Annotated in this window: 53 protein-coding genes (1 of these 53 running past the window's edge); 27 read left to right on the top strand and 26 right to left on the bottom strand. The window is 38.8% G+C overall.

The window, feature by feature from the left end:
* Positions 1-244 precede the first annotated feature (244 nt).
* The 4 genes from dacB to H6G68_RS05230 form a co-directional block, all read right to left on the bottom strand.
* Positions 245-1,711 (bottom strand): D-alanyl-D-alanine carboxypeptidase/D-alanyl-D-alanine endopeptidase, encoded by a 1,467-nt coding sequence (dacB, locus tag H6G68_RS05215; RefSeq protein ID WP_242045151.1) that lies wholly within the window; start codon positions 1,709-1,711, stop codon positions 245-247.
* A gap of 626 nt (positions 1,712-2,337) precedes the next feature.
* Entirely contained in the window at positions 2,338-4,254 is a 1,917-nt protein-coding gene (gene ilvB / locus H6G68_RS05220) for a biosynthetic-type acetolactate synthase large subunit (RefSeq protein ID WP_190905683.1), read from the bottom strand.
* A 145-nt stretch (positions 4,255-4,399) separates the two neighbouring features.
* On the bottom strand, positions 4,400-5,656 hold the full coding sequence (locus H6G68_RS05225; protein ID WP_190905684.1) for an MFS transporter: 1,257 nt from the start codon (positions 5,654-5,656) through the stop codon (positions 4,400-4,402).
* A gap of 499 nt (positions 5,657-6,155) precedes the next feature.
* Entirely contained in the window at positions 6,156-6,746 is a 591-nt protein-coding gene (locus tag H6G68_RS05230) for a hypothetical protein (protein WP_190905685.1), read from the bottom strand.
* 373 nt (positions 6,747-7,119) lie between these two features.
* Between H6G68_RS05230 and H6G68_RS05235 the strand changes: the two genes are divergently transcribed.
* The 5 genes from H6G68_RS05235 (at position 7,120) to H6G68_RS05255 (ending at position 13,793) form a co-directional block, all read left to right on the top strand.
* On the top strand, positions 7,120-7,869 hold the full coding sequence (locus tag H6G68_RS05235; RefSeq protein WP_190905686.1) for an SDR family NAD(P)-dependent oxidoreductase: 750 nt from the start codon (positions 7,120-7,122) through the stop codon (positions 7,867-7,869).
* Positions 7,870-8,077: 208 nt separating this feature from the next.
* On the top strand, positions 8,078-9,400 hold the full coding sequence (locus H6G68_RS05240) for an MFS transporter (protein ID WP_190905687.1): 1,323 nt from the start codon (positions 8,078-8,080) through the stop codon (positions 9,398-9,400).
* 421 nt (positions 9,401-9,821) lie between these two features.
* The gene (locus tag H6G68_RS05245; RefSeq protein ID WP_190905688.1) at positions 9,822-10,865 is read left to right on the top strand and encodes an aliphatic sulfonate ABC transporter substrate-binding protein; all 1,044 of its coding nucleotides are present in this window, start codon (positions 9,822-9,824) and stop codon (positions 10,863-10,865) included.
* A gap of 58 nt (positions 10,866-10,923) precedes the next feature.
* A complete protein-coding gene (locus H6G68_RS05250) occupies positions 10,924-12,732 on the top strand; it encodes a vanadium-dependent haloperoxidase (protein WP_190905689.1) in 1,809 nt (602 codons plus the stop codon).
* A gap of 416 nt (positions 12,733-13,148) precedes the next feature.
* Complete coding sequence (locus H6G68_RS05255; protein WP_190905690.1) at positions 13,149-13,793, top strand: HAD family hydrolase; 645 nt, start codon at positions 13,149-13,151, stop codon at positions 13,791-13,793.
* A 241-nt stretch (positions 13,794-14,034) separates the two neighbouring features.
* Here the strand turns inward: H6G68_RS05255 and H6G68_RS05260 are convergent, their stop codons facing one another.
* The 10 genes from H6G68_RS05260 to H6G68_RS05305 form a co-directional block, all read right to left on the bottom strand.
* The gene (locus H6G68_RS05260) at positions 14,035-14,778 is read right to left on the bottom strand and encodes a 2-phosphosulfolactate phosphatase (RefSeq protein ID WP_190905691.1); all 744 of its coding nucleotides are present in this window, start codon (positions 14,776-14,778) and stop codon (positions 14,035-14,037) included.
* Between the two features lie 24 nt (positions 14,779-14,802).
* The gene (locus H6G68_RS05265) at positions 14,803-15,750 is read right to left on the bottom strand and encodes a D-2-hydroxyacid dehydrogenase (RefSeq protein ID WP_190905692.1); all 948 of its coding nucleotides are present in this window, start codon (positions 15,748-15,750) and stop codon (positions 14,803-14,805) included.
* Positions 15,751-15,767: 17 nt separating this feature from the next.
* On the bottom strand, positions 15,768-16,787 hold the full coding sequence (locus tag H6G68_RS05270) for an ABC transporter substrate-binding protein (protein WP_190905693.1): 1,020 nt from the start codon (positions 16,785-16,787) through the stop codon (positions 15,768-15,770).
* A gap of 36 nt (positions 16,788-16,823) precedes the next feature.
* A complete protein-coding gene (locus H6G68_RS05275; RefSeq protein WP_190905694.1) occupies positions 16,824-17,153 on the bottom strand; it encodes a 4Fe-4S binding protein in 330 nt (109 codons plus the stop codon).
* 125 nt (positions 17,154-17,278) lie between these two features.
* Positions 17,279-18,913 (bottom strand): FAD-dependent oxidoreductase, encoded by a 1,635-nt coding sequence (locus tag H6G68_RS05280; RefSeq protein ID WP_190905695.1) that lies wholly within the window; start codon positions 18,911-18,913, stop codon positions 17,279-17,281.
* A 74-nt stretch (positions 18,914-18,987) separates the two neighbouring features.
* A complete protein-coding gene (locus H6G68_RS05285; RefSeq protein ID WP_190905696.1) occupies positions 18,988-19,788 on the bottom strand; it encodes an SDR family oxidoreductase in 801 nt (266 codons plus the stop codon).
* 59 nt (positions 19,789-19,847) lie between these two features.
* Positions 19,848-20,288: a protein tyrosine phosphatase family protein gene (locus H6G68_RS05290; RefSeq protein WP_190905697.1), complete on the bottom strand. Its 441-nt coding sequence runs from the start codon at positions 20,286-20,288 to the stop codon at positions 19,848-19,850.
* Between the two features lie 39 nt (positions 20,289-20,327).
* Positions 20,328-21,536: a glutathione S-transferase family protein gene (locus H6G68_RS05295; protein ID WP_190905698.1), complete on the bottom strand. Its 1,209-nt coding sequence runs from the start codon at positions 21,534-21,536 to the stop codon at positions 20,328-20,330.
* Between the two features lie 2 nt (positions 21,537-21,538).
* On the bottom strand, positions 21,539-22,195 hold the full coding sequence (locus H6G68_RS05300; RefSeq protein ID WP_190905699.1) for a class I SAM-dependent methyltransferase family protein: 657 nt from the start codon (positions 22,193-22,195) through the stop codon (positions 21,539-21,541).
* A gap of 541 nt (positions 22,196-22,736) precedes the next feature.
* A complete protein-coding gene (locus H6G68_RS05305) occupies positions 22,737-23,672 on the bottom strand; it encodes a LysR substrate-binding domain-containing protein (protein WP_190905700.1) in 936 nt (311 codons plus the stop codon).
* A gap of 358 nt (positions 23,673-24,030) precedes the next feature.
* On the opposite strand from H6G68_RS05305, the gene H6G68_RS05310 reads away from it, so the two are divergent.
* From H6G68_RS05310 to H6G68_RS05320, 3 genes are all read left to right on the top strand, one after another.
* A complete protein-coding gene (locus tag H6G68_RS05310) occupies positions 24,031-24,705 on the top strand; it encodes a cadmium resistance transporter (protein ID WP_190905701.1) in 675 nt (224 codons plus the stop codon).
* Between the two features lie 57 nt (positions 24,706-24,762).
* Complete coding sequence (locus H6G68_RS05315; RefSeq protein WP_190905702.1) at positions 24,763-25,062, top strand: hypothetical protein; 300 nt, start codon at positions 24,763-24,765, stop codon at positions 25,060-25,062.
* A 262-nt stretch (positions 25,063-25,324) separates the two neighbouring features.
* Positions 25,325-25,942: a pentapeptide repeat-containing protein gene (locus H6G68_RS05320; RefSeq protein WP_190905703.1), complete on the top strand. Its 618-nt coding sequence runs from the start codon at positions 25,325-25,327 to the stop codon at positions 25,940-25,942.
* Between the two features lie 107 nt (positions 25,943-26,049).
* Here H6G68_RS05320 and H6G68_RS05325 read toward each other — a convergent pair whose 3' ends face one another.
* Positions 26,050-27,090, bottom strand: a complete 1,041-nt coding sequence (locus H6G68_RS05325) for an NADP(H)-dependent aldo-keto reductase (protein WP_190905704.1) — start codon at positions 27,088-27,090, stop codon at positions 26,050-26,052.
* 448 nt (positions 27,091-27,538) lie between these two features.
* Between H6G68_RS05325 and H6G68_RS05330 the strand changes: the two genes are divergently transcribed.
* The 11 genes from H6G68_RS05330 (at position 27,539) to H6G68_RS05380 (ending at position 39,248) form a co-directional block, all read left to right on the top strand.
* A complete protein-coding gene (locus H6G68_RS05330) occupies positions 27,539-29,173 on the top strand; it encodes an iron uptake porin (RefSeq protein WP_190905705.1) in 1,635 nt (544 codons plus the stop codon).
* Between the two features lie 42 nt (positions 29,174-29,215).
* On the top strand, positions 29,216-30,304 hold the full coding sequence (locus H6G68_RS05335; RefSeq protein WP_190905706.1) for a sulfonate ABC transporter substrate-binding protein: 1,089 nt from the start codon (positions 29,216-29,218) through the stop codon (positions 30,302-30,304).
* A gap of 52 nt (positions 30,305-30,356) precedes the next feature.
* Positions 30,357-31,178, top strand: coding sequence for an NADPH-dependent oxidoreductase (locus H6G68_RS05340; RefSeq protein WP_190905707.1), 822 nt, complete (start codon positions 30,357-30,359; stop codon positions 31,176-31,178).
* 758 nt (positions 31,179-31,936) lie between these two features.
* Positions 31,937-32,746, top strand: coding sequence for an ATP-binding cassette domain-containing protein (locus H6G68_RS05345; RefSeq protein WP_190905708.1), 810 nt, complete (start codon positions 31,937-31,939; stop codon positions 32,744-32,746).
* 208 nt (positions 32,747-32,954) lie between these two features.
* Positions 32,955-34,076, top strand: a complete 1,122-nt coding sequence (locus tag H6G68_RS05350) for an aliphatic sulfonate ABC transporter substrate-binding protein (RefSeq protein WP_190905709.1) — start codon at positions 32,955-32,957, stop codon at positions 34,074-34,076.
* Positions 34,077-34,115: 39 nt separating this feature from the next.
* Complete coding sequence (locus tag H6G68_RS05355; RefSeq protein WP_190905710.1) at positions 34,116-34,979, top strand: TauD/TfdA dioxygenase family protein; 864 nt, start codon at positions 34,116-34,118, stop codon at positions 34,977-34,979.
* 77 nt (positions 34,980-35,056) lie between these two features.
* A complete protein-coding gene (locus tag H6G68_RS05360; RefSeq protein WP_190905711.1) occupies positions 35,057-36,100 on the top strand; it encodes a sulfonate ABC transporter substrate-binding protein in 1,044 nt (347 codons plus the stop codon).
* 82 nt (positions 36,101-36,182) lie between these two features.
* Complete coding sequence (gene ssuC, locus H6G68_RS05365; RefSeq protein ID WP_190905712.1) at positions 36,183-37,028, top strand: aliphatic sulfonate ABC transporter permease SsuC; 846 nt, start codon at positions 36,183-36,185, stop codon at positions 37,026-37,028.
* Positions 37,029-37,208: 180 nt separating this feature from the next.
* Positions 37,209-38,369 carry an FMNH2-dependent alkanesulfonate monooxygenase gene (ssuD, locus tag H6G68_RS05370; protein WP_190905713.1) on the top strand — a complete coding sequence of 387 codons (1,161 nt, stop codon included), beginning with the start codon at positions 37,209-37,211 and terminating at the stop codon, positions 38,367-38,369.
* A gap of 67 nt (positions 38,370-38,436) precedes the next feature.
* The gene (ssuE, locus tag H6G68_RS05375; RefSeq protein ID WP_190905714.1) at positions 38,437-39,003 is read left to right on the top strand and encodes an NADPH-dependent FMN reductase; all 567 of its coding nucleotides are present in this window, start codon (positions 38,437-38,439) and stop codon (positions 39,001-39,003) included.
* Positions 39,004-39,011: 8 nt separating this feature from the next.
* Complete coding sequence (locus H6G68_RS05380) at positions 39,012-39,248, top strand: DUF7219 family protein (protein ID WP_190905715.1); 237 nt, start codon at positions 39,012-39,014, stop codon at positions 39,246-39,248.
* Between the two features lie 386 nt (positions 39,249-39,634).
* Here the strand turns inward: H6G68_RS05380 and H6G68_RS05385 are convergent, their stop codons facing one another.
* From H6G68_RS05385 to H6G68_RS05395, 3 genes are all read right to left on the bottom strand, one after another.
* Positions 39,635-40,162, bottom strand: coding sequence for a DUF2808 domain-containing protein (locus H6G68_RS05385; protein ID WP_190905716.1), 528 nt, complete (start codon positions 40,160-40,162; stop codon positions 39,635-39,637).
* Between the two features lie 555 nt (positions 40,163-40,717).
* Positions 40,718-41,401, bottom strand: a complete 684-nt coding sequence (locus tag H6G68_RS05390) for a glutathione S-transferase family protein (RefSeq protein ID WP_190905717.1) — start codon at positions 41,399-41,401, stop codon at positions 40,718-40,720.
* 163 nt (positions 41,402-41,564) lie between these two features.
* Complete coding sequence (locus H6G68_RS05395) at positions 41,565-42,875, bottom strand: sulfatase-like hydrolase/transferase (protein WP_190905718.1); 1,311 nt, start codon at positions 42,873-42,875, stop codon at positions 41,565-41,567.
* A gap of 547 nt (positions 42,876-43,422) precedes the next feature.
* On the opposite strand from H6G68_RS05395, the gene H6G68_RS05400 reads away from it, so the two are divergent.
* From H6G68_RS05400 to H6G68_RS05410, 3 genes are all read left to right on the top strand, one after another.
* Positions 43,423-44,787, top strand: a complete 1,365-nt coding sequence (locus H6G68_RS05400; protein WP_190905719.1) for an LLM class flavin-dependent oxidoreductase — start codon at positions 43,423-43,425, stop codon at positions 44,785-44,787.
* Between the two features lie 249 nt (positions 44,788-45,036).
* On the top strand, positions 45,037-46,575 hold the full coding sequence (locus H6G68_RS05405) for an amidohydrolase family protein (protein ID WP_190905720.1): 1,539 nt from the start codon (positions 45,037-45,039) through the stop codon (positions 46,573-46,575).
* Between the two features lie 86 nt (positions 46,576-46,661).
* Positions 46,662-46,955: a PIN domain-containing protein gene (locus H6G68_RS05410; protein WP_339327841.1), complete on the top strand. Its 294-nt coding sequence runs from the start codon at positions 46,662-46,664 to the stop codon at positions 46,953-46,955.
* Here H6G68_RS05410 and H6G68_RS05415 read toward each other — a convergent pair.
* The 4 genes from H6G68_RS05415 to H6G68_RS05430 form a co-directional block, all read right to left on the bottom strand.
* On the bottom strand, positions 46,952-47,155 hold the full coding sequence (locus tag H6G68_RS05415) for a hypothetical protein (RefSeq protein ID WP_190905721.1): 204 nt from the start codon (positions 47,153-47,155) through the stop codon (positions 46,952-46,954). The genes H6G68_RS05410 and H6G68_RS05415 overlap by 4 nt on opposite strands.
* A gap of 145 nt (positions 47,156-47,300) precedes the next feature.
* The gene (locus tag H6G68_RS05420) at positions 47,301-48,380 is read right to left on the bottom strand and encodes a hypothetical protein (RefSeq protein ID WP_190905722.1); all 1,080 of its coding nucleotides are present in this window, start codon (positions 48,378-48,380) and stop codon (positions 47,301-47,303) included.
* A 42-nt stretch (positions 48,381-48,422) separates the two neighbouring features.
* Complete coding sequence (locus tag H6G68_RS05425; RefSeq protein ID WP_190905723.1) at positions 48,423-49,085, bottom strand: HAD family hydrolase; 663 nt, start codon at positions 49,083-49,085, stop codon at positions 48,423-48,425.
* A gap of 146 nt (positions 49,086-49,231) precedes the next feature.
* Positions 49,232-49,576, bottom strand: coding sequence for a DOPA 4,5-dioxygenase family protein (locus H6G68_RS05430; RefSeq protein WP_190905724.1), 345 nt, complete (start codon positions 49,574-49,576; stop codon positions 49,232-49,234).
* Positions 49,577-50,008: 432 nt separating this feature from the next.
* Between H6G68_RS05430 and H6G68_RS05435 the strand changes: the two genes are divergently transcribed.
* The 5 genes from H6G68_RS05435 to H6G68_RS05455 all read left to right on the top strand — a co-directional run bounded on the left by H6G68_RS05435 (position 50,009) and on the right by H6G68_RS05455 (position 55,166).
* Positions 50,009-50,680: a glutathione S-transferase family protein gene (locus H6G68_RS05435; RefSeq protein WP_190905725.1), complete on the top strand. Its 672-nt coding sequence runs from the start codon at positions 50,009-50,011 to the stop codon at positions 50,678-50,680.
* A gap of 44 nt (positions 50,681-50,724) precedes the next feature.
* Positions 50,725-51,633 carry a TauD/TfdA dioxygenase family protein gene (locus H6G68_RS05440; protein WP_190905726.1) on the top strand — a complete coding sequence of 303 codons (909 nt, stop codon included), beginning with the start codon at positions 50,725-50,727 and terminating at the stop codon, positions 51,631-51,633.
* 110 nt (positions 51,634-51,743) lie between these two features.
* A complete protein-coding gene (locus H6G68_RS05445; protein WP_190905847.1) occupies positions 51,744-52,343 on the top strand; it encodes a thioredoxin family protein in 600 nt (199 codons plus the stop codon).
* A 318-nt stretch (positions 52,344-52,661) separates the two neighbouring features.
* Positions 52,662-54,881: a tetratricopeptide repeat protein gene (locus H6G68_RS05450; RefSeq protein WP_242045146.1), complete on the top strand. Its 2,220-nt coding sequence runs from the start codon at positions 52,662-52,664 to the stop codon at positions 54,879-54,881.
* Positions 54,882-54,908: 27 nt separating this feature from the next.
* Positions 54,909-55,166 (top strand): hypothetical protein, encoded by a 258-nt coding sequence (locus tag H6G68_RS05455; protein ID WP_190905727.1) that lies wholly within the window; start codon positions 54,909-54,911, stop codon positions 55,164-55,166.
* A gap of 66 nt (positions 55,167-55,232) precedes the next feature.
* Here the strand turns inward: H6G68_RS05455 and H6G68_RS05460 are convergent, their stop codons facing one another.
* From H6G68_RS05460 to H6G68_RS05475, 4 genes are all read right to left on the bottom strand, one after another.
* On the bottom strand, positions 55,233-55,511 hold the full coding sequence (locus tag H6G68_RS05460) for a type II toxin-antitoxin system RelE/ParE family toxin (RefSeq protein ID WP_190905728.1): 279 nt from the start codon (positions 55,509-55,511) through the stop codon (positions 55,233-55,235).
* Positions 55,508-55,774 (bottom strand): CopG family ribbon-helix-helix protein, encoded by a 267-nt coding sequence (locus tag H6G68_RS05465; protein ID WP_190905729.1) that lies wholly within the window; start codon positions 55,772-55,774, stop codon positions 55,508-55,510. Before H6G68_RS05465 ends, H6G68_RS05460 begins: the two co-directional genes overlap by 4 nt.
* Positions 55,775-55,990: 216 nt before the next feature.
* A complete protein-coding gene (locus H6G68_RS05470; RefSeq protein WP_190905730.1) occupies positions 55,991-57,256 on the bottom strand; it encodes an MFS transporter in 1,266 nt (421 codons plus the stop codon).
* Positions 57,228-57,671: the 3' portion of a MarR family winged helix-turn-helix transcriptional regulator gene (locus H6G68_RS05475; RefSeq protein WP_190905731.1), read on the bottom strand. It continues 9 nt past the right edge of the window; the window shows 444 of its 453 coding nt (coding positions 10-453); its start codon lies beyond the right edge, outside the window — the gene reads right to left on this strand; the stop codon is at positions 57,228-57,230. The genes H6G68_RS05470 and H6G68_RS05475 overlap by 29 nt, the downstream gene beginning before the upstream one ends.

A 57,671-nucleotide genomic window follows, 5' to 3' on the forward strand; every position in this document is an offset into this window, starting at 1 on the left:
CATCTCCTTGGCTCATAAAACGCTAATTTCTAATCCCCCTGCCCCCTGCTCCCTGCTCCCTGCCCCCTGCCCAAACGAAGCAAGGCATCTCACAAAATCGCATCGCTTCCTGCCTCCTGCTATATTTGTAGGGTGGGAAACGCCCACAAAAACCATGACAAGGTGGGTAATGCCCACCCTACGTATATGTTCTATAATGATTAAGTATTTAACGAACACGATATGAATCCTGAATTCTGCTGTATCAACAGCGCCGCAACTGCGCTAATAAAACTACAATGTCATCCATAGCTTTCCTGACGACACTTGTAGGCTGTTCAGATTGGTTCACCATAATACTGAAAACTAAAGGCTCATAATTAGGTGCATTAATATATCCAGATAAGGAAACTACACCAGTCATTGTCCCTGTTTTTGCTTGGACAATTCCCTCCGCTAATGTGTTACGAAAGCGATTTTTTAAAGTTCCGCTAATGCCTGCAACAGGTAAAGAAGCACGAAAAACTTCAGCTTGGGATGATTTACCCATTAGCTGCAAAAGTTGCACCAAAGCTTCTGGACTAATTAAATTTTTGCGAGATAGTCCAGAACCATCTACTAAAATATAATTTGTTGGCTCAATTCCCAATTCAGTTAAAGTAGTCTTTAAAACTTGTAGCCCTGCATCAGCAGTACGTTGATTTTTTGCTAATGCTTGTTTACTACCTAATATCCTGAGTAAAGCTTCAGCAAACAAATTATTACTATTGACATTTGTCTCTACCATCAAATTAGATAAAGGTGCAGATTCAATTGCTGCTATTTCCTGTTCATTCTTACCACCATTGCTGCTAGATGTTTCTTGTACAGAAATTTTTTCTCTTCTTAAACTTTGCCGAAAATGTCTTAAGAAATTTTCAACGGGATCAAAAATAGCTAAAGCCGTTATTTCTGGTTGAGAATTTACAGCTAATTGTCCTTGAATCCTTAATATTTGACCTTTTAAGTCCCGGTTTACTTCCACAAAACCTGATTCATTTTCTGGAGTAGTTACAGTATTATTTTCAATCTTCCAGCGATATGCTTCTGTAGGTTCAGCCCATTTAAGTTTGAGTGGTTTACCTATAGTTTGCGGCAAAAATGTTAAGACAGAAGCATTTTCATTTAAAATTAAACTATTTACTGGTGCGCCATAATAAGCTTGTACATCTTCCCATTGCCAACTAGAATTTACAACTTCTCCTTGAAAATAACTATCATCAGCAATTAACTGATTTATTTGCCGAATCCCCTGTTGGGATAACTGTTTTGCTAATACTGTTAGTTGAGCATCTTTTAAGCTAGGATCTCCCCTACCAACGACACGCACATTACCATCACCATCTTGATAAACAGAGGTACGAATGCGAAAATTTGCCCCCAATTTCTGTAATGCAGCTGCTGTTGTGAATAGTTTAGTATTAGAAGCAGGAATAAAGTATTTTTCAGCATCTCGATTGTAAAGAGATTGCCCAGATGATAAGGGTTTTACCAAAATTCCCCAGCGCATACGACTGAATTGAGGAAGATTGATAATAGCATCTACAGATGAGGGTAATTGAGCAGGACAAGTTGATTTTGTAGTATTTGCTTGTGCAAATGGTGTTTGTGCTTGCGTTATTTCTTGGATAACACCAACTTGGATACCGAGAAATAGCAAAATCATGCTAATGGAAATTTTTCTGCCAATCATATTAATACCAATTTTAAAAATGATTATGACAGATACAGGCAAATTATTACCTGTATATGCTTCACTATCCAAAATTTAAAATCCCAAATAATATCAGGTTTAATTTTAGCTCTGGAGCGATGCCTGCGGCGAGCGAAGCTATCGCTATTTCATACTATACAATTGCCCGGTATTTACCCAAATTATTTATCCGGTTGTAACATTTAAATGATGCAGATATATCAACTTCTGCATTTGTTTGCATATTAGAATCTGTATATTTTATTTAGGGCTTGCTGAATTGGGATATGAAAATCAAGAATTATATCTCCCAAACTCTTCCTCTCTGGGTGAGCTTACACCAGTTTTAATGTATTTAGACCATACTCTTGATTCCTCTTTGCGCCTCTGCGCTACGCCAGTTGCTTCAAGTCGGCAGAGCCGCCCAACGCACTGGCTCCTCTGCGTGAGACAAAAAAATGTAGTTCATTTACTCGAAAATAGCTGTAATATCAAGTCCGGCTAATTGCTGTTGAAAAACTCTCCACGTAAGAGCTTCCCCCTGCGGTTCCCTCATCATAAGTATTCAACCGGACATCATATAATTGGAATCAGGGTTCAGCATTGCTAAACCCTTAAGAATCTAACTACAACTTGGTTCCACACTCAGAACAGAAATTGTGACTAGGTAGGTTTTCTGTATTACAGTGGCTACAATAAACCGGCTCAACTACAATTTTCGGTTGTTGCTTAGGCAAGCCGATCATTTGCGCGTTACTCTTACCAGGAGCTACCATAGGATAGCAGTTTTCATCTCTAGTAACTTTGACATTGACAATCACTGGCCCGTTGTGTGCCAACATTTCGGCAATTTTATCTTGCAACTCGTCCCCGTTACTAATCACCATCCCCTTGATACCATAGGCTTTAGCCAAAAATTCAATATCTGGCATCCCTACTTCCATATTTGAGCAAGAATAACGCTCACCATAGAAGGCTTCTTGCCATTGACGCACCATTCCCTGCCAGCCATTATTTAAAATCACAGTCTTGACATTTATGCCATACTGTGCTAAGGTTCCCAACTCCTGTAAACACATTTGGAAACTGGCATCACCGCTGATACAGATAACTTCTTCATCAGGGAATGCTACTTTTACACCCATCGCCGCAGGAACACCAAAACCCATTGTTCCCAAACCAGCACTAGAAATCCAGCGTCTAGGGCCATTCTTGAGGAATTGTGCCGCCCACATTTGATGTTGTCCGACATCTGTGGTGTAGAAAGCGTGGGGTGCTTGACGACCAACTTCGACAATTACCTCTTGGGGAGAAATGCTATCAGGATAATGAGGTACAACCAAAGGGTAATCTTGTCGCCAACGGTTAATTAAATTTAACCATTCTTGGTTTTGGTGAGGTGGAGTTTTGTTCGTTGAGTTTTGACATCGACGTAACAAATCCGTTAATACGTTTTTGACATCACCAACAATAGGAACTTCGGGAACACGGTTCTTACCTACTTCGGCTGGGTCAATATCGATATGAATGACTTTAGCATGGGAAGCGAATTCATCTAACTTACCTGTCACCCGGTCATCAAATCTGGCACCAACACAAATCAGCAAATCACAATCTGTCACCGCAAAGTTAGCGTAAGCAGTACCGTGCATTCCCAACATTCCCAAGGAGAGGGGATGATGCTCATCAAATGCACCGATACCCATTAAGGTAGTAGTGACGGGGATATTAAATAATTCAGCTAGTTGTTTGACTTCTGCATGGGCATTGGCTGCGATCGCACCTCCACCAACATACAACAACGGACGGCGACTTTCTCGAATCAACTGAATTGCCGCATTAATTTGTCTGGGATTTCCCTTCACAGTGGGACGATATCCAGGTAATTTGACCGAACCTGGTTCTACAGGTACATAGTCAAATTCTTCTAAAGCCACATCTTTGGGAACATCTATCAAAACGGGGCCCGGTCTACCAGTGCTGGCAATGTGGAACGCTTCCGCCACAATCCGCGCCATATCTTTAGGGTCACGCACTACATAAGAATGCTTGACAATGGGCAAAGTAATACCGTAAATATCTGTTTCTTGGAAGGCATCTGTACCAATCGAAGCCCGTGGTACTTGTCCTGTCACCACAATCATGGGAATAGAATCCATGTAGGCTGTAGCGATACCTGTGACTAAATTCGTTGCCCCTGGGCCAGAAGTCCCAAAGCACACTCCCACCTTACCAGTGGCACGGGCGTAGCCGTCAGCTGCATGGGAAGCGCCTTGTTCGTGTCTAACGAGAATGTGTTTAATTCTGCCAGTTTCTTCTACTTTATACAGGTCATCATAAATCGGCAGAATTGCCCCACCGGGATAACCAAAAATATATTCAACACCATGACGGACGAGACTATCTAACAATGCAAAACCGCCGGATTCACGTTTGGGGGCGACAACTGACGAATTAGAGATAGGGGATTGCTTGTGATTTGCCGATTGTGAGATACTGATTTGAGAAGGGGATTCTCCTGCGGAGACACTTTGTGAACGCACGGTTAACCTCAAAATATAACTAAACTTAAGCCCTAGATTCTGTATTTATAACTTCATTTTAATTGAAAAATTCCAGCAAATGCTTAGATAATTTCCATTTACTAGCATAGACATACAATATCTTTGGGCTATGATTTTACAATTTTTAAATCACATCTTGCAATACCCTCCGGGTATTTTGCCACGCCCAGACACCGACGGCAGCCACAACCAGGCTCATTCCCAACAGTACAGCTGATAAACCAAAGGCATTAACTAGTTTTGTTGTGATCAACAGAGGTGCAGTGAGGGCAATATTGATGGCATGATTTTGAAAGCCAAATACCTTACCATGCATTTCTGGTGGAGTTTCTTGCTGAATTAAAGTTTGCATTGGCACATTCACGAAAGCTGCACCGACACCCAAGAAAATACAGAGTCCTAGGGCTAGGGGCAGGTTTTCAATAAAAGTGAACAACCCTAAAGACATCGCCATAATCAAAAACCCGATTAAGGGTAAGGGTTTGTGATGTAATTTATGACCAAAGTGTCCGAGAATTGCCGCACCTATTACCATCCCGACTCCGGCAGAGGCTACGAAAAAGCTAAAGTCCCTGGCTTCTAAGTGCAACTTTGCTGCCATACCAATCGCTAATTCTATCAGAGCCGCAAACACGCAGTATAAAGTGACAATTTGCAGCATGGAATTCCACACGAGCCGATTTTTTTTGAGATAGCGCAAGCCTTGTAAGAATTCAGCCCAAGGATTAATTTTTACTGTATCTTCGTCAATGTGTCTGTGTTCTTGAAAATGAATAGGCATCATAATCAAAGCAGACAGTAGATATAAGATACCTACTACCATTTCTTTACCAAAACCTTTATTCAAGCTTTCCACCCAATCCAACATTGGACTAGCGACAGCATTACCAATAATTAATGCTGCCATCATCGTGCTGCTAAATAAGGCATTGGCAGCCATTAAACCCTCTTTCTTCACCAAAAGCGGGATAGCAGCTTGTTCTGCTGGGGCAAAAAACTGGGTGACGGTGGAGATAGCAAAGGTGAAGAATAACAGAATTGCAAACTCCCGTGGTAGGAAGGGAATTAACAGCATGAAAAGGCCACGTACCGCATCTGAGCCTACCATAATCAGTTTTTTCGGCACACGGTCAACGATCACACCGCCTGCGGAACCAAATAAAATTGCTGGTACGGTAAATGCCATGTACAAATAGAAACGACCGCTATTGTCTACATCATTAGCAGGTAGGTAGAGCTTCAGTAAGGCAATCATTAATACAAAGAATACCTTATCTGCCAATTGGGAAACCAATTGCCCAATCCACAGGAGCATAAAATTCCTGTTTTTTAGCAGTGCGCCAAAGCCGTGATTAACAGCAGTAGGTTCAGTAGGAAACATTTACTATATTTAGGAATTTTGACTAGGGTAGATGGATGGGAAGAAGCTGGGAGCCATGAGAGGAACATTAGTTATTTAACCGTGTTTATTTCCATTGTCACCCTTATTTTCTCTATTTCTCACTCCTGTTTGGTAACGCTAGTGTCCGGACTATTTTTATAAGTACGACGGGTTCAATCTGAACTAATGCCTCTGGAGAGACTGCTCAAAACTTGGGTGTTACTCTCTTCCCACTAGATGAATACGGATTTAATGTATCCCTTACGGGAGCCGTAGGCATACCGCGAAGACGCGTTCGCGAAGCGTTCCGAAGGAAAGGACGCGAAGAAAGAAGGAAGAAGGAAGAAGGAAGAAGATAAGTAATCTTACACTGGGAAGGGAGTAGCAAAGCGGGGCGCAGCTTGGTAACTCCTTCAAGTACATCAACTCGTGGAAAGAGGAACTCTAATTTGTGATTTCGGGAATCCCCACCCTCCGCGTCACCAAGGTGAAGAGAATGTTAATCATAGCGTTTTAACAACAAATGCAAAAATTCAGCGGCACTTAAGGGTTTTATGGATGGAGGAAACGCCATCGATTGGTCTACCCACTGTCCTTGTACTGTTTGGGGCGATCGCCACATTGCTAAGTGTTCAACGGGTGGCTCGGCGTAAAAATTATCTTGCCCACTACCTAAAACAGCAGAACTCCAATGGGTGAAGTAATCATGACTCAGACGATGAATTGGGAAATTTCCCCATAATGGCATCCCCCAACCATCTATGGCAATAAATGCTTTGACATAACCGCCTAAAAGTTGCCACTTTGTGGCAGCGATAATTGCACCAACCACACCAGCACTAAAGCTAATGAATATAACAGGCGTTTCTAGCTCATTACCCATGCTTTCGCCTGCGGGGCGCTGAAGATGAAGGCGCAAAAACTGTAAAATATGGAATGCGGATAAAGCTAAAATTCCTTCTCCCGGAAAAACCAATATATCTACCAGATTTTTTTGGCTGGATCTGTCATGCTCTAGATTTAACCCTCCGGTGATAAAGCTTGTAGTTAATTCTGGTTCATGGATTCCAGGGCAAATAATTATTTTCATTTCCGGCTAATTGTGACATGGGAGCAATGCAATTTTGTGAGCAGTAGCTACATTCAATTACATATAAGATAGGCGAGCAGGATGCTCACCCCACAAGAGTAATATATTTTATGGTGGGGTGTGGTTTTCTAGCCTGCCCTAAGTGGCTCGGCGTAAATAATTATCGTTAGGATAAAGCAGCGGAAAAAAGGTTTTAGCCTTGTTTACCTTTCTTCACACAGTTTGGTTTTATTGTGCTGACCTACTAAATTGCCGGAGTATTAGATACTACTTTTCTTGCTTTTTCCAGACATTCGTGAGATGCTGTATTTATAAACTACGGTAACTTGACCGATTTATTGTAGTTTAACTAAAATCAAGTCAAGAGTGAATTATGGCAGGTAAACTAGAAGGGAAAGTAGCGATTATTACCGGAGCTTCTTCAGGAATTGGTAAAGCTACAGCGATCGCACTAGCAGCAGAAGGAACAAAAGTGGTAATTGCGGCCAGAAGGGTAGACAAGTTAGAAGCAGTAGCAAAATATATTACTGACAATGGTGGTCAAGCATTACCAATTGTTGCAGATATCACCGACGAAGCTCAAGCTAAGAACCTAGTGCAGAAAGCAAATACAGAATTTGGACAAGTAGACATTTTAGTTAACAATGCAGGTGTAGCATTTCCAGGTAACATTGAAAATGCAGATACCTCAAACTGGCGAAAAATGATTGATGTCAACGTTTTGGGGCTAATGTATACAACTCACACTGTATTACCTATCTTCAAAGCGCAAAAATCAGGACATATCGTTAATATTTCTTCTGTAGCTGGACGAAACGCAAGAGCAGGCATGGGTGGCTACAATGTGACTAAATGGGGTGTCAATGCCTTCTCTGAAGCATTAAGACAAGAAGTACATAAAGATAATATCCGCGTTACCATCATCGAACCTGGTTTAGTAGAGACAGAAATTGATCATCATATTACCGATCCAGTCGCAAAAAAGAAAATTCAAGAACGACGAAAAGCAATTACACCATTAGAAAGTGAAGATATAGCAGCAGCAATAGTTTATGCAGTTACCCAGCCGCAGCGTGTCAATGTCAATGAAATCTTGATTCGTCCAACCTTGCAAGAACATTAGTGTCTTTGCCGCAGTGGTTATTGTAATTCTATTGATGTTGAAATTATACCTTGTACCCAATTCTGAAAAGAGTACAACCATAGATAAATTAGCTAAAGAGTAGGCTCATCTGGTAGAAATAAATGTTGTGTTTATTTATGCCATTGGCACATTATGTCGTGCCTAAAAATAATCCTAAAAATAATAACTTTCAAAAAAGGCAATAGTAATGTTACAAGAAAATAGAAAAACATTGAATAAAAGCAAGCAAATATTTGCTTTTTTGAAAATTCCACCAGCAATTAGATCGCCTAATTTATCTTGTTTTGTCATTGGGGAAAGCTTATCATTTTTCGGCTCTTGGATGACACAAATTGCCTTAGTCTGGATGGTTTATCAATTGACAAATTCAGCTATGTTAGTTGGTATTGCTGGCTTTACAAATCAAGCTATGGGTTTGATTATTACACCATTAGTAGGAGTAATGCTAGATAGATGGAACTTAAGATATGTCTTATTAACTACTCAAGTAGTTTCTATCTTCTTATCTTCATTGCTCACTTTTATTACTGTTAGCGATTATATTAACGTTACATATATTATTATAATTGGTATTCTTCAGGGAATAGTAAAGGCTTTTGATTTACCAGCGCGTCAGGTAATTATCCCTAGATTGGTCGAGAATAGAAGTGATACTTATAGTGCAATTGCTGTTCATTCATTTTTAATCAACACAGCTAAATTTGTCAGTCCCATGATCGGGGGTTTCATAATTGCTAGAAATGGCGCAGCTTCATGCTTTTTAGTAGATGCTATCAGCTATTTGCCTTTTATATCAGCTATGTTGACTGTGCAGATAAAACCAACCATCAATAATTTATCAACATCCAAATCTGCAAAAATTTGGCATAATCTCAAAGAAGGATTTATTTTTGCCTATAACTTTACACCTATAAAATCTATTTTGATATTACAAATTATAGTTTGCTTTATGGCAATGACTTATGTAAATTTAATCCCGGTATTTACCAAAGAAGTGCTAAAAGGCAATGCAGAAACAATGGGTTTTCTCATGACTGCTTCAGCCTTTGGTTCTATCTTTTCTGGTATTTATCTAGTTGCCCGTAATAGGGTAATAGGAATAGAAAAAGTTATGGCAATTTCTACTCTAGTCCTTGGAGTATCGTTAATCCTATTTTCTCGCTCAACACAGATGGAAATTTGCTTATTATTAATCTTTATTGTGGGACTAACTAATACTCTGACTCTAGCTTCAATTAATAATTTTATGCAAGTCATTATTGTTGAAGAAGATAAAAGAGGACGAGTAACCAGTATATTTATGACTACCTTTGTGGGAATACTGCCTTTTGGTAATTTATTTTTTGGAGGATTAGCAAGTCTCATTGGTGTTGCTAATGCCTTATTATTTGGTGGTGTTTGTTGTCTAATTGGAGCCTATTTTTTTCTTAGACAACTGTCCAAGATTAGACAAGCCGTAAACCCCATATATACAGAGATGGGTTTAATTCCTCAATCAAAACAAAATTAAAATAATTTCGTGATTAAGTTTTGTAACGTCTATTTAGCGCGGCGATCTGAACTTTGTAAGGGAGACCCCGCCTAACATACTTGCTGCTTATAGAAGCTCTTTATTTAAACCCCCTTGAATTAGTTAATAAGGGAATTCAAAAAATAAATCCTCCAATTTGGTACAGTGCGTTACAAATTATTTGTAGAAAATAGAGAATTGTCGTCAACAATACTTGTTTTATCAAGACATTTGTGTAAAATCAATATTTATACTACTGCAATTCGATAAATTTAGCGGGGTTTAATAGTTTAACTATAAAGTAAGTAATGCTTTCAGCAAAACTAGCAACACTTTATAGGACTGTTTAGCATTCATAACTCCTCTAGCTGACAACCAGTTTACAGCGTTATTTTTTTATTCAATTCCAAATATTTCCGCTATGCAAATACCATTTATGCCACAACGTCGGACAGTTTTACAACGCATTTTTCAATATTCAGTATTGGGATTATTTGCTCTATCCGCTCCCTTTACAGGTGTGAATATGCAAACAACTCAAGCACAGACTAAATCTGGATTTAGTGCCAAAGTTATCAACTTGGCTTATCAAACCTCTGGGGATATTGTGAAAGTCAAAAAAGTTGTTGAGCCACGTTTTAAAGCCTTGGGTGTAAAGGTGAATTGGGTTGGACCATTTCCTGCTGGGCCACAATTAATAGAAGCCATGAATGCAGGTAAGGTTGATATTGGTACTGTGGGAGAAACACCACCAATATTTTCTCAAGCCGCTGGTATCACAGAAGTCATTTATATTGCCAGTCGTGTACCCAGTAGAGGACTAGGGCAAGGTATTATCGTTAGAGCTAATTCTCCTATTAAGAAATTAGCGGATATTAAGGGTAAGAAAGTTGCTTTTCAACGGGGATCAAATGCACACTATTTATTAGCCAAAGCTTTAAGAGAAGTGGGATTAAAAATTAGCGATGTTCAAGTCGTGGGACTAACTCCATCTGAAGCCCGCGATGCTTTTATTCAAAACAAAGTTGAAGTGTGGGTAGGTGGTGATCCCTTTTTAGCTCTTGTGGAAAAAACCATCCCTATTCGTAATCTTAGAAATGCATCAGGAATTAATACTCTCGGTGGATTTTATTTAGGTAGACGCGAATTTATCACTAAAAATACAGAGTTAGCAAGAGTATTTTTAGAAGAAGCAGACAAGGTTGGAGAATGGGCTGACAAGAACCCAAAAGAAGTTGCTAAAGCTTTTGCACCTGAATTGAAATTAGATTTATCAGTTTTAGAAACTGTGGCACGCCGCCGGACATATCGGTTAAGAAAACTAACATCTTCTATTGTTGCTGAACAACAGCGAGTAGCCGATTTTTATTTTGAAGAAAAAGTTATTCCCCGCAAGATAAATGTCAAAGATGCAACTCTTCCACCTCAACTATCTGAAGCCATTACACCTAAGCGGCTGAAATAGCTCAATCATCTACAAAATTCCCTTCAATATTTCACTTTCTAAATATCAAGAGCATCTTATGCAACTAAATCCTAATTCTCATCAAGACTCACAGCAGCCCCGTGTAGCTAATGCAGGTGATAAACGTTCATCTTCTGGACGTTTTAGTAGACGTTTATTTCTTGGACGTAGTAGTCTGCTGACTGCTGCTGGTTTTGTGGCTGGAGTTACGGGTGTATCTCTTTCTGGGAAGCAGGGAGAAGATATTGTCCAAGCCCAAGATATAGTAGGGCGGGGTAACTACACTAAGTGGCTAGAGAAAGCCTACAAAGTCCGTTTAGCAGCAGCAAAAGCGAATCAGGATATTCCCATTCCTCCCCATCCTACCAACGGCGATGAAGAACGGTATCCCAACAAAATCGGCTCTGACTCTAGGGGATTACCGCACAACAAACTTGGTGAAGTTGATCTCAAAGCCTACGAATCTTTAACGAAGGCGGTGACAACCCATAACCATGATGATTTTGAAAAGGTGATTTTGGGTGGTACTAGAAAACTGGTCAATGCTCAAGGACCCCTAGCTATTAGCCTAGAAGGGTGCAATCCAGTGCAGATATCAGTACCACCACCAGCAACTCTAGCTAGTCCAGAACGGGCTGCTGAAGCTGTTGAAATTTATTGGCAAGCCTTACTGCGGGATGTACCTTTTCACAAATTACAAAACAACACCGAAGATCCTCTTGTTTTGGCTGCTGTGGAAGAACTTAACAAGCTTTCGGCATTCAAAGGACCGAAACAAAATGGGCGTGTGACTCCCCAAAGTTTATTTCGCGGTAGTGTCACTTATGTTGATAAGAATGACAAATCTGGTAGAACAGCAAAACACGTTACTGCACCAGGGGTGTTAGTAGGGCCTCACATCTCCCAGTTTGCATTACAAAATATTCCTTGGGGAGTTCAGTATGTTCCGCCTGTAATTCGGACTGCTCTCCCTGGTAACGACTTTCTGACTGATTACGAAGAATGGCTAAATGTGCAGAATGGCGGTGCGCCTAAATCGCTGAAGTATGACCCAGTGCGCCGTTATATATTCACTATTCGTGATTTATCAGAATTTTCCCATGCGCCAGGGGCTTCGTTTTTTGGTGCTTCTCTCATTCTCGGTACAACTGGCAACGCTAACGATCCTTTTAGTGGGGGGATTGGCGCACCTCTTAATCCAGGTAATCCCTTTGTCAAATCGAAGACTCAACAGGGGGGCAATGGGTCTTTTGCAGTCGGACATTTACAAGCCTTACTGAATTTGGGTACATCCCGTGCAATTAGAGCCGCTTACTGGCATAAGTTTTATGTACACCGCATTCTGCGCCCAGAAGCTTATGGTGGGCTAGTTCACAACAATATTGTTAATAAAACTCAATATCCAGTTCATCAGGATATTTTAAACTCCAAAGCCATAGCTCAGAGTTTTAGTAAATTTGGCTCTTATCTGTTACCGCATGGATACCCGGAAGGATCACCCATTCATTCATCTTATGTTGGTGGTGCGGCTGCGATCGCAGGTGTTAATGCCACACTATTAAAAGCATACTTTGATGAAAATTTTGTTATTCCCAATCCTGTAGTACCTGATCCTAATGATCCTACCAAGGTGATTCCCTATACAGGAGAGCCGTTAACTGTTGGTGGTGAGTTAAATAAGCTGGCAGCTAATTACACCCTTGGTCGCGGTCATGGTGGTATCCATTGGCGCACAGATGGTTCTGCTGGTTTGGCTTTGGGTGAGGAAGTTGCTATTAGTATTCTCAAGGATGAGAGGTTGGGTTATAACGAAAAATTCAACGGCTTTACCTTCACCAAGTTTGATGGTAATAAAATCACCGTTTAACGTCAAAAGGGGGGCAACCCCCGCTACGGATAAATGAGGCAATGTTGCAAGAATTCATGGTTACTTAAAAGTGAATGTTTCTTTATTAGTTCGGTAGTCTGGTATGGGAACACTGAACCACCAGCACTGAGCATACTTGTCTTTTAGATTAATTTGTGGGAAATTACTATTTATAAACTCAATAAAATTTATCGGTTTACCGTAATTTTTTAATAAACCATAAGTCAAATTTTAGAAGAAGTCTTATTGGCTAACCATTTAGGTATCCGAGCAGAAACAAGTTGATATCTTAAACTTAGCAAATAAAAAGCTAGGTAGCGAAGCCTAATAATGTCAGTCCTATAAAGCAGAAGCTATTATATGGGATAGTCCAAATACGCCTATTAGCAATCCAATGATAAATTTGAGGTAACAATATGGGTAAAACTGGGTTCAAACTTGTAATTTTTGATTGCGATGGAGTGTTAGTTGATAGCGAACCAATTATCAATCGCGTTTTTGCAGAAACGCTCACTGAATTTGGTTTTCCTATCACCCATGCAGAAGTAACTCAAAAATTTATCGGCAAGTCTCTGAAAACCTGTTTAGAAATTATCGAGCAATTTTACAATAAACCATTGCCCAAAAACTTTATGGAAATTTGTAAAGAACGAGAATTCCCTGCATTACAGCAAGAATTACAGGCAGTTTCAGGCATTACCGAACTATTGGAGCAAATTACATTACCAAAATGTGTGGCATCAAATAGCAGCCACCGTCATATTCAACTGGTCTTGAAATTAACGGGACTTCTACATCAATTTGAAGGAAAAATATATAGTTGTTATGATGTTCCGCGTCCTAAACCTTTTCCTGATGTGTATCTCTATGCAGCCGAGCAAATGAACACAAATCCAGAACATTGTGTTGTCATTGAAGACTCTGTACCAGGTGTGCAAGCAGGATGTGCGGCAGGAATGACTGTTTTTGGTTATGCCCAACATAGCTATCCCACTGCTCTTACTGCTGCTGGAGCGAAGATAGTTTTTAATGATATGCGGCAGCTTTCTCAACTGCTGTAGCTAAACCAGGTATTTATGAATATTTTGAGTAATGCCATATATGCTTGAGAAGAAACTATTAATCATCAGCCAAATAATTTTATTCCTATCATTACTATTCGGAACCTGAGTTCGACGTAAGAGAATAACCTACAAGTGTGGATTAACAAGAGTTTCAGGCTTAAATTAACCTGACTTCTTACGTTTATTTTACATCCCGCAAAAAAATATTTAAGAAGGTTATATAGAATATAAGTAGCTGTTAATTAACTTCCTGTTTTATATAGGCATTTTCAGTCAATATAGGTACACAATTGCTAACATTATAGGCTGATGCAAGTTCAATATCTGACTCAAATCCTTTAGCAATTAACTCTTTACCAGAACTACATTTTTGCAAGTAACTCAGCAAATCTTTTTGGAAAGCCTGAAATGTTGCTACAGCTATTGCTGCTTCTGGTGATAAGCTACCAGGTAAATAACTGAGAATCGCTCCAGCACTGATTAAATCTTCAAATGCAGGACGTAGACTACCATCTTCTTGCCATTTTTCTCCAGCAGGAATCACGGCAATTTTATTGCCATATTTTTGGGCAAACTGTGCCACAGCTTGGCAATTTCGCAAACAACCAGCTAAAGTGGGTGTTTGTCCAGTTAGTAAAGATAAAGTAGAACCATTGAGTGATGGTAAAACTAGTTTAGTTCCTGGAGCAATCTTTACAAGAGATTGAAGAGAAAGAGAATAAGTATTTTTTGATCTAGCCATAGGTAACGCTATTTCTGCACCTAATTTTTTTCCATAATCAACAACTGATTCACCTGTAGTAGATTCATCTTTAGTAGAAAAAGGAAAAATAATAGCATCATTGTTAGTAGCGAGTTCTACACAAGTAGAAAAAGAAAGCACATCAACAATAATTATGACATCACTAATAGGAGCAAGTTGCTCAACTCCCTTTTTACCCCATTCACAACGCAAATCAAATTCTATTTGATTGTAAATCATATCGTGAGTTTATTAAATTCCTATTCAATAACCAGCAGTTTTATCTACCACATTGTGTAAAGACTTACCTTGAAGATAACGGTTTAAATTGTCAAGAAACAAGGCAAGCGATCGCTCTTTAACTCTAGGAGAATTCCCAGAACAATGTGGTGTAATAAAAACGTTAGGCAATGACCATAAAGGACTCTCCGCTGGTAATGGTTCTGTAAATACTGTATCTAAAGCCGCCCCAGCAATCCATCCTTCCTGTAATGCCTTAGTAAGTGCTGATTCATCGACAATTGCTCCCCGTGCAATATTAATCAAATAGGCATCGGGGCGAAATAAACGCAAGGTTTCTAAATCAATCATTCCCTTTGTTTCCTGTGTCAAAGGTGTAGCAATAACAATAAAATTGGCTTCTGGAAGCAGTTCTTTCCATTCATTTGCACCTACCACTTTGTCAAAATTTGGTAATGGTTTTGGATGACGAGAACTACCAAAAATACGCATTCCAAATGCTTTAGCACGAATAGAAATTTCTTGTCCGATTCCACCTGCACCAATAATTAATAATGTCTTGTCTAGCAATTCTTGGATTGGTAAGCCCCTTTGCCAATTATGTTCAGCTTGTAGCTGATATAAACTTGGTAATTGCTTAGTGTAAGCCAGTAGATAAGTAATCACAAATTCGGCAATGGGAATAGCGTGAATCCCAGCACCGTTAGTCAAAATTAAATCCCGTTCTAAATATTTTGGTGTCAAAATATGATTTACACCCGCATTCGGTGCATGATGCCAACGGAGTGCAGGTGCAGCATCTAAGACTCGATGTAAAGTTGTCGGTTTCAGGTAAAACCAACTATAGTAAACTTCGGCATCTGTCGCATCACCATCTAAATTGCCATCACTATCTACAGGCACTACAACAGTATCTTCAGGTAAATGAGGTTCAAGTTCAATAGCAATTTCTGCTGGTAAAATGAGTTTCACAACTGACAACTCTCCGATTATTTTTGTGGTGTTGACCAAATCCAATCATTTAACTGAAAATCTGACTTTGCTAATTTCTGGGAAACTAAAAACTTCTTTGTTCCTGCCAATAGTTGGACTCCCTTTGTGGGAATTGCTTCTTCTGGAAACTGTTCTAGCGGGAACGAAGCTTTAACAACATCAAGGGGATATCCAGAAACCTCGGCATGAAATTTATAATAGCCTTCTGAGTTGGCTTTAATATCTTTTACTGATGCTTGTTTAAGCTGATTCCATGTTTGTGGTAAATCGGGATGTTTAGCAAGGAAAGCTTCTGTGGCAACAGTTACACTTGTTCCTGGTAAATCAGGATGTTTGATTGCTTCATCAACAACTGCATACCCTTTTGATTTTAACAGTGGTCCTGTACCAGTTGCCGCAGCTATAGCTGCCACATCACCTCTTTCTAATGCTGATTGGGCTTCATTAGTGAGTAGATGAACGACAGTAACTTGTTTCTCAACCCCAGATTTTTGTAACAACCCAATTAAGTAGCGGTGCATATAAGAACCTTTTGATGTTGCTACCTTTTTTCCCTTTAAATCGGTTACGGAAATCGCTCCGTTTTTCTTTGCTAATAACCAAGCATTCATTCCCACTTGTTCTTGGCTAATTAAGCGGGTGGGAGTACCATTTGCTTTCGCAATTAACGCAGGTGTATCGCCATAAATACCGACATCTATTTCTCCGGCAACTAAGGCTTCATTTAAGTTCGGTCCATTGGGAAATGAGATGGTTTTAACTTCTGTAATTCCCACTTTTTGCAATTCAGGTATAAGTTTACCTTGCTGCATTGCCCAACCTGTCGGTCCTGTGGGAATTTTAGTTTTAGAAGTGCTGATAAAACCCAGACGTAAAGTTGAAGTTGTGGGTTTAGCTTCTGTTTGAATATTTGGAACTGCTTGGGAGATGTTTGGACTAGAACTACAGGCAGTGCTAAGAATTACAAGATAAGATGCAGCCAGTAAAGAAAGTCTGGGGAGAGAAAATTTAATCATAGGAAATAAACCACAGAGGAGGAGAAAGAGAATGTTCTATTTCATCTTTTTCAAGAGTTGATATGTTGAATCTTGTTTAGCTGTATTTGTGAGAGATTTTCCCCAACCGATATTTTTCCGATAGCTGCCTAAAAGTTCTGCTTCTTGCAATGATTGTTCATTTATCGATGCTAACGGTTCTACTTCTGGTGCAACATACAAGGCATCTACTGGACAGTACAATTCACACATGAAGCAGGTTTGACAGTCACTTTGTCTGGCAATTGTTGGAGGTGCATTTGGTACTTTGTCGAACACATTTGTCGGGCAAACTTTGACGCAGATATTACATTCAATGCACCGCGATTCACTCACTAATTCAATCATTTGATTTGGTGGTAATACTTTGATTAAATGTTGAACCTCTCTCCAAACCTCTCTCCTTGTAGGAGAGAGGCTTTGACTCCCCCTTCCCGTATTGGGGGTTGGAGGGTTAAGTTTTTTGTGTTTTCTTACACAGTTAGGAGTTCTTTCGTTTTTATCTCCTGTATAGGTGTAGTTTTCACCCACACTTGATCTAACCCACCACTAATTAAATGGTGTTGCTGGTTGGTATCTAGTTCTGGATAATCTAAATGTTTGTGCATTCCGCGAGTTTCTTTGCGTTCTAAGGCGCTGCTATACATCCATCTGGCTGTCGCTATCATTGCGGCTGCTTCCCTGGTGCGGACTATATTGTTATTATCTGCAACTTGGCTGTTACGAATTTCATCCCAGAGAGAATGTAATCTTTGCAATGATTCGGTCAAACCTTGTTCATTACGGAAATAATTGCGATCGTATGGGAAGACTTCTGCTTGAGTAGCTTTGATGATTTCTTCGCTGTGGATTTGCTTCTGACTACCAGATGTAAATCCTACCCCACCAACAGTTTCAACTCGTCTTTGGTTGGCTTGCGAACCTAAATTATAGGAATATGTAGCCGCCGATTGTCCTGCCCAGTAGCCTGAAGATAGCGCCCAAGCTGCGTTATGACTACCGCCACCGGTAAAGCCACCACAAATTAATTCCCTTGTTGCTGCGTCACCCGCTGCATAAAGTCCACGGACAGAAGTAGCACAAGTATAATCGGTAATTCTAATGCCACCTGTACCACGAACTGTTCCCTCTAAACGGAGAGTGACAGGGAAATGTTGAGTAAAGGGATCAATACCTGCACGATCAAAGGGTAGGAAGAAATTAGGTTGAGATAACCGCATTGTCACCCGCATTTCTTCTGAGGCTTTGTCTAAAATGGCGTAAACTGGTTGAGTTAATAAGGTTTTGGCAATGACTGAACGCCCTCTTTGGGAAGCTGCACCAGGAATTGGCGTTTTATCTGCGTAGGTGAAGGTAGCCCAATTATAGAATAAGCCTTTGGTTACAGAAGAAAAAGCAGGTGCGATCGCATAGGCGTTGGAAAATTCCATGCCCGACATATCTGCACCCGCTTCGGCTGCCATCAGGTATCCATCCCCTGTTAGCACATTGCATCCCAAGGCTTTACTTAAGAAAGCACAGCCTCCGGTGGCAATGATCACTGAATGCGATCGCACAATCCACTTTTTACCAGTCTGACGGTTAACCCCTGTCGCCCCAGCTACAGCACCTTCTGCATCTACCAACAACTGCAAAGCTGGACTGTGGTCTAAAATTTTTACCCCTGCCCGTTTGACTTGTCGCCGCATTAAACGCATATACTCTGGGCCTTGCAGACTGCGCCGATAGGGTCTACCTTCCTCATCTACAGGAAAAGGATAACCCCAATCAGCTAGTTGGTTGACGTTCGCATAAGTCTGATCCAGCACTCGTTGCATCCAATCTCGGCTGGACAAAAATCCTCCCAAAGCTTCCCTAGAAGCCATTGCTGCTTCTCTACTGTCGGGTTCTGGTGGGACATACCACACACCGTTACCTGAAGCTGCTGCACAGCCACTCGTCCCACAATAGCCTTTATCTACCAAAACCACCTTTGCACCAGCATTAGCAGCACTCCACGCTGACCAAGTACCAGCCGATCCACCGCCAATTACCAGCACATCAGCTAATAAGGTTTGGTCAAAATCAGTAGTAGATGAATCTTCTGAAAATAATTGTTTCTGACTCATCGAAATTCCTCTTTGTTTAAGATTAGTATTTGCTTGAAAAACGCAACTTTTGGGATACAGAAAATCCCCGTAGCTTACACTCCAGGTGTACTTCCACCATCAACCTGAATTTCTGCACCAGTAATAGAAGAGGCTAAATCAGAAACTAAAAATAGAGCTAATGCTGCAATTTCTTCAGGCTTGACGATTTTTCCTAGAGGAATTGCTTTGACTGCTTGTGCTTTGTATTCCTCCACACTAATACCCAAACTTTGAGCATTTTGTTCTGCTAAAGTTTTTGCTCTTTCTGTGTCTGTTAAACCTGGAGAAATGGCATTAATTCTAATATTGTCTTGGGCTAATTCTTTAGAAATCCCTCGTGTAAAGTTAAGCAAGGCAGCATTTGTTGTTCCACCTGGGAGGAAGTTAGGACGGGGTGTACGTCCAGCACCACCAATAATGTTAACAATGCGTCCATCTCGCTGATTTTTCAGATGGGGGACAACGGCTCTAACTAAACGAATGTAACCCAATAGTTTTAAATTCCAAGCATCTAAAAATGCTTCGTCACTCAGTTCTAGAAATGATCCAGCTTTTGCAGAACCAGCATTATTAATCAAGATATCAATCTTGCCGAATTGTTCTAATGTTGTAGAGACAACTTTCTCAACATCTTCTGCTTTGGTTAAATCGGCACTAATACCAATAATTTTAGCATTGGTATTAGGTAAGGATTGAATATCAATTACTGCCTGTTCTAATTTTTCTTGATTGCGGGCAGCAACCACTACATTCACACTTTCACTGTATAAAGCTTTGGCTGTAGCTAACCCAATTCCAGCACTACCACCTGTGATAATTGCAGTTTTACCCGATAGATGTAGTTCTAAACTCATAGTAAATTGCACCCAAATAAGTTTTATGGTGGGAAAAAGCGAAAAATAGATTTAAAAACCTAACTTTGCTTGGTAGCAAACTTTTCTAACAGGAATTGTTTGAGGTGTGGTTGCTCTAAATTAATGCCAATCTCAGTAGCTTTTTGGGTGATTTCCTCATAACTCAAACCTTCTTCAATTGCATTAGCAATTAAGGCTATTCCCCCGGCTCTTCCACCAGCAGCACAGTGAATTAAAATGGGCTTGGGTAAATTATCAATTTCTAGAATTGCCTCTGCTATTAGCTGTTGATTTGGTTCTTTAGGATTTAATGGAACATTTGCGTATTCTAGTCCCGCAGCTTCTGCTTGTTGCTGTTCATCATGAAGAAAATCTTTCTCATCAGGAGAACGCAAATTCAGAACCGACTTATACCCCGCAGATGCTAATTCTTGTAGTTGCCCAGAAGAAATTTGTCCAGCAACACTCAAATCATCACTAACCTTTTTTAAATCACTCATTTCTCTGCCTCTAGTTTGATCATTGTTTTAATTTAGGCATTAATAAATAGATGCCAAAACTTTGTCTGCTGCGGCTCGAAATGCAGTAGCAGCACCAGCACTCATATCACGTGGCGCACAAATGCGATTTCTTAAATATGCCAGTGTAATAGCTCCAGTAGCAGCGAAAATAGGATCGATACTTTCATTGCCACCAGTTCTTCCTCCTGGTAATATTTTTCCATTGCCATTGATAAGATAATCAGCTAATAATCGTAAGTGAAAATCAACAGCTTCTTGAATAATTGAGATATCACCTAAAGATTGAACTCCAGAATTTTTGAGAATATCACCAATAGCAAGTTCTCGATTATCACTCAATCTTTCCGCCGCTTCTGCTCGATATTCAATAAATTCACTTTCTGATAAATCTAAAGGTAGTGGATTACCTATAGGTTGTACGCCAAATCTACGTCGTAGCAGTAAATTGTTGGTAATATTGTCTGACTTAACTCTGTTGTAAGCAGGACGTTGTTTGAGTGCGTCCAACCAAGCATTTATGAGAGGAAAACGAGAGTTTCCTTTGATGTGATATCCCCTATACACTGGTAAATTAGCTGCCAATCTATCTAAATGGGGACTATACATAATATCTACCAAACTAAATGTTGAGAGAAAGTAAGCACCTGGATATTTACCCAAAGTTTGCTCAATTTCATCTAATTTAGCTTCAAATTCTGCCTGTAGATTTGCTAATTCATTCGCATCCTCTGGAGGTTGGCGCAAGAATTTATAGGCAATATCTCGAAACCCATTGGTTTCAGCATCCTCTACCCATTGCCTAGCAACAGCATTTTCTTCGGGATTTTCAGGTAATAAAGTTTCGCCAAACTGATCTTCCAATTCTAAGAGAATGTCTTTAGATTCATAAACCAACTTACCTTCAATATATGCTGCGGGAACGAGGGTGGTAGGAACTAAATCGGTGTACCATTTAGGTTTGTTATTTAGATCAATAAACTCAGTTTCAAAGGGAATTTCTTTTTCTTCTAAAGCAAACCAAACCCGTTCGCAAAAAGGACACCAAGAGTTACTATCACGATATAACAAAACTGGTGGCTTAGTATTTGGGGGAAGTTTATGTAAACTGCTAGGAATAGGTACAGTAGAAGGAGCTTGTCCTGGTCTTTTTGAGCGACGTGCGGGGGTATGTTGTCGAGCAGTTTCTAATAGTTGTTCCCAACTAGATATAGTATTTAAGAGTGACATTTTTACCTCGCCTTGTTTGGAACGCCAGAAAACACAAATAATTGTTGTTCTTTGGATACAGCTACGTTTTCACCTAAATAACGATGAATACCTACTCCCATATCTCCTGTAGCTGTGAGTTGAAAATTAACTTCCTTAAACCCGAATTCACGGAAGTATTTACGCACAGTTTCCGAGTAAGCAATACCGTTAGAATGTCCGCGAGTCCAGAGAATAAAAGCACCTTTTTTACTGAGAAAGCTCAGATTTCCTAATAAGCGATTAAGTTCATTTTCATCGGCTAAATTACCAAAAATACCACATACAATTACAATGTCTGCTGGTACTACTCCTACATAGTTAGCAGCAGCAGTTGCATCCCCGTTGATAAACTCAATTTGCTTTGTCAAACCCAATGATTCTATAGTTGCGCGTCCACGTTCAACTAACTGGGGATTGATTTCAACCAATCTTGCATATACATCTTCAGTGCGAGGGTGATTTGCTAATATTCCTAATAAATCTCGTCCATCACCGGCGCACACACTGACTATGCGAATGATGCCTGCGGGGGAGTTATCCAAACTATAGGAAATATATTCCCTCACGATTTTTAAGCGTTGCTGTAGTTTGGCTTCAGTATTATAAAGATCGTGCCATTCCAACCAATCTTTTGGCATAAAAAGAGATTTTTGGTTGCTAAAAACTTGGATTTTAGAGTGTATAATTGATTACTCAGTTATTTAACTACTGTAACTTTATCAAATTACCGTAGATTAATAATAAATACAGATTACCATAGAAACTCTGAGGAAATCAAGTCCTCAATAATTGAAAATTGACATCTGGTAAAAAAGATACTAGAGAAGTTCTATCCAAAGCCTTTACATACCCGTTGCAGAGGAAGAGTCAGACTTCCGGTCTGGTTTGTGGTATCGTATTACTTTCTACAATACCAGATAGACTTAGCTTGTGTAGTAGCGCATTGAATGTGAAGCGTACTGAAGAACCTATGTGTATTCACTCAAATACTGGTGCGTAATTCCTGTCTGATTGAAAATGATGTAAGATTTTGTACTTGATGCATATAGCCGTGGACAGGGTGGTTAGGACATCAATTGATAATGAAACTCTCACTAAAAGAGGGTTTTACTCCTGACTCCTGACTCCTGACTCCTGACTCCTGCTATAAGTCCTCATTGTTTTAATTTCATCGCCAAACTACGCAACTTGGACATTTTCTTCCATCAGGATTGCTTCAAAAGCTATCATTACTCGTGTATGAAAACGTTGGCGGTGTTTGAGTTTCCAAATAGACTGGACAATTTCTAATTTCTTGCCAGATTTTTTGTGTGGGTTGGTAATCTGTACAGCGTGTAATGTCCCTAATTGTATTTCTTTTTTCACCATTGATTCTGGAAGTGCAGCTGCACCAACACCACTTTCTACAACCGCTTTCACCATTTCACTAGTGTTGAGATTAAGCACAACATCTAGATTGCTGGTTTCCAGTTCCCAACTTTGTAAGGCTTGCTCAAACATTTGCTGTGCGCCGGAACCAGACTCACGCATTACCCAACCTGTGTTGAGCAATTCATCTAAATAAATCTCAGTCAGGTGATACCAAGGGTGAGATCTACCCACAACGATTTGCAAGCGATCGCATCCTACTTCGCTTTTTTCTAAAGATTGCTGCAATGATGGTTTAATATCACCTGTTACCAAACCCAAATCATACATACCTAAAGCAGTACCTTCACAAATTTCTTCAGCATTTCCCAACTTACAATTTATAAAAATGCCGGGATATAACTGCTTAAACTGGCTAATTTTTTCGGGTAGCCAATAGTTACCAACTGTGAGACTAGCACCGACCTTCAACTCCCCTCGTTGTAGATTATTTAATTCCTTCAAGCCACGTTCTGTTAGCTCTACATGGTCAAGAATTTTTTGCGCCTCACCCTGTAATAATCTACCAGCGTCTGTAATTTCAATATGACGACCAATACGATGAAATAATCGGACTCCATATCCTGTCTCTAAGCTTTGGATAGCAGCACTGACTGCTGGTTGAGTAATATAAAGTGCTTCGGCTGCACGGGTAAAGTGCAGCATTTCCGCCACGGCTAAAAAAATTCGCAACTGTTCCAGTGTCATTTTGACTATGTACAAGCTTGTATAGTAGTGATCTTAAACACCTGGGGAATATTATACGGTAAATTTAGCGGAAAGCAGTAGATAGTCGTAAATGTTCTTACAGTTATTTTCAGGTAAATAGACCACAAGCAAGCCTCTACGAATTATAAATTAGGAATTATTTGAATTTTTACTTTAATAAATTCATTTTATCGTTTTAATAATAAAGAGTATTTGTTTTTATCTAAGCTAGACCATAATATTGAATTCATAAGCTACTAAGCTTACCTATTGAGGTAATAAATTGCATCTTTAATGAATGGCAATTCTTTCAACTATCTTCTGAAAGAATTTCAATAAATAATTGCGGAGACAGACTATGAGTTGGCTAATTGGTACATTAATTATTGGCATATCTGCGGCTTTTGCAACTACGTTTGATGATAACTTATACTTGACAGCTTTTTTTGGTAAAGTAAATCATATCTTTCGTCCCAAGCATATCATTATTGGCGAATTTATGGGATTCACCACATTAGTAATAGCTAGTCTCCCTGGTTTCTTCGGTGGTTTATTTCTTCCAGAAGCATGGATTGGATTGCTAGGGATTCTGCCAATCATAATTGGTATCAGCCATTTAATGAATCGAGACGAGGAAGAAGATACTTTACAAGCTGTATCAGTTAAATTTGCTCATTCAGTCAAACCTCAGCGTCAGGAAAAAACATTATTAGCAACACTTAAAGATCCCCAAACCTATCGCGTTTCTGCGGTAACGATTGCTAATGGTGGAAACAATATTGGTATCTATATCCCGTTATTTGCCAGCAGTAATGTTCCCAGTCTGGCAGTAATTTTATGTGTTTGCTATTCAAGTGTTGGACTATGGTGCTTTCTTTCTTATAACCTGACTCGAAATCCTCTCATGGCTTCTGTTATGACTCGGTATGGTCGGAAAATCTTTCCATTTGTATTAATATACTTGGGTTTATCTATCATGGTTAAAAGTGGAACTCATGAACTTGTACCTAATTTAGCCATGCTTTTCCAATAAATAATTTATAAATAATTTATAAATTATTTGTCGTAGATAACAGCTTAAATCAAACACATGAAAATTATCAAAATCTCTTTAATGATTTTAATCCTTTTAATAAATTTAGTACTTGCTGCCCCCTCTTGGGCAGATGGAACATCACACTTAAGTTCAAATTCCGACTATTTCATAGGACAAAAAGTTATTTGGCTTTATAAAGCTCGTGCTGATTCTGAAAACACTCAACGAATTCCTGCCGAAGTTATCAAATTAGGTTCTAAGCAAGTACAAGTCAAGGTACAGAAAAATAAAAATGACTTTGTTAATCGTTGGGTAAATCGAGAACGCTTGGAAGTTGACAAAAGTAACCATTAAATTGATTTAAATTAATTAAAAAAAACTAAAAACGTAATTTAATTGATTGAAAGAGTCATTTGATTTTAAACTAATCGATGACTAGATAAGCCTAATTATAGGTTTGCGGTTTTAATAATCAACTAAAAATTAATCATTACTTTTATTTATGGTTATGAATAATAATAGTATTTGATTTCGAGGATGGATTGGTATTAAAGTAGAACTAAAGTGAATTAAACCCAAATTTAAAAACCATATCGAATTCACGAGGAATAAACAAATGAACAAACCCAACTCAAAGAAAGTAAATTCTTGGCTTTTGTCCGCTGTATTTATGGCATTTCTGACAATATTTTCTCTTTTTAATCAGCCCTATGCTTTAGCTCAATCAGAAGTACCATTAGTAGCTACAGAATCCATATCAACTCCAATAGTATCTTCTGAGCCAGTTGCACCTCCAATAAAATTGCCAGTAAATACTGTGGCAGAAAATGTTCAACGTCTATTAACAACTAATGAATGTGTTGGATGTAACCTAGTGGGAGCGCAATTAGATAATGCAAATCTGCAAGCAGCTAATTTGGCAGATGCAAATCTACAAGAAGCAGAATTAGAAAAAGCGAACCTACAAGGAACAATTCTCACAGCAGCTAATTTACAGGGAGTAGATTTAAGCAAAGCAAATATAGCTGGGGCAAATCTGCAAGGGGCAAACTTATTTGATGCAGATTTAGAAGGAGCAAACCTGCAAGGGGCTGATTTGCAAGGAGCAAACTTACAAAAGGCAGATTTACAAAAAACAAATCTCACAAATGCCAACATACAAGGTGCAAACCTGCTAGGGGCTGATTTAGAAAATGCAATAGTACCCGCAGGATTCACGAATCAGTATCAGTAATTCCAAGTGTTTAGCTACATGAATTAACACAAGTAACAAGTGTAATCTCACCGCCACTATTATTAAGTGAGGTGAGAATATCACTTTGTATTTTTTACAAAAAATGATTAAGGTGCTGGATTTGGATAACGAGTATGAATTGCATCCAATTCCGCCAAAACCTCTTTTTCAAGCACTACATTTACACTATTTATATTTTCTTGTAATTGTGCCAAAGTTGTTGCACCAATAATCGTGCTTTTCACAAACCAGCGACTTTTAACAAATGCGATCGCTAATTGGGCTGGTGTGAGATTATACTTTTTAGCTACTTCCACATAAGCTGCTACGGCTTCCTGAACATTGGGTTTTAAATAGCGTTGTCCAAAACCTGGGAATAGAGATATTCTGGTATTTTCTAATTGTTGATTATCTATATATTTACCAGTCAAAAAACCAAAACCAAGCGGACTATAAGCCAATAAACCAACATCTGTATAACGAGAAACTTCCGCTAAACCTGATTCAAAATTACGATTGAGTAAATTGTAAGCATTTTGAGTTGTCAAAACTTTAGGTAATCCCAGTTCATTAGCAATGCGAATAAACTCACTGACTCCCCAAGGAGTTTCATTACTCAAACCAAGATAGCGAATTTTTCCAGATTTAATAACCTCAGCAAATGCCTTTAATTGTTCAGCAATAGACACAGTTTCTCGCTCAAATTCGGGATTATAACTTGTCTGTCCGAAAGTAGGAACATAACGATCTGGCCAATGAATTTGATACAAATCTATATAATCAGTTTGTAATCTCTGCAAACTATCATCAACTGCTTGTATGATATTTTCACGGTCAACTTTATTATTTCCGCCCCTCAACCAGGAAAAAGGACGACCAGGTCCTGCAATTTTAGTAGCAACAATCAATTTATCTCGCTGCTGTTTCTTCAACCATTCACCAATATAAGCCTCTGTCTTTCCTTGGGTTTCACCACGAGGGGGGACTGGATACATTTCAGCAGCATCTAGGAAATTTATTCCTTGGGTAACAGCATAGTCTAGTTGTTGATGTGCTTCTTCAATAGTATTTTGATGCCCATAGGTCATAGTTCCTAGACAAATTTCTGAAACCTTAAGGTCGCTTGCACCAAGTTGGTTGTATTTCATAATGTTTGGATAATTCTCATTAATGACATTTTGCTACAAAAACTAAAGATATGCCTATCTTATGTAACTACTTTAAATCTATTGGCTTACCGGAGTTAAAGTCTGAAACCGTATACTATCATACACTGCTGAGATAGACAACCCTTTGTAACAAATAATGTAAAGTTAGAAAAAATGTATCCATAAATACTCAAATTATACATTTTTTGTGAAATAGTGCTATTTAATCAAATAAACTACAGTAACTCGATCAATTTACCGTATTTATTTTAAATAAGGTAATTTTGTCACTACTATAGGCTTTCATGTCATTACAAATACAAAATTTATCGAGAGTAGACCTTTTATAAAAAAATTCTTTCCGAGAAATTTTGATACTTTCCCTATGTGAAGGCGAAATTGGTTGTGATTTCGTACCGGATTAAATTATGTGTGTGTGGTTATCAAAATGAAAAAACCTATTTGGAAATTATTGTTCACTTTGCCAATTTTTCTGGGAATACTACTCTTGCTAGATAGTAAAAAAACTATTGCTAATGAAAAAGCTACTCTAATATTTGCCCAAAACACATTAGAAACTAACGAATCTTCAATTACATCTGTATCCCAACTTTCCGATATTCAACCCACTGACTGGGCTTTTCAAGCTTTGCAATCTTTAGTAGAAAAATACGGTTGTATTGTTGGTTATCCTGATAGTCAGTATCGAGGGAATCGCTCTCTCTCTCGCTATGAATTTGCAGCAGGGTTAAATGCTTGCTTAGATCAAGTTACCAAACTTATTGCATCATCTACAACTAATATTGCTACCAAGCAAGATTTAGCAACTCTAGAACGATTAAATGAGGAATTTCGTCCAGAAATAGCTCAATTACGGGGAAGATTAGATAGCTTAGAAGCACGAGCAGCAGAGATAGAAGCTAATCAATTCTCAACAACAACCAAATTGATAGGTGAAGTTATATTCTTAACAGCTGATACCTTTGGTGACAGAGCGAATAATACTTCTGCTGATGATACCCAAGATAATACTAATACTTTTTTATCTTACCAAGCTAGGCTTAATTTACAAACTAGCTTTACAGGTAAAGACCAATTAACAACTGGACTCACAGCCAACAATATCCCTAACTTGGCAAGTAGTACGGGAACGCACATGACTCGGTTTTCCGTAGATAAATCAGCTAACTATACAGATGGTAGCTTATATCTTGCCAGCTTATATTATCGTTTCCCAGTCGGCAAAAACGCTACAGTTTGGATAGGACCGAGAACCGTCAATTTTCCGGCGACAACTCCTACATTTAACGCCTTAAATGGTAGTCCCAGTCAAGGTGGTATTTCTCGGTTTGGACAATTTAACCCGACTGTTTATAGACCTGGCTTTGATGGTGCAGGAGCGGCTATTGCCTACAAGTTTAACAGTAAATTACAACTAAATTTAAGTTACATTGCTGATAATTTTCAGGCAAATCAACCTGACAATGGACTTTTCAATGATAGTTCCCAAGCAGCACTGGCTCAACTCACATTCTCTCCTAGTAAGCAATTCGATTTAGGGCTGACTTACACCCGCAAATACTTTCCTACGAATTCTGGAAATAACCTCACTGGTGGTACAGGTAGTGCTTTTGCTAGAGACCCCTTCAGACTAAATTCTACAACTGTCTATGCCACAACATCTGATAACTTTGGTTTGCAATTTAATTGGAAAACCAGTTCTAAGTTTCATTTAGGTGGTTGGTTTGGTTACACCCTTGCTCATCAAGAAGTTGGCGGTGACAATGATGCAACAATTATCAATGGGGCGCTTACTCTTTCATTTCCTGATTTATTTAAACAAGGTAATGTGGGAGGAATTACTGTCGGAGTTCCACCCAAAGTCACAAGTAATAGTTTTCAGGTAGCTGGAGAAAGACGAGAAGATAAAGATACATCTTTACACATCGAAACCTTTTATCGTTTTCGAGTAAATGACAATATTAGTGTCACTCCAATTTTTTATCTGATTACCACGCCAGAACATAATGCTGCCAATGAACCAATTTGGGTAGGCGCTCTCCGTACCAGCTTTACTTTTTAGATGGATTTACATTACAAAATGTTTGTAGAGAATTTAATTTTGATGATGAACAGAATTTTTCAGCAGTTAAAAAGATTAATACTTTTTAGACTTGATGGTCAAAAGCAGTTATTATCTGTCAGACAGATTCGCATTTTTGGCTCTTTTATTACTGGCTTATGCCTCAGCTTTTTATTTGCGGCTTGCACAGCCAATAATGCCAGTAATAGTATTTCTGTATCTTCTAATAATCCAACTCCAGCTAAAGCATCGTTAGTCAGATTTGGCTATCAAAAATCAGCAATTCTTCTTAAAAATAAGGGAGTTTTAGAAAAACGCTTACAACCAGAAGGAGTATCTGTTCAATGGATTGAATTTCCGGCTGGTCCTCAGCTTTTAGAAGCAATGAATGTTGGTAGTATTGATTTTGGACATACTGGAGAATCACCACCAATTTTTGCTCAATCAGCAGGTGCTTCACTCACATATATTGCGGGAATTGCACCAAGTCCCGCAGGTTCAGCAATTTTAGTACCAAAATCATCTTCTATTCAAAAAATAGCTGATTTGAAAGGTAAAAATATTGCTTTTCAAAAAGGATCGAGCGCTCATTACTTATTAGTACAAATCCTTGAGCAAGCTGGTTTAAAGTACAGTGAAATTAAACCTATTTATTTGCCACCATCTGATGCCAGAGCAGCTTTTGTCAAGGGAAGTATCGATGCTTGGGTAATCTGGGACCCCTTTTATGCGGCAGCAGAAAAAAATACAGATGCTCGTGTTTTAATCGATGGTTCAGCTATTACTAAACAAGGTGGTTATTATTTAGCTAGTCGTCAATTTGCTACAGAGCAACCAGTAATTATCAAAGCCATTCTCGAAGAAATTCAAAAATTGGAGGATTGGTCTGATAAAAATCGAGACACTGTAGCAGAAACTCTTTCTCCCATTTTAGGTATTGATTTGGAAACCATGAAAAAATCAACCCAAAGAAAGAAATTTGGTATTGTGCAGATTGATGATGCCTTAATTGCCGAACAGCAAAAAGTTGGAGATAAGTTTTATGAGTTGAAATTGATTCCTAACAAAATTGATGTCAAAGAAGCATTTTTAAACCCAGAACAGTATACAGCTTTTTCGCCTAAAATATAAATTAGGAATGGAAAAGAAGAATTATCAACCACTGACTAATGACTAATTAATTATGAACAATCCTACTGATTCACTCAAGCATCGTTATGGGTTAGAAGCATTTAGTACTAATCTGCCTTGGAATGATACTTTAGCCACGTTGTTATCCCATCGTTCAATTCGTGCATATCTTACAGATGCTTTACCATCAGGAACTTTAGAAATTTTAATTGCTGCTGCACAATCTGCTTCTAGTTCTTCTAATCTCCAAACTTGGAGTGTAGTAGCAGTAGAAGATGAAAATCGCAAAGAAGAATTATCAAAACTAGCTAATAATCAAGCACATATTCGCCAATGTCCCTTGTTTCTTGTGTGGTTAGCAGATTTAGCTAGACTAACTCATATTGCCGAAAGTCGCGGACTACCCCATGAGGGTTTAGATTATTTAGAAATGTTTCTGGTGGCAGCGATAGATGCAGCATTAGCAGCGCAAAATGCTGTAGTAGCAGCAGAATCTCTTGGTTTAGCAACTGTGTATATTGGTGCATTGCGGAATAAACCACAGGAGGTAGCACAGGTACTCAATTTACCTCCTCATGTAGTTGCAGTGTTTGGATTATGTATTGGTTATCCTGATCCCATTGTGAATGTAGGTATTAAACCACGTTTGCCTCAATCGGTAGTCCTACATCGGGAAACTTATCAACTTGCAGAACAAGATCAGGGAATTTCTCTTTACAATCAAATTATGAAAGATTTTTATGCTTCACAGAATATGAATATTCCTGGTGATTGGTCAGAACATTCTAGTAAACGGGTAGCAACTGCTGAGTCTTTATCTGGTCGAGATAGGTTGCAGGAAGTTTTGAAGAATTTGGGTTTTGAATTACGTTAAATGACCAAATAATTCGTAATTCGTAATTCGTAATTCGTAATTCGTAATTATAGCAACTGTCAAGGTGGTTAGGACACCAACTGTAGTGCTAACGCACAGCGTAAGCCATAAGTACCTCGACAGGATTAATTACACGGTTTGTTTTCCTGTTAAGAGTTCCCTCTCTCCACTAATGAATTTAATTTTGTCCGACTACTTATATAAAACCTAGACATCAAAAGACTTCTCAGACTATCACCTATTACTGGCTATAAAGGAGTACAATCTCCTCACTGATTGCAACTACGAATTACTTTGACTCTTCAATAGAAATTATTTAACTTGACGTGAGCAATTAATTAGTTAATGGTCAACATTTTTAATGTTGTAAATCCCCATAGATAAGTGGGGATTTTTTTGTACATTTATTCTAAAAAATACTTGCATTTTTAATCTAATTGTGCAAAACTAAAAAAGCTACGGTATTCCTACCGATTTAACGTAGATTATGCCCAGCACAGAGTTGAATAGCAAGCATATTGGTATCATATCAGTGCCAGATGCTTGTTTACTAAAGCTTTTGCTTAAAAGACGCTCAAGCAAATTGAGAAATCAGTGTTTGTCAACTTACAGGTGTTCTCAAGCTGAAAAATAAATAAACACTAGATAAACATTGTAAAAACTTTGGTTGTAAAGAACATTACACGAGCGCTGCTAATTTTTAGTTAACAGACTTGCTTAACTGACTAGTAAAAAATCTAAAACGAGAGGTTTTGAATATGACTAATAAAATAAAAGGAATGCAACTAAATCTTCAAGGTCTGAGAAAGTCTTTTGGAAACAAAACTGTTTTACAAGGAATTGATTTGGAGATTCAGCCTGGAGAATTTGTAGCCATTGTAGGTCGGAGTGGCTGTGGTAAAAGTACAATGTTGCGCTTAGTTGCTGGGCTAGATGCTCCCAGTGAAGGCAATGTTTTATTGAATGGTCAATATACTGAACAGCGTATTAATCCAACTATCCGCATGATGTTTCAAGATGCGAGATTGTTACCTTGGCAACGAGTTTTGGCAAATGTGGAGCTAGGTTTATTAGGTTCTAACTCTAAAGTTTATGCCAAACAAACAGCCTTAAAAGTGTTAAGAGAAGTGGGCTTAGAAGACCGCGCTCATGAATGGCCTTCCGTCCTTTCTGGTGGACAACGGCAACGGGTAGCTTTAGCTAGGGCGTTGGCTAGTAAACCTTCTTTATTATTGTTAGATGAACCATTGGGCGCATTAGATGCCCTCACCAGAATTGAAATGCAGCAATTATTAGAACGTTTGTGGCAGGAACAGGGATTTACAGCATTGTTAATTACCCATGATGTCGAAGAAGCAGTTGTACTTGCAGACCGAGTAGTTTTGATTGAAAACGGTCAAATCAGTATGAATGTGGAAATTGACCTCCCACGACCACGGGCTAGAGGAAACGCGAAGTTTGCGAAAACTGTGGAGAGTATTTTAGACAGAGTCATGGGTAAGCAAGAATTGACACAAAAAGAATTAGTAGCAGAATCTTCTTATTTCTTAAGTTCAGTTTCTGCATAAATTTCGTTATTAGTTCCTTATTAGAAAGTATTTGGAGACAACATTATGACTATCATCCTATAACGTCTTCAATAAATAAAACTTTCATAAATATGGACAAAATAGTAAAGCATTAATAGAGCAGTTGGCGGATAATTCATTGCCATCTCAATTTCTTAAATAGCTGGCAATTTTGTAACCTACTCCACAAAGAAAAGGTAATTTAATCATGACAAATTGGGAAGATAAATTTGCATCATGGAAAAGCCGACGGATTACTCGTCGTCACGCCGTATTTGCTTTTGGCTATAGCTTAGTCCTATCAACTACACTGTTTAGTTGCAGCACTCCACAAAATAACAATCAGCAACAAGCCAATTCATCTACATCCAACATAACTAATACAGCGAGTACATCTACCTCTAGTGATAGCACTAGTAAAAAAGTAGTCAGAATTGTTCGTTCTAAACAACTCACAGCCTTAGCAGTTTTAGAAAAACAAGGTACTCTTGAAAAACGATTAGAACCTCTAGGTTACAAAGTCGAATGGCCTGAATTTGCCGCTGGACCTCAACAGCTAGAAGCTTTAAATGCAGGTGGACTTGATATTGCTTCCACCGCAGAATCACCCCCTGTGTTTTCTCAAGCTGCTGGAACACCTCTTGTATACTTAGCTGCGAATTCTTCTGATGGTAAGGCAGTTTCTCTTTTAGTTCCTGTCAATTCTCCAGTTAAAAGTTTCAAAGATTTGAAAGGTAAAAAAATTGCTTTCCAAAAAGCATCTATCGGTCATTACTTAACAGTGCGAGCCGTAGAAAAAGAAGGGCTAAAACTTAGTGATGTAGAGTCAGTTTTTCTAGCACCTCCTGATGCTAATGCAGCGTTTAGCCAAGGTAAAGTAGATGCTTGGTTTATCTGGGACCCTTTTGTCACTAGAAATGAACAAAATAAAGTAGGAAGAGTACTAATAGATGGTAGTGGTGGATTGCGAGATACTAACAATTTTTACACTACAAATCGCAAATTCTATGAAGAAAACCCTGAAGTAATTAAAGTATTTTTGGACGAACTAGAGAAAGCACAAGTCTGGTCTAAAAATCACCCCAAAGAAATTGCTCAATTGCTCACCTCCGCAACTCAGCTTGATGTACCAACTTTGGAAAAAATGCACAGTAAATATGATTTTGCATTAGTGCCAATCACCGAAGAAATTATCAAAAAGCAACAACAAGTCGCTGATAAATGGTTAAGTCTAGGATTAATACCCAAAAAAGTAAATGTCAGAGATGGGTTTTTAACTCCTGAGCAATATGCCGAAATTACTCCCAAAGAAGTACTTGCTAAAAAATAGCACTTTTTCCATAACATTTTAAATCTTTAATTTTTGATTATGCCAACACTCACTTTAACCAACTTTGAAATTACTCCCATTAATGCACCATTAGGCGCAATCGTAACTGGATTAGATGCTAGAAACCCTCTTGCACCTGAAGTAATTTTACAGCTTAAACAAGCATTACGTGATTATCATATTCTCATCTTCAAAAATCAAAATCTTAATGATGAGCAATTCTTGAATTTTGCGTTTAACTTTGGTTCACTATTTGTGCCACCTGATGATATTCCAGTTCTAGCTTCTCAGCCAGGAATAACACCAGTTATAATTCCTGTTTCTAACGTTGATGGTGGTTATACAGGCACAGGTGAATTAGCTTTTCATTCTGATCACAAATGGACACCCTATCCTTCTAGTGGTTCTCTACTTTATGCTTTAGAAGTTCCATCTAAAGGTGGAGATACTTCTTGGTTAAATCTGATTTCAGCTTATGAAACTTTGGATGAATTTACAAAGCGCAGAATTGCAGATTTGCAGTTGATTACTTATAATCCATTTTTAAATAAACCAGGTGTGCCACGTTCAAAATATCGTCATGATCAGAGTATTCCCCTAATTAGTCCTGTCTTTCCTCATCCATTAGTAAGAACGCATCCAGAAAGTGGTAAAAAGATTTTATATCTAGATTACACCACTGAAGTTGAAGTTGTCGGTTTAGATCCCCAAGAAGGTTCAGAATTAATTGAACAGTTGAGAGAACATCTTCACCAGCCGCAGTTTTATTATCAACATCAATGGTCTGTAGGCGATATTGTCTACTGGGATAATCAATCTACTTTGCATTACCGCCAAGCTTTTGATCCTAATCAACGTCGAGTGATGAAACGGATTAGTTTAGCGGGTAGTCGCCCATTTTAGATTCTGTGTTTTAGCGACATAATTAGCAACATAATTTATCCACTGACAAATATAAAATCTAAAGAGGAAGCATAATCATGAATTTTCAGCTACCACAAAGCACAATTCTACATAAATTTGTTCAATATTCAGCATTAGCTTTAGTTTTTATTTCTGCTCCAATTGCTAGTAATATAGTTCAAGCTCAAAACACGACTTCTGTTAATAAAACAGGTATTAAAACAAAAATAGTGCGACTTGCTTATCAAACTTCTGGGGATATTGTTAAGATCAAAGGAGTAATAGATAAGCGTCTGAAGCCGTTAGGTGTCAAGATAGAATGGTCTCCATTTCCTGCTGGACCACAACTAATGGAAGCAATGAATGCCAACAGAGTTGATATTGGTTCTGTCGGAGAAACACCGCCTATATTTGCCCAAGCTGCTGGCGCTCAACTTGCTTATATTGCTGGACGTAAACCCAGTAAGGGCGAAGGTAGTGCCATTGTTGTCCAGAAAGATTCTCCTATTAAAACAGTCAAGGATCTGAAAGGGAAGAAAGTTGTTTTTCAAAAGGGATCTGCATCACATTATTTACTACTCAGAGCATTAGCAGAAGTAGGTTTAAAATATAGCGATATTCAAGCAGTTAGTTTAACTCCTGCTGAAGCCCGTGATGCTTTTATTCAAAAGAAAATTGATGCTTGGGTAGCTTGGGACCCTTCTATTGCCTTCGTCCAAAAAACTGCTAATGCTCGTGTTTTGAGAAATGCTTCAGGAATTGCTACTCAGGGTGGTTTTTATATGGCTAGACGTAGTTTTGCCGTTGACAACCCGGAAGTTGTGCGAATAATTTTAGAAGAAGTAGATAAGTTAGGAGAATGGGCAGAATCTAATCCTAATGAGGTTGTGAAAATTCTTGCACCTGAATTAAAACTTGATCCGTCACTATTAGGAGTAGTAGTTCGTAGACGTACATTCCGTATCCGCCCAATTAACTCATCTCTGATTGCTGAACAACAACGTATTGCTGATTTGTTTTATAAAGAAGGAGTTATTCCTAAAAAGATTGCCATTAGAGAATCGGTTTTAACTTCTCAACAGTATGCAGCTATTACACCACAAAGAATTAGTAAAAAATAACCTGTATTTGTTCTAATTCTTCCGTTAGAAGGGTGGCTAAAACCCACCATTAATTATCCTCCTCATTACTTAATAAGTTGTTATGAAACTTTCTTCTTCATCTACAAGTTTTTCATCACGCCATACAACAAGAAAGAAGAAATTCCATTTTAAGTTTATAAAGAATCGCTATTTTCAATCATTCATCCCTTGGGCTGTACCGATAACAATAATTATATTATGGCAATTCTTGTCTGCTATTGGTTTTATTCCCACGAGAATATTACCAGCACCTTTAGCAGTTGTTAGTGCTGCTATTAAATTGGCTCAAACGGGTGAACTTTTCAGAAATATTGGTATTAGTTCTCTACGGGCAATATCTGGTTTTTTACTGGGAGGGAGTATAGGCTTTAGTTTAGGTTTACTTAATGGTATTTCTCCAATTGCTGAAAAGTTGTTAGATACATCCCTGCAAATGCTTCGCAACATTCCTAACTTAGCATTAATTCCCCTGGTAATTTTGTGGTTTGGTATTGGCGATGAGGCGAGATTATTTCTTGTATCTTTGGGTGTAATGTTTCCCATTTATTTAAATACTTTTCATGGTATTCGCAGTGTTGACCACGGATTGATTGAAATGGGTAAAATTTACGGTTTAAATACTTGGGGTTTATTCTGGCGAATTATTCTCCCAGGGGCTATGTCTTCGATTTTGGTGGGTGTGCGCTTTTCTTTAGGGATTATGTGGTTGACACTCATTGTCGCGGAAACAATTGCTGCTGATTCTGGAATTGGTTATATGGCAACGAATGCTAGAGAATTTATGCAAACTGATATTGTAGTCTTGAGCATTTTAATATATGCCTTATTCGGCAAGCTGGCTGATATAGTTGCTAAAGCTTTGGAGAATTACTGGTTGCAGTGGAACCCCAGTTATTTAAAGGGTTAAGGCAATGTCAAATCTAAATCCACATATAACCGATAAAGTTACGGTGCTTTTTTATAAAAGTATTGCTTTTCTGAACTCATCATGTAATAATCTTAAACATCACATACATACTACGGTTAATCGATAGATTTTTTGTAAATAAAGAATTTAAAAGTTTTACAGCCACCTTAAATAAGAACCATGCAAGTACTTTGGTTTATTCCCACTCATGGCGACGGACGCTATTTAGGAACTGCTATAGGCGGAAGATCAGTCAACTTTGATTATTGGCGACAAATCGCCCAAGCAGTTGATCAATTAGGGTATACAGGTGCTTTATTACCTACAGGTCGTTCTTGTGAAGATGCTTGGATTTTGGCATCAAGTTTAGTAACTCATACTAAAAAAATGCGGTTTTTGGTGGCTATACGTCCAGGGTTGATGTCACCAGGAATAGCTGCAAGAATGGCGGCTACTTTTGATAGAATTTCTGGCGGACGGTTATTAATTAATGTAGTTACAGGTGGTGATCCTGTTGAATTAGCTGGTGATGGTTTGCACCTAAATCATGACGATCGCTATAAACTTACAGATGAGTTTTTAACAGTTTGGCGGGAAATAGCTGCGGGTGAAGTTGCCAACTTTGAAGGTGATTACCTCAATATCAAAGAAGGGAAAATACTATTTCCCAATGTGCAGAAACCTTATCCACCTTTGTGGTTTGGTGGTTCTTCTCCTATTGCCCAAGAAATTGCTGCTAAACACGTTGATGTATACTTAACTTGGGGTGAACCTCCTGCACAAGTTGCTGAAAAAATTACTTATTTACAACGATTAGCAGCAGCAGAAGGTAGAACATTACGTTTTGGCATTCGGTTACACGTCATTGTTAGAGAAACAGAGAGTCTAGCTTGGGAAGCAGCCAATGATTTGATTCGTTATGTAGATGAAGATGCGATCGCTAAATCCCAACAAGCTTATGCCCGCATGGATTCCGTCGGACAACAGCGGATGAAGGAATTACATAACGGTAGTCGTGAAGCTTTGGAAATTAGCCCAAATTTATGGGCAGGAATTGGTTTAGTTCGGGGTGGTGCGGGAACTGCATTAGTAGGTGATCCCGATACCGTTGCTAGAAGAATGGAGGAGTATGCAGACTTGGGTATTGATACTTTTATCTTCTCTGGTTATCCTCATTTAGAAGAAGCTTATCGGGTAGCTGAATTGCTTTTTCCTCGTTTACCTTTAGATAATTTACCAACAGTAGAACCACAGCTATTGAGTCCTTTTGGCGAGATTGTTGCTAACCGGGAATTTCCGAAACAGCAAGTTAAAGAAAAAGCTGTTGCCACTGTAGATTAAATCTTTGATAAAAATCAAGCATAGGCAATCCAAAGAGAAAATAATTCAAATTAGAGGTTTTTGTAATATGGCTTATATTTTAGCAATTGCTGGTAGTCCTTCTCATCCTTCTAAAAGCTATGGACTTTTAGAATATGCAACTCAATTTATTTCCCAACAAGGCTTAGAAACAGATATTATTTCTGTGCGAGATTTACCTGCTGAGGATTTAGTTTATGGACGTTACAATAGCGCAGCTTTAGAAAAACCAAAAGCACTGCTAGAACAGGCAAGTGGTGTAATTATTGCCACACCAATTTATAAAGCTGCATATACTGGTGTACTCAAGGCATTTTTAGATTTATTACCACAAAAAGCTTTGACGGGTAAAATTATCCTACCCTTAGCGACTGGTGGGACAATCGCTCATTTATTATCAATAGAATATGCCCTAAAACCAGTTTTAGGTGAATTAGGTGCAAGGCATATTTTAAGTACAGTTTATGCAGTGGATAAGCAAATACAAATTCAAGCTGATGCTAGTTTGCAGTTGGATGAAGAAATTGAACAACGCCTACAAGAAGTTTTAATAGAATTTGTACAAGCTGTTAATAAGTCTCAACCTGATGTCAAAGAATTAGCTTATAGCAACTAAAGGTATCTATGAATCAATACTCTGATTTGCTCTCTGAACTATCTGATTTTCTTTATCCTCGTAGTCCATATCATGGACAGTTGGAATCAGAAAATGTAGCTTTTAATGCTCAACTTCAAGATTTTTCTCAACGCGTAAACTATATTTGCGGTCTACAAACTGGTGGTAAACTTTCCTCTGAAGATGCTTATAAACAAATTCAACTTCTCTGGAAACACTTAAAAATGACCAAGAAAAAAATATGACTTTGCAACTCAAAAAGGAGAATGTTCCTCAAATTTTGGTTGATACTTGTGCTGATCACCATAATTGGGAATCGTCTTAAGTAGCTTGGCACAATTAAATATAAAACCTCTCTCCAAACCTCTCACGCCAGTTGCTACAACGGGGGGAACCCCCGCAACGCACTGGCTCCCCTGGTAGGGCAGAGGCTTTGACTCCCCCTTCCAGCAACAAAAGTTTTTCCGCTTCCCTCTCCTCTTAGGAGAGGGTTAGGGAGAGGTAGGGAAGGGGGTTGGGGGGTTGGGGGGTTAGGTTTATATTATATTTTTTAACGCCCACTTACTTAAACAAACCAAATAGGATACATTCTCCCTAACAAATAAACTCAAATTAATCGAATTACTTTCATTTATTCATTGCCAGTATTGCCGTAGAATTGCAAGCGAGCAGTACCCAAAACTAAATTATTTGTCCTTTCACCAAAAGATAAACTCTGTACTCGGAATTGATAAATACCTTCGTAAGTGGGATTACGAAAAGGCTTTAAACCGATAGTGATTGTTTTACCAGCTGCAACTGGTTGGTCAAAGGTAACAATGAGGGTTTGCGGTTGATTTCCTTTTTTGGCTAGGGTGACACCTAGCTTTTCTCTTTGTCCGTTTGTTTCTACAAAGGCAATACTGTTTTTATCATCGAAGTCAATGGTTTCCAAACCTTCTACTTGTGTAAAAGCTAATTGTTTCAGTGGCACATTAACAGCCGAAGCTGGTAATTTGAGTGTGAAATAATAGGTTGCTCCCCAAGCACTAGCTTGATTATAAGTTGTTTCAGCCGTCAACAATCGTGTTGGTTGTATTCCATAGGTAGCAGGAACAGACAGCAAACAAATTCCTGTGCTAACAAATAGGGTTTTACACAGTCTCACAAAGCTGTTCATGTTTTTTTGGGATTTGATGTTTTAAATTGGCTTTTTCTGTAGACAACTTATCAACAGAAAATGTTGAATTTACCAATGATATATACCTTAAGAATGTTTGTATAGACATGACATTATCGAAGAATCAACTCAATATAAAATATAACTTGAGTTAAATCATCAGCGATTTAGCCAGAATATACAAATAAACTGGAACTACAGGGCATCTATTTGGTTTAATTCAACCCTTTAAGTTTAACAACTCAAAGTCCATATAAATTACATATATTAGTTAATTTTAATCGCCCCGAATCCTATCAGATTCGGTGGATTAAATGAGAAGCGATGCTATTTCTTTGTATCATTTGCCTCCTACGCCAATAGGATTCAGCTAAAGAAAATAGGACTTACGCAAAAAACCTCTCCAACTCTAATTTCTCTGTGTTTTGTGTGGTTAGTTTTGATATTAATTGTGCGTAAGTCCTGGGAAAATTATTTGTTTAGGTAGGGGAGGCTGATCTGAACTGTGTGGCTTTTCCAACCCATCCTACAAAAGCTTTATGGATTTTTTGCTGACTACTTTTGAGCCGCACCAACAGCTAGTGGTTGACCAAGAATCTTGGTGAATCTATCCAAATAGAAGTCTACAGGATTTGCAACAGCTTGGACTGATTTGCGATCGCGCACTACATCCCACCATTTCTGCAAGCGAGGGGTTTCTGCTGGTAATGTGAAATTGCGGAAGTGTTCTAGAACGGGTAAGCGTTCAAACCAAGGATAGAAGCTGATATCAACTAAACTAAATGTCTCCCCTAACCAGTAAGGGCTATTACCGGATAGCTCACCTAATCCTTCTTGCTCTATGTACAATAGGGCTTCTAGAAACTCACCCCGTCCCTGTTCTTGTTCTTGGGTATCTTTACCACGGAGGAATTTGTTAAACGCAGGTACAAGGCGGGTATTAGCGTAATCAATCCAGAGACGTGCGATCGCTTTTTCTCCAGAATCACGAGGTAATAGAGGTGGTTCGGGGAATACCTCATCTAAATATTCATTAATGATCGCAGACTCATAGAGTTCGATATCTCCATGCTTGATTGCAGGGACTTTGCCATATCGTGAAATTAGCGTAAAATTAGCAGGTTTCTGTTGTAAATCAATTTCAGTCGCGGTGAATTCAATCCCTTTTTCCAATAAAACAACACGGGTGCGTTGGGAAAAAGTAGAAGCTTTAGCAAAATAAAGTTGGATATTACTCATGAAATACTGTCCTTGTAATTATTTGGGCGCAGTCTGTTTGGGGCTTGATGAGGGCAATACCTACGGTGAGCGTACCCCTGCGGAGAAGCAAGCTACATGGAGCATCTCGTAATTTATATGAAGTTGCATTTGAAAGAATATGCAGCTTTATCTTAATTTGTTATCAAACTGCATAAGGTTCTAATTCAGATTCCCATCTTTGGTATTTAGACCTTAACTCCTCAAACACTTCTCTATATTCAACTTGCAAATTAATTTCTTCTTTTTCATCATGAGCGAGATTAAAAAGATATTCTGTTTCTCCAACTTTCAAATATTTCCAATCTCCACTCCGCACTGCACCTTGTAGTACTTTTGGCGGTAAAACAGGTGTATCAATACCTTTATGTCGCCAGAATAATGTCCGAGGCAAAACAGGTATTTCACCTTTAATAACAGGAAGTAAATTTTCACCATCAAGATGATAATTGGGATCAGGATTAGTCTGGGTAGCTGCCAAAATTGTAGCGGTGATGTCCTGTGTGATCATTACTTGCTCATTTATCTGGTTAGGTTGAATCACTCCGGGCCAGCGAATAAAGGTAGGAACTCGAATACCACCTTCATATAAATTGCCCTTTTTCCCTTGAAAAGAACCAAAATTAGAGAACTTGTCCCCTCCATTGTCACTAGCAAAGATGACTATGGTATTTTCAGCAATTCCAGCATCATCCAAGGCTTGTAAAACCTTTCCAATCCCATTATCCAGACTCTTCATCACTGCGGCATAAGATTCTACCGTACCTGTATTAATCCAATTTTGTAGATTATCTCTACCAATCAAGGCTTTACTCAGTTCAATATCATTAGGCCCCTCCCAAGGCCAATGGGGTGCTGTGTAGTGCAAACTGAGGTAAAAAGGATGCTTGTGAGGTTTTTTAATGAAATCTATGGCACGTTCACTAAATAAGTCTGTCACATAGCCTATTTCCTCAACTGGTACTTCAGCTTCCCACAAATCAGGCTTTCCACTAGTATCTACGTGCCTAAAGTAGTCAATTGCACCACTGAAATTACCAAAAAATTCATCAAAACCGCTTTTTAAGGGGCTGTATTTGGGCAAATAACCACAATGCCATTTACCGACTAAGGCTGTTTCATAACCATTTGCTTTTAGTAAAGACGCTACAGTTGGATGTTCTGGAGGTAAGCCAACAGAATCACCTATTTGCTGAAAACTCAATAAAGGTTCTTGATTACCAAGAGGAATTCTTCCCGGATAACGACCTGTAAAAAAGCTAACTCGCGTTGGTGTGCAAACTGGTGAAGCAGAATAAGCCTGGCTGAAGCGTATCCCCTCTTTGGCTAATTTATCTAGATACGGTGTTTGATAATTTTTTTGTCCATCAATACTGAGATCACCCCAACCTAGATCGTCAGTCAAAATGAAAATTACATGAGGACGCTGTGTGGTAGCAGAGTTAGTAGAAACCATTTGTAATTCAATTTCCAAATTTCTCAGTAATTCGAGTAGTAAAACGCTCAAACCCTGGCTCTGAGGGATAATCACTCAGCCTATTAATACTACGGCAGATCGATAGGCTTTAAGTGGTTTATTGTAAATTAGCAGTATTGCACAAACAGTATGATTAAGGCAAGTATTCAATAAAATGTGGTTAGTAGCTATCAGCACAAAACACACACCCTTAAACCCAAGAGACGTAATAGGGCTACTGGATATTTAGAATTTCTAACAATTAGTGTTTAATAAATTTAGGTAGTCATATATTTTGTGAAGAAGTACTTGCTTTTTAGTTACAGTTATGAGATTGTATTATTAATCTACGCTAAATCAATCGGGGATTAGTAGTTTTATCGGCAACCTACTGCTCACGCTAAAAGGATGCCTACAGCTATGGCTAAAGAACTATGTTTAGGAAGCTTTACCAACACCTGAAAAATAGGCAGCAGGAGGAAAAAGAGATTACTCACATCTTGCACAGATACGGAATTTATCACTAATCAACCGGAAAAGAAGATATATGAGCGCAAAACGCAAGTTTCGTTTAGGTGCATTTATTCAAGCAACTGGACATCATGTCTCCGCTTGGCGACACCCCAATACACAAGCAGATGCGGGACTAAATTTCGAGCATTACAAAGAAATTACCCAAACTGCTGAACTTGGCTTATTCGATGCCGTTTTTCTGGCAGATAGCCCCGGAATTTGGGGTGAAACTCCAGGAAATCAGAGTCGCAACGGTAAAATCGCCCATTTCGAGCCAGTCACCCTTTTCTCTGCTTTGTCCTCCGTTACCAAAAACATCGGTTTCGTTGCCACCGCTTCCACCACCTACGAAGATCCCTATACCTTGGCACGGAAGTTTGCTTCCTTAGACTATCTAAGTAATGGACGTGCAGCCTGGAATGTAGTCACTACAGGTAATGAGAATGTGGCTGCTAATTTTGGACTTGAACATCACCCAGAACACAGCCAACGTTATGAACGCGCCCAAGAGTTTGTGGAAGTAGTGCAAGGACTGTGGGATAGTTGGGAAGATGATGCCTTCATCCGCGATAAAGAATCGGGTGTCTATTTCGATCCCAACAAACTGCACACACTGAACCATAAAGGTAAACATTTTTCTGTGAGAGGGCCTTTAAATGTTGGTCGTCCACCCCAAGGCTACCCAGTAATTGTTCAAGCTGGTGCTTCCGAACCAGGCAGAGATTTAGCCGCACGCACTGCTGAGGTAATTTTTACAGCCAATCAAACCTTAGCCGATGCCCAAGAATTCTACGCAGATGTCAAAGGGCGATTGGCAAAATATGGACGCTCTCCCGATGATCTTAAAATCATGCCTGGTGCTTTCCCCATCATAGGGCGTACCGAAGAAGAAGCACAGGAAAAATATGAGTTTCTGCAATCATTGATTCATCCCGATGTGGCTTGGGGAATCCTCAAAAATTATTACAAAGGCGTGGATTTATCACAATACTCTTTTGATGATTTAGCACCGGAACTACCCCGCGACACTAACAATAATAAGAGTCGGTTGAAACTGGTAAGTGACTTAGCCACTCGCGGTACTCTCACACTACGCCAGTTGTATCTATCTTTGGCGACTGCACGGGGTCATCGTACCATCCTCGGTACTCCTGAAACCATCGCTGACCAGCTAGAAGAATGGTTTATCAATGGTGCGGCCGATGGCTTCAATATTATGCCACCTATCTTACCTACAGGGTTGGATGAGTTTGTGAACTTGGTCGTTCCTGTTCTGCAAAAGCGCGGACTTTTTCGCACTGAATATGAAGGTAGCACCTTGCGTGAAAACCTTGGTTTGCGTCGTCCAGTTAATCGTTTTGCTGTTCAACAACAAGAAAAAACATTGGTGTTGGCGTAAATGAACAAATTTTAGATTTTGGATTTTAGATTGAAAATTCCAAATCTCTGATTTAGATCACGTCAGCACAGACGTTAAAAGCCTACCGGGATTTCCCGGAAAGTTACGCTTGTCAAAAATGATTCCGACCGTAATGGCAAAGGTCTTCAGGACAAGAATCTTACAGCCGTTTTCAAGTATTTAGTCAGCACTCTTAATCTCTCCGCGCCTCTGCGTGAAACAAAATCTTGTAACTTTTCTAAGGAAAATATGAGTAAATATAGCAAGTTGAAAAGCTCTCCCTCCGCCGCAGTTAGAGCCAATCTCGATTATCCTGTCATTGATACTGATGTCCACACCAATGATTTTACTCCTGCCCTTGAGGATTATATTGCTCACTACGGCGGTGTGAAACTGGTAGATGAATTACGCAAAGCTGAATCTTCCCGTCTCAATCCCAAGAGTGAAGGTAAAGATTGGTATCAACAAACTCCAGAAGAACGCCAATATAATCGGACATTGCGATCGCCTTGGTGGGCTAGAGTTACCCGTAATACCTTAGATTTAGCTACCTACACTCTGCCCGCATTACTCTATGAACGTCAAGCAGAGCAAGGCTCAGATTATTCGGTATTATTTCCCAATAATGCCTTAGCTGCTGCTGGAGCAAGTAAAGAGAATCGTCAATTATTGCAACGGGCGATCAATCACTATCATGCCGATATTTACCGCAAATATAGCGATCGCTTGACTGTGGTAGCTGGTATCCCCATGACTACTCCCCAAGAAGCGATCGAGGAGTTAGAGTTTGCAGTCAAAACCCTGGGATTGAAAGTGGCAAATATTCCTGGTGGTGTGAAACGTCCAATTAAAGCGATCGCAGATAAATACCCAGCCGATCAATTTCCCGAAATTGGTAAATATGCCTCTTACATTGACTTTTTCGGACTAGATAGTGAATACGACTACGATCCATTCTGGGCTAAAGCCGTCGAATTAGGCGTACCCATTACCACTCATTACGGTAGTCAAGGATGGACTGGACGCTCCTCCATCAGTAACTACATGAATAACCATATCGGACACTTTGCTGATGGTTCACAAGCATTTGCGAAAGCATTGTTCTTTGGTGGTGTAACCAGACGCTTCCCACAATTGCGTGTGGGGATGCTCGAAGGTGGTGCAGACTGGGGCGCTCACGTCTATATTCATTTAGTAGATCGTTTCTCCAAACGGAGTTTAGAAGGGCTGCAAAACTACAACCCAGATTTAGCTAATCCTGATGAGTTGTTTGAGTTGTTTGCACAGTATGGTGGTGACATTACTCAAGGACATTCCCTTAGTAAAGAAGAATTGACTAAGAGTGTATTGGGTTCTTCCTTCAACCGTCATAGTCGTTCACCAGTGGGTAGTGAATTGGAAGATTTTGGTGCAGCAGGGATTAAAACAATTGAAGATATCCGCGATCGCTGGGTGAACAGTTTCTTCTTTGGTTCTGAATCTGATGATCGCACCATTGCGGCAGCATTCAACGACAAAGCCAACCCCTTGGGAGTCAAACTCAACGCCATTTACTCCTCCGATGTTGGTCACTGGGATGTACCCGATCTTACCGCACCTTTAGCTGAAAGCTGGGATTTGGTAAGAGAAAGCGTAATTTCTGAAGATGACTTTAAAGCCTATGTATTCGGCAATCCTTATAAATTCTACACCCAAGCTAACCCCGATTTCTTCAAAGGTACAGCAGTAGAATCCAAACTACCTAAGACCGAATCTCAACCAGTGGATAAAACATTGGTAGGTGTGTAAATCACTTTGCTAGGTAACTAAAGTTATACCCATACAAATTATGTTCGTAGCTGGGCTTCAGTCTTACTACGAACATAATCAACTTTATTAATTGGGTAGAGGTATTATCGAAAGTTGTTGATTTAGGAGAATCACCAGACGAAATTATTAAACGATTGAGAGATGAAGGATTATTAGAGAATAGTCTAGAAATTATTGCTTGCAATGAGGAAGATGCTCTAACTATAGCTAAACTTCGACCATTAACCAAAAGTGCCGGATTATCATTAGGAGATCGTGCTTGTCTTGCTTTAGGTAAACGCTTGAATTTACCTGTATTAACAGCAGATAAAGTCTGGACTAGTTTATCTCTGGGAATTACAATTAATTTGATTCGTTAACGCTTAAACTCATTGATAAATTCGGTGAAATTCGCTAACGCTTCTTCGGCTAATGCTTCTAATTTACCATCTGCAATATCACGTTCTATCTGTTCATCCCACCGTTCATAATCTAGGTTTAAAACCCATTGTCTCAGTTTCTCAAAATCATGAGACGGAAGTGAGAGAATTGCAGTTTCAATTTGTTCAAGCTGTGACATAAATAGTTTTTACCTCTTTATCCTTGAGTACATTATAGCTTTACTGAACAGGTAAGATCGCTTGTAGCATGAAAGGTAAAATTTCTTTACTACAAAAGTTTTGAGGAAGTAATTTATCTATAAGTGCTTGTTTATCTTCCACCTACTACACCCAGTAATCTCTTATTCCTTCAATTCCATATTCACTAGCGTTGCTAATATCATTATGTAACTCAAATGAGCAACATTCACACTTAACACGAATAGGATAAGAAGACTCACTTTCATACTCACCATATTCATCTAGTTCATACTCTACACATTTATGAATTATTAGAGAGTTAAAACCACAGACTGGACATTTGCATATTTCAGAATCATCATTTTCTTTAGAAATAACAATAGCTGTTTTTTCCATTGTTTCTTTTGCATCCTTATATTGCCCATACCAATATAATGGGGCATTATAAGCTGCTCTACCTAACTCTTTTAGAAAAGCAATTTTTTCTATATTATAGGAGTCCTTTCTAAAATGATTAATAATCTCCGTTATTGGATCTATTCCACAATTTAGTGTATTGATTGTATGTAAATTATGTAAATTATGTAAATATTGTGTAACTGACACCACAAATTGAAGTACATACTTTCCAATAAATTTATCTAAATCTTTATAAGGAAGAATGTATAAACCACGATGCCATACTTGATTTCTGAAATCACCTAACTTTTTAAGGATATACTGATTATCAACTAGGAATAATAACTGTTGATAATTTTTTAGACGCTTTGCATTAATAAATTTTACTAATCTGTCTATAGCGTCAGAAAAGTTGACTGTTTGTTTATTATGTATAATATACTCAGATATATCTTCTCTATCAATATATTTTTCCTGTGTAAATTTTTCATTTTTAAATTTACGTATTAATAGTGGATTTTCATTGTGTAAAAAATTTTTACATACTAATTCTGCAAAATGATGAAAGTGAACGATACACTCTGCATATGCTTCACGATATTTTAAATTTTCTTTTTGATTATAATACCTTAACTCATCTGGCCAATCTTTATCATCTTCATCTATTATCTGATATAGTAGACCATTAAAACATTGGTAAGTAGAAAAATAAGCCTTTAAAGCAATTCGTAGAGATAGAAATGCTAAATCAATATCACCATTACCACTTTCTTCAAGATGAAAACCATTGCTTGTTATCTCTTCAAGTTCAGTTTTTTCATTCATATTTATATTTCCTATGCACTAAATAGGTTTAAATTTGCTATCTTAATCAAATAAAATCAAAGGCAGTAATGTAGGAATCTCATTTGGACAATCAGCAATTAAATCAGCTTTGTGGGTTTCCAATTCTTCCCTACTTCCATAACCATAAGTCACACCAATTGAAGCAATATTATTTTTCTTAGCTCCGATGATATCATGTAGGCGATCGCCTACCATAACTACAGTAGAAGCTAAAAGACTTTCCCTCTCTATAATGTAGGAAATTAAATCACCTTTCACACTTCTATTACCATCTAATTCACTACCATAAACACCATCAAACAAAGGTGCTAAATCAAAATATACAATAATGCGTGTAGCATAAATCTGAGGTTTGGAAGTAGCTACAAAAGTTTGATAACCAGCAGCACGAATAATTTTTAGGGTTTCGGGAATTTGCGGATAAAGAGAGTTTTCAAATAACCCAATTGTAGAAAAGCGACTACGATATAGTGAAATTGCCTCCTCCAGCAATGTGTCATCGGAGGTTTGCAATAACTGGGAAAAACTGCTTTTCAGTGGTGGTCCAATACACCAAAGCAATTCATTAGCATCTGGTGGTTTATAACCAAGTTCCGATAAGGCATACTGAATACAACAAGTAATTCCCGGTTTAGGATCAGTGAGAGTTCCATCTAGGTCAAAAAGGACTGTATAAGAAAGCATTTTGGTGAAATTAGATAGTTTTTATAGCAACCACTAAGATGGTTAAGACATCAAATGATAGCGCACGTTGACGTAACGTCGTTGATAAAACTTAGACTCCAAGAAACTTTTAACGCTGTCACCTGTCACCTGTTCCCTGTCACCTGCTATAACCTTTGCAGAAACTCAATATTTAACTGTAGTTTTTCTCCCAACCACAAAGAATTATCGGTATGATCTTTGACATCATCTCCCGTTTCTGGGTGAACCAAAATATCTAAACCTTCTCTATTAAGCATTAACCAGGTCACAACCTCACCAAACTGATGTGGTAAAAATGCTACTTGATACATTGATTTGGGGTGTGGTCTTATAGGCTGTTCATGCCAACGTCCCAATCTTACATCAAATTTAGCACCTAACCCTTCTCTTACACGAGCAGCAGCTTCAAGACTAGCGGTATCAAAATAAATATGTGCATGAAAACCAGTAATATCAGTATTTTCATTCATGGTTCTTGATTTCACCTCTTGCTCATAAGTATAACTCAATAATTATTTAGATATACTAATCATTAGTAAACCATAAATTTAGCTCAACATATATTTTCTTCTCAAACCACTTGAAATTTCTTTCTGGTCATGTAATACTACTAAAACAAGCACCGATAAATCGGTCAACAAACTGTAGTTTATATTTTGTCCCCAGTTGTCACGGGTGATGCACAGATAACTGGCAATAGTTATGTCTGCGCTGGTTTTGGTATTGGAAGTAACTATTGACTATTTACAGCGGTTTTCATGTATTTAGACCACACTCTTGATTTCTCTTTGCGCCTCTGCGCCTCTGCGTGAGACAAAAAAATGTGGTTCATTTACCCGAAAATTGCTGCAAGATTTGGGTTTTTGATGTAAACAAATCCTAATTTACTAAGGACTTTAAATATGGCTGATATTAAGATTTATAGTGCGGTTGTTTGTCCTTATGCTCACCGTACTCGTTTGGTACTTCAAGAAAAGGGTATTGATTTTGATTTGATTGAAATTGATTTGCAGAATAAACCAGAAGGTTTTACAGAAGTTTCTCCTTATGGGAAAGTACCTGCAATTACTCATGGAGAAAATCGAATTTGGGAATCAGCAGTTATTAATGAATATTTGGATGAAGTATTTCCTAACCCACCACTTTTACCTAGTAACCCCATTGCAAAAGCTCAGGCTCGAATTTGGATAGATTTTGCTAATACTAGATTAGTTCCCGCTTTTTCTACTCTATTACGCAGTCCAGATTTCCAAAAACAAGAAGAAGCCAAACAAGAACTCTACAAACATCTAGAATTTATTGAAAATGAAGGTTTAGGAAAACTTTCTGGAGATGGTCCCTACTGGTTTGGTGAATCTATCAGTTTGGTTGATTTTACCTTTTTCCCCTGGTTTGAAAGATGGGCTGCTCTTAAACATTATCGTGGCTTTGGTATACCTGCTGAATTTACTCGTTTGAAACAGTGGAAACACGCGCTTAAAGAACGTGAATCAGTGAAAGCGATCGCACACTCCAAAGAGTTCTATATTGAGCGATATGCTAAATTTGCTGCTCCTGTTCCTGTCGCTGCTTAGTCAAACGCTGCATTCAACTATTCCTAAATTGAGAAGACAAATTTATGAGTTATCAAAACATAGAAATCAAACCAATTGCTGGACGCATCGGTGCAAAAATTAAAGGTGTTAATTTAGCTGAAAACCTCAGTGATGAAATCATCAGCGAAATTAGAAAAGCCTTAGTTCAATATAAAGTCATTTTCTTCCGTGGACAAGAACTTGATGCCGATGGACAAGTAGATTTTGCGCGTCGTTTTGGTGAAATCACTACCGCACATCCCACAGTTCCATCACTTCCTGGACATCCAGAAGTATTAGACTTAGATTACAACCGTACAGTTGCCCGTGCGAATAACTGGCACACCGATGTTACATTTGTAGATCGTCCGCCCCTTGGCTCAGTCTTGAGGGCATTGGTAATTCCGCCGACGGGAGGGGATACTATTTGGGCCAATTCGGTGACTGCATACCAAGATTTACCGGAGCATTTGCGTAATTTAGCTGACAAACTTTGGGCTGTACATAGTAATGCTTATGATTATGCTACAGCCTTTGATATACCGGAAGAAGTGAAATCTTACCGAGATGTGTTTACTTCAACGGTGTATGAAACCTTGCATCCAGTGGTGAGAATTCATCCTGAATCTGGGGAAAAAGGTTTGTTTATAGGTGGTTTTGTGCGTCAGATTCGGGGTTTATCTCCAACTGAATCAGCCGATATTATTCGCTTGTTGCAATCTTATATTACACGACCTGAGAATACAGTGCGTTGGCGTTGGCAAGTTGGTGATGTCGCTTTTTGGGATAATCGTGCTACTCAACATTATGCGATCGCTGATTATGGAGATCAACCCCGTCGTGTGCAGCGTGTAACCATTGCTGGTGATCTTCCTTTAGGTATTGACGGTAAGTATAGTCAAGCCATTAAAGGCGATTCTTCGGCATATATTCCCAATCTTGTAGCAGCTTAACCTAACTCAACTCCATTGTCTCAGAAAAAATGGGGGATAATGTAGAAATGTAGAGACGTTTCATGAAACGTCTCTACACTGTAATTGGAAAATTAAAGGATTTTTATTTTATGGCTTTGACACCTTCGACAATGTTACCCTTGGGGACTTTAGCACCTAATTTTTCTCTCCCAGATGTGGTTTCAGGTAAAACGATTTCATTGGCAAACTTTGCTGATAAAAAAGTATTAGTAGTTATATTTGTTAGTCGTCATTGTCCTTTTGTGCAACATATCAAATTTGAATTAGCAAAGTTAGGACAAGATTACAAAAATAGAAATGTGGGTATTTTAGCAATTAGTTCTAATGATATTAATACTCATCCTGATGATGCACCAGAATTACTTAAATATTTTGCCCAAGAAATAGATTTATCCTATCCTTTGCTTTATGATGAAAGTCAAAAAGCAGCTAAAGATTTTTTTGCAGCTTGCACTCCAGACTTTTTTGTATTTAATGCTAATAGAAAGCTGGCTTATCGGGGACAATTAGATGATAGTCGTCCGAAAAATGGTTTACCTGTAACTGGACAAGATTTACGGAAAGCAATTAATTATGTTTTAGCAGATGAAGTAATTACTTGGCAGCAAAAGCCGAGTATTGGTTGTAATATTAAATGGAAAGCAGGGAATGAGCCTGTTTATTATAAAGTTCCGGTAGCGATTCGGTAGTTAGGGATTTTCTCAAAATTCTCATGTGGGGTGTAGAAAATAGAGGCTACAATCTATATGTATGTAGCTATCAACACCCCTATGAATAATCAGGCTTTCTACATTTGGCTTCAGCAAGGCCAAGACTGATGGGATCAAATCCAGCATTTTATTATTAACAACAAAGATATTTTTATTGTCTCCTTTGGCACTGGTAGCTTACCTCTCATTGTACGCTTTATCTGGTGGGTAGTCCAGCAGAATCGCAAGCGTAAGCTTCTACCTGATACTTTCCCCTTCGAGGTTATTAAACCACAAAGCAACGCCTTACAAATACTTTTGGATGGTAATGAAAATGACCCATTAGGGGATTACAAAATCCCCTATCAGAATCGTGTTCCAGGGCGTAATACTGAAGATGAACTTAAACAGAAATTAGATCAACATCGTTGGTTATTGATTCTCGCACCAACAGGATGGGGTAAAACAAGAGAAGCGGCAAATTTAGCCGATAGACTTAATAAAGAAGGCTGGACAATTCTTAAACTCAAGCGTGGTGAGTGGTTGGAAGCACCACCCATATTCCCAGAAAATAAGATTGGTACAGATTGCAAGTTGCTTTTTTTCCTTGATAATCTGAATAATAAAATGTCTGGTGGACGTATTGAACAATCACCAAAAGCAGATGATCTACTACAACCGTTAAATAAGCCACTACAAGAACGGTTGTTTAATACACTACAAGCTTACGAAAAATTCTGTCGTAAAGAAGATATTCGGATTATTGCTACAGCCAGAAATGAAAAAGAGAGAGAATTTCCTGATGAATCCAGCGAATGGGAAAAAGATGAACCCAGCGAATGGGAAAAACTAGAATTTGATAAATACCCACTTTGGAAACGCTTTGAGATTTATGATTTACCTGAACCTAATGAAGAAGCAATCATTGGAGTTTTGAGAGAAACGATACATCAAGCGAATATCCAAGCTAATCCTGATGATTATTCTCGCATTGCTCAAAGAAATGATCGCACTTTTAGAAACATTGTTGAGAATCTTCGCAGTACAAAAAATTATGGTCGGTTTCTGACAATAGATAACTTTCGCCCCACACTAAAAGGGACTTGGAAGGAACGCTATCAAAAGACTATTAAAAAATATCCTGTTGCAACTTATATTTATGACGCTGTAGAATTGCTGCAAAAAATGGGGATTGATCTTTATCCCTTTACTGTTGAGCCTATAGCGCGAATGATGGTAGATGGAAATCTCCTGAGACAAATTTGGTATTGGTGGCAAATACGCACAACTTTACCCTATCTCATTGATGTTGAAGGTATTCTTGAACCTCGTGATGGGCAAATTGAGGCGAAGGGAAAGGAGGTAGAAGTTGAGGAATATATTTCAAGGTTATTGAATTTGCTGTTAAAATTAGCAAAAAAATATCCTATAGAGATGTTAAATTCATTATTTAAGTTTGGTTATAAGGCTGATTTTTTAAGGCGCGATAAAGAGGCAATTGTCGTTTGTGAAGCTGCTCTCAAAATCAAACCTGACTTGTACGAGCTTTGGTATAACAAAGGGGTGGCACTCTTTAATTTAAAACAATATACAGAAGCTATCGCCGCTTATGAGGCTGGACTTAAAATCAAACCTGACGAGCATGAAGCTTGGCATAATAAGGGCAATACACTGGCTAATTTAGGACAATATGTAGAAGCTATAGCAGCTTATGAAGAAGCAATCAAAATCAAATCTGACGATTATGAATCTTGGAATCACAAAGGCAATGCACTGGCTAATTTAGGAAGAAATGAAGAAGCGATTGCAGCTTGGAATCAGGCACTTAAAATTCAACCTAACGACTATGAAGCTTGGAACAACAAGGGCTGTATGTTGTTTAATTTAGGACAATATGCAGAAGCGATCGCCGCTTATGATGCTGCACTCAACATCAAACCTGACAGGGACAAAACTTGGAATCACAAGGGTGTGGCGCTGGCTAATTTAGGACAATATGCAGAAGCGATCGCCGCTTATGATGCTGCACTCAACATCAAACCTGACAAGGATGGAGTTTGGTGCAATAAGGGCTTGGCACTGGCTAATTTAGGACAATATGCAGAAGCGATCACGGCTTGGGATGCTGCACTCAACATCAAACCTGACAAGGACGGAGTTTGGTACAACAAGGGTGTGACGTTGGCTAAGTTAGGAAACTATGAAGAAGCTATCACAGCTTACGATGCTGCACTCAACATCAAACCTGACGACTACAAAGTTTGGAACAACAAAGCCGTGGCACTCACTAAGTTAGGAAACTATGTGGAAGCGATCGCCGCTTGCGATAAGTCACTCAACATCAAACCTGACCAGGACGGAGTTTGGTACTGTAAAGCTGGCTGTTATGCAATGCTAGAAAATGTTGATCAAGCAATCTATAACTTACAACAAGCTATCCATTTAAATCCTGAAGAATATCGAGAATTGGTGAAAAGTCATTCTGTTTTAGACAACATCCGCAACGATGCACGGTTTCAAGCCTTATTGCAAGAATAAATAATCAGATTATGAGGATAAATTAACATGAAAATTAGAGGAATAAAACGCGGTCAAAATATTGAGCTATTAGAACAACTTAATAACATTCCAGATGGAACAGAAATAATAATAGATTTGAAATTCATTGAGAAGCAAATACCAGAACCAAAAATACATTTAACAGAAGAGGAGAGATTAGCTAAATTAAATAAATTATTTGGCGCGTGGAAAAATCAAGCAGATTTAACAGAAATATTTACAGAAATTGACCAACAACGCCATACTTACCAAGGTAGAGCATAGACTTCCAAAATACTTGGATCAAGTTTCGGATAAAAAGCCCGTATAGTCTCTATTTAGTTTCAGTTTTTACCCAAAATCACGAAACTCCTTACCGTGCCATATTCTTAATACAAAAATCCCATCCTCAAGACGTAAATATCGCACAACATAATCACCAGCTACAAGTTCACGGACATTTTCAAACTCTGGTATAGAACGCCCTATATCGGGATGCAGTACAAGTTTTGCGATCGCTTGTCGCAGCCGCAGAGATATGCGTTCTGCCGCTTTGGGATTGTGAACCGCGATAAACTCCCGTAGCCGAATCAAATCTTGAACTGCACTTTCCGAAAACTCTAATTTCATAGCAAAGGAGCCTTAGTTTCAGCCGCAGTTCCCCAAGTCTCCAACCATTTCATCACCTCTTCTCCTGATACTACACGACTGGCTTCAATATCAGCTAAAGCTTCTTGAGTTTCGTCCAATATCCTTTGTTTAAGTTCTTCCTGCTCAATATACCGACGGAGAGCATCATTTATTATCCAACCTTTAGAACGCTTAGTACGGTTAGCAGTGATCTCAAGTTTCTCTTGTAAGTCATCATCAAGCCGAAAACTCGTGGTACTCATGAAATTACCTCAATAATGCACAATATTATATTGCATTATTTTTAAGATAATTCATTATTCATCAACTTTCAACCAGAGAAGTAATGAAAATGTCAGAATCAGGATGTCCAGGATTAAAGGATTAGCAGGATGAAAAAATACAGACGATCAAATCCTGTAAATCCTCAAATCCTATAAATCCTGTTCGCGCAGCGTGGCGGTAGCCATATCTGACAATTAATCCTCATGCAACGCCCCCAACTTGCGTATCTCCGGCCAAATTGCGGCTGTTGCAACCACCACCAAAATCGTCCCAATTCCCCCACCAACGACAGACAACACTGGCCCAAATAAAGCCGCAGTCAAACCAGATTCAAAACCCCCCAACTCATTAGACGCACTGATAAATACACTATTGATAGCCGCAACACGACCCCGCAAATGGTCAGGAGTGCGAATTTGCACCAAAGTATGACGAATCACCACGCTAATACTATCTAACGCCCCGCTTAATGCCAACATCAACAACGACAACCACACCCAACGAGACAGTCCAAAAATAATTGTCACAATCCCAAACCCGACAACCGACCAAAGAAGGGCCGGCCCGGCTTTGCGGATAGGTGGTAAATATACTAACAATGCTGCCATGCTTAATGCACCTATAGATGGCGCTGCTTGCAAATAACCCAATTCCACAGGCCCCACTTGCAAGATATCCTTAGCAAATACGGGTAATAATGCCACTGCACCACCCAATAAAACTGCAAATAAATCTAGGGTAATGGCTGCGAGAATTAGTTGATTATTCCAAACAAACTCAGCCCCAGCAGCTAGGGTTTTGAGAGATATTGGTTCTTTAGCAAAGTTGGTTTTTTGGGGTTTGATTGTTGCGGTCAGGAAAAAACATGATAGTGCTGCCAAGGCTGCTAATATATATACTGCCGTCGCACTTTTAAAAAGAGCAATGCTAAATCCTCCCAACGCTGGCCCAATTACCGACGCTAATTGAAAGCTACTACTATTCCAAGTCGCGGCATTGGTAAAAGCACTCATCGGTATCAACTGCCACATCAGCGCATCACCCGCAGGTTTGAGAAATGCCCTAGCTACACCTGTTAACAGCAAGCAACCATAAACTAGAAAAACTGCACCTTTGTTAAATGAAATAACAGCCAAAGCTATTGAGCAAAAAGTTAGCAGTAGTATTGAAAATAAAGTAATCTTTTTCCGGTCATTTTTATCAGCAATATGTCCCGTAATCAAAGTCAGCGCAATCATTGGGACAACTTGCGCCAGCCCTATCAAACCCAGCACCATCGCTGAATTTGTCCGTTCATATAGCTCCCAGCCCAGCGCCACGGTCTGCATTTGTCCCCCTGTGAAGAGGAGTACACGCCCAATGCTAAATAGCCGATAATCTCGAAATCTCATAGCTGCAAAAGGATCGTGTTGTGCAGCCTTAGGGTTATGGTCAGTTGGTTTCTGTTTGCTCGAAGACATTTTTTAGTAGAGTCAAGCCTGATTCAATATGTGATACTTGTTCTGGTGTCAAACCCTCCAGAATTTCCGCAATTTCCCCGCGAGTTTTTTCCTGGGATTGCTCTAAAAGCAGTTTTCCCTCTCTCGTCAAATTCAGGACTACTCGTCGTCGTTCTTGAGGATTATCTGTCCGTTGCACCAGATTTCGTTGGACTAATTTTTCTATAGTTGTGGATGCTGTAGCACAGGTGACACCTAAATGATCTGCTACCTCAGACAAGGAAGCACCAGGATTGCGATTGAGAAAAGCGAGCGATCGCAATTGTGGTATAGATAAAAAGTCAGAACTGTGCGATCGCATTTCGGCTCGGATAAACCGCATCAATAAGGGGACTGTTTCCATCACCCTAGCGGCACATTCTTCAGAGGGTTTATC

The sequence above is a fragment of the Anabaena catenula FACHB-362 genome, from assembly GCF_014698735.1.
Lineage (GTDB): Bacteria > Cyanobacteriota > Cyanobacteriia > Cyanobacteriales > Nostocaceae > Anabaena > Anabaena variabilis_A.

Coding starts and splice junctions, on each gene's coding strand:
- H6G68_RS05270 (WP_190905693.1), bottom strand. CDS start 16,787: ATGATTAAATTTTCTCTCCCCAGACTTTCTTTACTGGCTGCATCTTAT.
- H6G68_RS05250 (WP_190905689.1), top strand. CDS start 10,924: ATGCAACTAAATCCTAATTCTCATCAAGACTCACAGCAGCCCCGTGTA.
- H6G68_RS05305 (WP_190905700.1), bottom strand. CDS start 23,672: ATGACACTGGAACAGTTGCGAATTTTTTTAGCCGTGGCGGAAATGCTG.
- ssuC (WP_190905712.1), top strand. CDS start 36,183: ATGAAACTTTCTTCTTCATCTACAAGTTTTTCATCACGCCATACAACA.
- H6G68_RS05400 (WP_190905719.1), top strand. CDS start 43,423: ATGAGCGCAAAACGCAAGTTTCGTTTAGGTGCATTTATTCAAGCAACT.
- H6G68_RS05390 (WP_190905717.1), bottom strand. CDS start 41,401: ATGAGTAATATCCAACTTTATTTTGCTAAAGCTTCTACTTTTTCCCAA.
- H6G68_RS05255 (WP_190905690.1), top strand. CDS start 13,149: ATGGGTAAAACTGGGTTCAAACTTGTAATTTTTGATTGCGATGGAGTG.
- ssuE (WP_190905714.1), top strand. CDS start 38,437: ATGGCTTATATTTTAGCAATTGCTGGTAGTCCTTCTCATCCTTCTAAA.
- H6G68_RS05395 (WP_190905718.1), bottom strand. CDS start 42,875: ATGGTTTCTACTAACTCTGCTACCACACAGCGTCCTCATGTAATTTTC.
- H6G68_RS05230 (WP_190905685.1), bottom strand. CDS start 6,746: ATGAAAATAATTATTTGCCCTGGAATCCATGAACCAGAATTAACTACA.
- H6G68_RS05345 (WP_190905708.1), top strand. CDS start 31,937: ATGACTAATAAAATAAAAGGAATGCAACTAAATCTTCAAGGTCTGAGA.
- H6G68_RS05435 (WP_190905725.1), top strand. CDS start 50,009: ATGGCTGATATTAAGATTTATAGTGCGGTTGTTTGTCCTTATGCTCAC.
- H6G68_RS05465 (WP_190905729.1), bottom strand. CDS start 55,774: ATGAGTACCACGAGTTTTCGGCTTGATGATGACTTACAAGAGAAACTT.
- H6G68_RS05460 (WP_190905728.1), bottom strand. CDS start 55,511: ATGAAATTAGAGTTTTCGGAAAGTGCAGTTCAAGATTTGATTCGGCTA.
- H6G68_RS05300 (WP_190905699.1), bottom strand. CDS start 22,195: ATGCCAAAAGATTGGTTGGAATGGCACGATCTTTATAATACTGAAGCC.
- H6G68_RS05420 (WP_190905722.1), bottom strand. CDS start 48,380: ATGAATGAAAAAACTGAACTTGAAGAGATAACAAGCAATGGTTTTCAT.
- H6G68_RS05320 (WP_190905703.1), top strand. CDS start 25,325: ATGAACAAACCCAACTCAAAGAAAGTAAATTCTTGGCTTTTGTCCGCT.
- H6G68_RS05225 (WP_190905684.1), bottom strand. CDS start 5,656: ATGTTTCCTACTGAACCTACTGCTGTTAATCACGGCTTTGGCGCACTG.
- H6G68_RS05380 (WP_190905715.1), top strand. CDS start 39,012: ATGAATCAATACTCTGATTTGCTCTCTGAACTATCTGATTTTCTTTAT.
- H6G68_RS05295 (WP_190905698.1), bottom strand. CDS start 21,536: ATGTCACTCTTAAATACTATATCTAGTTGGGAACAACTATTAGAAACT.
- ssuD (WP_190905713.1), top strand. CDS start 37,209: ATGCAAGTACTTTGGTTTATTCCCACTCATGGCGACGGACGCTATTTA.
- H6G68_RS05310 (WP_190905701.1), top strand. CDS start 24,031: ATGAGTTGGCTAATTGGTACATTAATTATTGGCATATCTGCGGCTTTT.
- H6G68_RS05260 (WP_190905691.1), bottom strand. CDS start 14,778: ATGATTTACAATCAAATAGAATTTGATTTGCGTTGTGAATGGGGTAAA.
- dacB (WP_242045151.1), bottom strand. CDS start 1,711: ATGATTGGCAGAAAAATTTCCATTAGCATGATTTTGCTATTTCTCGGT.
- H6G68_RS05245 (WP_190905688.1), top strand. CDS start 9,822: ATGCAAATACCATTTATGCCACAACGTCGGACAGTTTTACAACGCATT.
- H6G68_RS05315 (WP_190905702.1), top strand. CDS start 24,763: ATGAAAATTATCAAAATCTCTTTAATGATTTTAATCCTTTTAATAAAT.
- H6G68_RS05335 (WP_190905706.1), top strand. CDS start 29,216: ATGATGAACAGAATTTTTCAGCAGTTAAAAAGATTAATACTTTTTAGA.
- H6G68_RS05240 (WP_190905687.1), top strand. CDS start 8,078: ATGTTACAAGAAAATAGAAAAACATTGAATAAAAGCAAGCAAATATTT.
- H6G68_RS05290 (WP_190905697.1), bottom strand. CDS start 20,288: ATGAGTGATTTAAAAAAGGTTAGTGATGATTTGAGTGTTGCTGGACAA.
- H6G68_RS05275 (WP_190905694.1), bottom strand. CDS start 17,153: ATGATTGAATTAGTGAGTGAATCGCGGTGCATTGAATGTAATATCTGC.
- H6G68_RS05425 (WP_190905723.1), bottom strand. CDS start 49,085: ATGCTTTCTTATACAGTCCTTTTTGACCTAGATGGAACTCTCACTGAT.
- H6G68_RS05325 (WP_190905704.1), bottom strand. CDS start 27,090: ATGAAATACAACCAACTTGGTGCAAGCGACCTTAAGGTTTCAGAAATT.
- H6G68_RS05350 (WP_190905709.1), top strand. CDS start 32,955: ATGACAAATTGGGAAGATAAATTTGCATCATGGAAAAGCCGACGGATT.
- H6G68_RS05280 (WP_190905695.1), bottom strand. CDS start 18,913: ATGAGTCAGAAACAATTATTTTCAGAAGATTCATCTACTACTGATTTT.
- H6G68_RS05360 (WP_190905711.1), top strand. CDS start 35,057: ATGAATTTTCAGCTACCACAAAGCACAATTCTACATAAATTTGTTCAA.
- H6G68_RS05440 (WP_190905726.1), top strand. CDS start 50,725: ATGAGTTATCAAAACATAGAAATCAAACCAATTGCTGGACGCATCGGT.
- H6G68_RS05285 (WP_190905696.1), bottom strand. CDS start 19,788: ATGAGTTTAGAACTACATCTATCGGGTAAAACTGCAATTATCACAGGT.
- H6G68_RS05470 (WP_190905730.1), bottom strand. CDS start 57,256: ATGTCTTCGAGCAAACAGAAACCAACTGACCATAACCCTAAGGCTGCA.
- H6G68_RS05405 (WP_190905720.1), top strand. CDS start 45,037: ATGAGTAAATATAGCAAGTTGAAAAGCTCTCCCTCCGCCGCAGTTAGA.
- H6G68_RS05340 (WP_190905707.1), top strand. CDS start 30,357: ATGAACAATCCTACTGATTCACTCAAGCATCGTTATGGGTTAGAAGCA.
- H6G68_RS05455 (WP_190905727.1), top strand. CDS start 54,909: ATGAAAATTAGAGGAATAAAACGCGGTCAAAATATTGAGCTATTAGAA.
- H6G68_RS05385 (WP_190905716.1), bottom strand. CDS start 40,162: ATGAACAGCTTTGTGAGACTGTGTAAAACCCTATTTGTTAGCACAGGA.
- H6G68_RS05430 (WP_190905724.1), bottom strand. CDS start 49,576: ATGAATGAAAATACTGATATTACTGGTTTTCATGCACATATTTATTTT.
- H6G68_RS05445 (WP_190905847.1), top strand. CDS start 51,744: ATGGCTTTGACACCTTCGACAATGTTACCCTTGGGGACTTTAGCACCT.
- H6G68_RS05330 (WP_190905705.1), top strand. CDS start 27,539: ATGAAAAAACCTATTTGGAAATTATTGTTCACTTTGCCAATTTTTCTG.
- H6G68_RS05415 (WP_190905721.1), bottom strand. CDS start 47,155: ATGTCACAGCTTGAACAAATTGAAACTGCAATTCTCTCACTTCCGTCT.
- H6G68_RS05235 (WP_190905686.1), top strand. CDS start 7,120: ATGGCAGGTAAACTAGAAGGGAAAGTAGCGATTATTACCGGAGCTTCT.
- H6G68_RS05355 (WP_190905710.1), top strand. CDS start 34,116: ATGCCAACACTCACTTTAACCAACTTTGAAATTACTCCCATTAATGCA.